Annotated in this window: 54 protein-coding genes and 1 tRNA gene (1 of these 55 cut by a window edge); 24 read left to right on the top strand and 31 right to left on the bottom strand. The window is 65.1% G+C overall.

Translation table 11 applies throughout. From position 1 onward, the window contains the following. A protein-coding gene (locus BO1_RS31440) for a CGNR zinc finger domain-containing protein (RefSeq protein WP_028220948.1) crosses the window boundary here: on the bottom strand, window positions 1–618 show its 5' portion. It extends 30 nt beyond the left edge of the window; only the first 618 of its 648 coding nucleotides appear in the window; it begins with the start codon at window positions 616–618; its stop codon lies off the left edge, out of view. Between the two features lie 169 nt (window positions 619–787). On the opposite strand from BO1_RS31440, the gene BO1_RS31435 reads away from it, so the two are divergent. The 3 genes from BO1_RS31435 (at window position 788) to BO1_RS31425 (ending at window position 3,240) form a co-directional block, all read left to right on the top strand. Then, window positions 788–1,483 carry an alpha/beta fold hydrolase gene (locus BO1_RS31435; RefSeq protein WP_028220947.1) on the top strand — a complete coding sequence of 232 codons (696 nt, stop codon included), beginning with the start codon at window positions 788–790 and terminating at the stop codon, window positions 1,481–1,483. 56 nt (window positions 1,484–1,539) lie between these two features. Beyond that, the gene (locus tag BO1_RS31430) at window positions 1,540–2,394 is read left to right on the top strand and encodes an alpha/beta fold hydrolase (protein ID WP_028220946.1); all 855 of its coding nucleotides are present in this window, start codon (window positions 1,540–1,542) and stop codon (window positions 2,392–2,394) included. A gap of 75 nt (window positions 2,395–2,469) precedes the next feature. After that, window positions 2,470–3,240, top strand: a complete 771-nt coding sequence (locus tag BO1_RS31425) for an SDR family oxidoreductase (protein WP_028220945.1) — start codon at window positions 2,470–2,472, stop codon at window positions 3,238–3,240. 68 nt (window positions 3,241–3,308) lie between these two features. On the opposite strand, the gene BO1_RS53535 is transcribed toward BO1_RS31425, so the two are convergent. Together BO1_RS53535 and BO1_RS31415 are read right to left on the bottom strand one after the other, a co-directional pair. Then, complete coding sequence (locus tag BO1_RS53535) at window positions 3,309–3,947, bottom strand: GGDEF domain-containing protein (protein WP_052409677.1); 639 nt, start codon at window positions 3,945–3,947, stop codon at window positions 3,309–3,311. Between the two features lie 270 nt (window positions 3,948–4,217). Then, on the bottom strand, window positions 4,218–4,676 hold the full coding sequence (locus tag BO1_RS31415) for an Lrp/AsnC family transcriptional regulator (RefSeq protein WP_028220944.1): 459 nt from the start codon (window positions 4,674–4,676) through the stop codon (window positions 4,218–4,220). A gap of 134 nt (window positions 4,677–4,810) precedes the next feature. Between BO1_RS31415 and BO1_RS31410 the strand changes: the two genes are divergently transcribed. The 4 genes from BO1_RS31410 (at window position 4,811) to BO1_RS31395 (ending at window position 6,945) form a co-directional block, all read left to right on the top strand. After that, window positions 4,811–5,542: an AzlC family ABC transporter permease gene (locus tag BO1_RS31410; protein WP_028220943.1), complete on the top strand. Its 732-nt coding sequence runs from the start codon at window positions 4,811–4,813 to the stop codon at window positions 5,540–5,542. Then, on the top strand, window positions 5,535–5,834 hold the full coding sequence (locus tag BO1_RS31405) for an AzlD family protein (RefSeq protein ID WP_028220942.1): 300 nt from the start codon (window positions 5,535–5,537) through the stop codon (window positions 5,832–5,834). The genes BO1_RS31410 and BO1_RS31405 overlap by 8 nt, the downstream gene beginning before the upstream one ends. 21 nt (window positions 5,835–5,855) lie before the next feature. Further along, window positions 5,856–6,689 carry an alpha/beta fold hydrolase gene (locus BO1_RS31400; protein WP_028220941.1) on the top strand — a complete coding sequence of 278 codons (834 nt, stop codon included), beginning with the start codon at window positions 5,856–5,858 and terminating at the stop codon, window positions 6,687–6,689. 171 nt (window positions 6,690–6,860) lie between these two features. Continuing rightward, a tRNA-Leu gene (locus BO1_RS31395) sits at window positions 6,861–6,945 on the top strand. 132 nt (window positions 6,946–7,077) lie between these two features. Here BO1_RS31395 and BO1_RS53530 read toward each other — a convergent pair. The 4 genes from BO1_RS53530 to adh all read right to left on the bottom strand — a co-directional run bounded on the left by BO1_RS53530 (window position 7,078) and on the right by adh (window position 10,790). Further along, entirely contained in the window at window positions 7,078–7,518 is a 441-nt protein-coding gene (locus tag BO1_RS53530) for an ExbD/TolR family protein (RefSeq protein ID WP_052409676.1), read from the bottom strand. Next, window positions 7,515–8,249 (bottom strand): MotA/TolQ/ExbB proton channel family protein, encoded by a 735-nt coding sequence (locus tag BO1_RS53525; RefSeq protein WP_043287341.1) that lies wholly within the window; start codon window positions 8,247–8,249, stop codon window positions 7,515–7,517. The genes BO1_RS53530 and BO1_RS53525 overlap by 4 nt, the downstream gene beginning before the upstream one ends. A 10-nt stretch (window positions 8,250–8,259) precedes the next feature. Further along, window positions 8,260–9,000 (bottom strand): energy transducer TonB, encoded by a 741-nt coding sequence (locus BO1_RS61410; protein ID WP_245643953.1) that lies wholly within the window; start codon window positions 8,998–9,000, stop codon window positions 8,260–8,262. A gap of 269 nt (window positions 9,001–9,269) precedes the next feature. Continuing rightward, window positions 9,270–10,790, bottom strand: a complete 1,521-nt coding sequence (adh, locus tag BO1_RS31375) for an aldehyde dehydrogenase (protein ID WP_028220940.1) — start codon at window positions 10,788–10,790, stop codon at window positions 9,270–9,272. A gap of 509 nt (window positions 10,791–11,299) precedes the next feature. Here adh and BO1_RS31370 point away from each other — a divergent pair. Together BO1_RS31370 and BO1_RS31365 are read left to right on the top strand one after the other, a co-directional pair. Then, a complete protein-coding gene (locus BO1_RS31370) occupies window positions 11,300–13,027 on the top strand; it encodes a methanol/ethanol family PQQ-dependent dehydrogenase (protein WP_028220939.1) in 1,728 nt (575 codons plus the stop codon). 81 nt (window positions 13,028–13,108) lie between these two features. Next, window positions 13,109–14,341: a c-type cytochrome gene (locus BO1_RS31365; protein WP_028220938.1), complete on the top strand. Its 1,233-nt coding sequence runs from the start codon at window positions 13,109–13,111 to the stop codon at window positions 14,339–14,341. 268 nt (window positions 14,342–14,609) lie between these two features. Here the strand turns inward: BO1_RS31365 and pqqE are convergent, their stop codons facing one another. The 6 genes from pqqE to BO1_RS31340 form a co-directional block, all read right to left on the bottom strand. Next, on the bottom strand, window positions 14,610–15,734 hold the full coding sequence (gene pqqE, locus BO1_RS31360) for a pyrroloquinoline quinone biosynthesis protein PqqE (RefSeq protein ID WP_028220937.1): 1,125 nt from the start codon (window positions 15,732–15,734) through the stop codon (window positions 14,610–14,612). Beyond that, entirely contained in the window at window positions 15,734–16,015 is a 282-nt protein-coding gene (gene pqqD, locus BO1_RS31355; RefSeq protein WP_028220936.1) for a pyrroloquinoline quinone biosynthesis peptide chaperone PqqD, read from the bottom strand. Before pqqD ends, pqqE begins: the two co-directional genes overlap by 1 nt. After that, entirely contained in the window at window positions 16,012–16,731 is a 720-nt protein-coding gene (gene pqqC, locus BO1_RS31350; protein ID WP_028220935.1) for a pyrroloquinoline-quinone synthase PqqC, read from the bottom strand. The genes pqqD and pqqC overlap by 4 nt, the downstream gene beginning before the upstream one ends. A gap of 2 nt (window positions 16,732–16,733) precedes the next feature. Then, window positions 16,734–17,657, bottom strand: coding sequence for a pyrroloquinoline quinone biosynthesis protein PqqB (pqqB, locus tag BO1_RS31345; RefSeq protein ID WP_028220934.1), 924 nt, complete (start codon window positions 17,655–17,657; stop codon window positions 16,734–16,736). A 67-nt stretch (window positions 17,658–17,724) separates the two neighbouring features. Continuing rightward, window positions 17,725–17,799 (bottom strand): pyrroloquinoline quinone precursor peptide PqqA, encoded by a 75-nt coding sequence (pqqA, locus tag BO1_RS58165; protein WP_006485436.1) that lies wholly within the window; start codon window positions 17,797–17,799, stop codon window positions 17,725–17,727. 271 nt (window positions 17,800–18,070) lie between these two features. Further along, the gene (locus BO1_RS31340) at window positions 18,071–20,041 is read right to left on the bottom strand and encodes a sigma-54-dependent Fis family transcriptional regulator (RefSeq protein ID WP_028220933.1); all 1,971 of its coding nucleotides are present in this window, start codon (window positions 20,039–20,041) and stop codon (window positions 18,071–18,073) included. A gap of 780 nt (window positions 20,042–20,821) precedes the next feature. Between BO1_RS31340 and BO1_RS31335 the strand changes: the two genes are divergently transcribed. The 5 genes from BO1_RS31335 (at window position 20,822) to BO1_RS31315 (ending at window position 29,878) form a co-directional block, all read left to right on the top strand. Continuing rightward, window positions 20,822–23,005 (top strand): TonB-dependent receptor, encoded by a 2,184-nt coding sequence (locus BO1_RS31335; protein WP_322788550.1) that lies wholly within the window; start codon window positions 20,822–20,824, stop codon window positions 23,003–23,005. A gap of 321 nt (window positions 23,006–23,326) precedes the next feature. After that, window positions 23,327–25,078, top strand: a complete 1,752-nt coding sequence (capB, locus tag BO1_RS31330; protein ID WP_028220931.1) for a caprolactamase subunit beta — start codon at window positions 23,327–23,329, stop codon at window positions 25,076–25,078. 21 nt (window positions 25,079–25,099) lie between these two features. Beyond that, window positions 25,100–27,199 carry a caprolactamase subunit alpha gene (gene capA / locus BO1_RS31325; protein ID WP_028220930.1) on the top strand — a complete coding sequence of 700 codons (2,100 nt, stop codon included), beginning with the start codon at window positions 25,100–25,102 and terminating at the stop codon, window positions 27,197–27,199. A gap of 102 nt (window positions 27,200–27,301) precedes the next feature. Continuing rightward, window positions 27,302–28,660, top strand: coding sequence for a purine-cytosine permease family protein (locus BO1_RS31320; protein ID WP_028220929.1), 1,359 nt, complete (start codon window positions 27,302–27,304; stop codon window positions 28,658–28,660). An 81-nt stretch (window positions 28,661–28,741) separates the two neighbouring features. Continuing rightward, the gene (locus BO1_RS31315) at window positions 28,742–29,878 is read left to right on the top strand and encodes a porin (RefSeq protein ID WP_028220928.1); all 1,137 of its coding nucleotides are present in this window, start codon (window positions 28,742–28,744) and stop codon (window positions 29,876–29,878) included. Between the two features lie 66 nt (window positions 29,879–29,944). Here the strand turns inward: BO1_RS31315 and BO1_RS31310 are convergent, their stop codons facing one another. From BO1_RS31310 to BO1_RS31300, 3 genes are all read right to left on the bottom strand, one after another. Beyond that, window positions 29,945–31,336 (bottom strand): aminotransferase-like domain-containing protein, encoded by a 1,392-nt coding sequence (locus BO1_RS31310; protein ID WP_028220927.1) that lies wholly within the window; start codon window positions 31,334–31,336, stop codon window positions 29,945–29,947. Window positions 31,337–31,543: 207 nt separating this feature from the next. Continuing rightward, the gene (locus BO1_RS31305) at window positions 31,544–32,548 is read right to left on the bottom strand and encodes an AraC family transcriptional regulator (protein WP_028220926.1); all 1,005 of its coding nucleotides are present in this window, start codon (window positions 32,546–32,548) and stop codon (window positions 31,544–31,546) included. 266 nt (window positions 32,549–32,814) lie between these two features. Further along, a complete protein-coding gene (locus BO1_RS31300; protein ID WP_028220925.1) occupies window positions 32,815–33,576 on the bottom strand; it encodes a YoaK family protein in 762 nt (253 codons plus the stop codon). Window positions 33,577–33,831: 255 nt separating this feature from the next. Between BO1_RS31300 and BO1_RS31295 the strand changes: the two genes are divergently transcribed. Next, window positions 33,832–34,521, top strand: coding sequence for a CBS domain-containing protein (locus BO1_RS31295; RefSeq protein ID WP_028220924.1), 690 nt, complete (start codon window positions 33,832–33,834; stop codon window positions 34,519–34,521). A gap of 52 nt (window positions 34,522–34,573) precedes the next feature. On the opposite strand, the gene BO1_RS31290 is transcribed toward BO1_RS31295, so the two are convergent. Together BO1_RS31290 and BO1_RS31285 are read right to left on the bottom strand one after the other, a co-directional pair. Beyond that, window positions 34,574–35,101 carry a universal stress protein gene (locus BO1_RS31290; protein WP_028220923.1) on the bottom strand — a complete coding sequence of 176 codons (528 nt, stop codon included), beginning with the start codon at window positions 35,099–35,101 and terminating at the stop codon, window positions 34,574–34,576. Window positions 35,102–35,189: 88 nt separating this feature from the next. Next, window positions 35,190–36,029: a universal stress protein gene (locus BO1_RS31285; protein WP_028220922.1), complete on the bottom strand. Its 840-nt coding sequence runs from the start codon at window positions 36,027–36,029 to the stop codon at window positions 35,190–35,192. A 311-nt stretch (window positions 36,030–36,340) separates the two neighbouring features. On the opposite strand from BO1_RS31285, the gene BO1_RS31280 reads away from it, so the two are divergent. The 5 genes from BO1_RS31280 (at window position 36,341) to BO1_RS53515 (ending at window position 38,871) form a co-directional block, all read left to right on the top strand. After that, window positions 36,341–36,775, top strand: coding sequence for an Hsp20/alpha crystallin family protein (locus tag BO1_RS31280; RefSeq protein WP_028220921.1), 435 nt, complete (start codon window positions 36,341–36,343; stop codon window positions 36,773–36,775). A 186-nt stretch (window positions 36,776–36,961) separates the two neighbouring features. After that, window positions 36,962–37,786, top strand: coding sequence for a universal stress protein (locus tag BO1_RS31275; RefSeq protein WP_028220920.1), 825 nt, complete (start codon window positions 36,962–36,964; stop codon window positions 37,784–37,786). A 98-nt stretch (window positions 37,787–37,884) separates the two neighbouring features. Then, window positions 37,885–38,163, top strand: coding sequence for a DUF1488 family protein (locus BO1_RS31270; RefSeq protein WP_028220919.1), 279 nt, complete (start codon window positions 37,885–37,887; stop codon window positions 38,161–38,163). Window positions 38,164–38,222: 59 nt separating this feature from the next. Next, the gene (locus tag BO1_RS31265) at window positions 38,223–38,462 is read left to right on the top strand and encodes a hypothetical protein (RefSeq protein ID WP_028220918.1); all 240 of its coding nucleotides are present in this window, start codon (window positions 38,223–38,225) and stop codon (window positions 38,460–38,462) included. 76 nt (window positions 38,463–38,538) lie between these two features. Beyond that, complete coding sequence (locus BO1_RS53515) at window positions 38,539–38,871, top strand: hypothetical protein (protein WP_043287336.1); 333 nt, start codon at window positions 38,539–38,541, stop codon at window positions 38,869–38,871. A gap of 41 nt (window positions 38,872–38,912) precedes the next feature. Here the strand turns inward: BO1_RS53515 and BO1_RS31255 are convergent, their stop codons facing one another. The 7 genes from BO1_RS31255 to BO1_RS53510 all read right to left on the bottom strand — a co-directional run bounded on the left by BO1_RS31255 (window position 38,913) and on the right by BO1_RS53510 (window position 45,749). Next, entirely contained in the window at window positions 38,913–39,278 is a 366-nt protein-coding gene (locus BO1_RS31255; protein ID WP_028220917.1) for a DUF3564 family protein, read from the bottom strand. Between the two features lie 29 nt (window positions 39,279–39,307). Beyond that, entirely contained in the window at window positions 39,308–39,622 is a 315-nt protein-coding gene (locus BO1_RS31250) for a c-type cytochrome (protein WP_028220916.1), read from the bottom strand. A 333-nt stretch (window positions 39,623–39,955) separates the two neighbouring features. Then, window positions 39,956–40,744 (bottom strand): helix-turn-helix domain-containing protein, encoded by a 789-nt coding sequence (locus tag BO1_RS31245; protein WP_043287335.1) that lies wholly within the window; start codon window positions 40,742–40,744, stop codon window positions 39,956–39,958. A 13-nt stretch (window positions 40,745–40,757) separates the two neighbouring features. Beyond that, window positions 40,758–41,165 (bottom strand): response regulator, encoded by a 408-nt coding sequence (locus BO1_RS31240; RefSeq protein ID WP_028220914.1) that lies wholly within the window; start codon window positions 41,163–41,165, stop codon window positions 40,758–40,760. Window positions 41,166–41,314: 149 nt separating this feature from the next. Beyond that, entirely contained in the window at window positions 41,315–41,962 is a 648-nt protein-coding gene (locus BO1_RS31235; RefSeq protein ID WP_028220913.1) for a response regulator, read from the bottom strand. After that, entirely contained in the window at window positions 41,959–44,112 is a 2,154-nt protein-coding gene (locus BO1_RS31230; RefSeq protein ID WP_028220912.1) for a PAS domain-containing sensor histidine kinase, read from the bottom strand. Before BO1_RS31230 ends, BO1_RS31235 begins: the two co-directional genes overlap by 4 nt. Window positions 44,113–44,324: 212 nt before the next feature. Beyond that, entirely contained in the window at window positions 44,325–45,749 is a 1,425-nt protein-coding gene (locus BO1_RS53510; protein WP_043287342.1) for an MBL fold metallo-hydrolase RNA specificity domain-containing protein, read from the bottom strand. A gap of 209 nt (window positions 45,750–45,958) precedes the next feature. Between BO1_RS53510 and BO1_RS31220 the strand changes: the two genes are divergently transcribed. Further along, the gene (locus BO1_RS31220; protein ID WP_043287333.1) at window positions 45,959–46,417 is read left to right on the top strand and encodes a hypothetical protein; all 459 of its coding nucleotides are present in this window, start codon (window positions 45,959–45,961) and stop codon (window positions 46,415–46,417) included. A gap of 24 nt (window positions 46,418–46,441) precedes the next feature. Here BO1_RS31220 and BO1_RS31215 read toward each other — a convergent pair whose 3' ends face one another. From BO1_RS31215 to BO1_RS31195, 4 genes are all read right to left on the bottom strand, one after another. Beyond that, on the bottom strand, window positions 46,442–47,566 hold the full coding sequence (locus BO1_RS31215; RefSeq protein WP_028220910.1) for a PAS domain-containing sensor histidine kinase: 1,125 nt from the start codon (window positions 47,564–47,566) through the stop codon (window positions 46,442–46,444). 219 nt (window positions 47,567–47,785) lie between these two features. Then, window positions 47,786–48,811, bottom strand: a complete 1,026-nt coding sequence (locus BO1_RS31205) for an Acg family FMN-binding oxidoreductase (RefSeq protein WP_043287331.1) — start codon at window positions 48,809–48,811, stop codon at window positions 47,786–47,788. Window positions 48,812–48,873: 62 nt separating this feature from the next. Further along, a complete protein-coding gene (locus BO1_RS31200) occupies window positions 48,874–49,686 on the bottom strand; it encodes a universal stress protein (protein WP_028220908.1) in 813 nt (270 codons plus the stop codon). A gap of 58 nt (window positions 49,687–49,744) precedes the next feature. After that, the gene (locus tag BO1_RS31195) at window positions 49,745–50,575 is read right to left on the bottom strand and encodes a universal stress protein (RefSeq protein WP_028220907.1); all 831 of its coding nucleotides are present in this window, start codon (window positions 50,573–50,575) and stop codon (window positions 49,745–49,747) included. 260 nt (window positions 50,576–50,835) lie between these two features. Between BO1_RS31195 and BO1_RS31190 the strand changes: the two genes are divergently transcribed. Continuing rightward, window positions 50,836–51,582 (top strand): beta-ketoacyl-ACP reductase, encoded by a 747-nt coding sequence (locus BO1_RS31190; protein ID WP_028220906.1) that lies wholly within the window; start codon window positions 50,836–50,838, stop codon window positions 51,580–51,582. A gap of 174 nt (window positions 51,583–51,756) precedes the next feature. Continuing rightward, window positions 51,757–52,701, top strand: coding sequence for a 1-phosphofructokinase family hexose kinase (locus BO1_RS31185; RefSeq protein ID WP_028220905.1), 945 nt, complete (start codon window positions 51,757–51,759; stop codon window positions 52,699–52,701). A gap of 134 nt (window positions 52,702–52,835) precedes the next feature. On the opposite strand, the gene BO1_RS31180 is transcribed toward BO1_RS31185, so the two are convergent. Together BO1_RS31180 and BO1_RS31175 are read right to left on the bottom strand one after the other, a co-directional pair. Next, a complete protein-coding gene (locus BO1_RS31180) occupies window positions 52,836–53,693 on the bottom strand; it encodes a universal stress protein (protein ID WP_028220904.1) in 858 nt (285 codons plus the stop codon). A gap of 179 nt (window positions 53,694–53,872) precedes the next feature. Next, entirely contained in the window at window positions 53,873–55,114 is a 1,242-nt protein-coding gene (locus BO1_RS31175; protein ID WP_028220903.1) for an MgtC/SapB family protein, read from the bottom strand. 322 nt (window positions 55,115–55,436) lie between these two features. Between BO1_RS31175 and BO1_RS31170 the strand changes: the two genes are divergently transcribed. After that, window positions 55,437–55,628 carry a DUF2964 family protein gene (locus tag BO1_RS31170; protein ID WP_028220902.1) on the top strand — a complete coding sequence of 64 codons (192 nt, stop codon included), beginning with the start codon at window positions 55,437–55,439 and terminating at the stop codon, window positions 55,626–55,628. Window positions 55,629–55,648: the final 20 nt, after the last annotated feature.

The raw sequence follows: 55,648 nt of genomic DNA, 5'->3' as shown, positions 1-55,648 counted from the left end.
GTCTTTGAGCCGCTTGCGGTGCGCGGCCACCTTCGCCCGATTGCCACAAATAGCCATGCTGCACCAGCGCCGCGCATGGCCGCGCGTGTGGTCTGCGAATAGTAGCGTGCAACGCGGGCCCTCGCAGGCTTTCACATGCGTGAAGTCCTCGTCGCACACCAGTTTTGCCAGTGCTTCCGCTATCGGCATCAATAAGGACTCCGGTGTTTTGTGCCGGCGCTCCGCGCGTAGTGCGAATGAGGATGCGCCGTCAGGGGTGTTGGCCACGAGCTCGCCGTGTTGCTCGTCGCGTTCGAGCAAGCGGTTCAGGGGTTCGAGCGCGTGCAAATCGGCAGCGCGCAATGGCTGGCCTTTGCGCTCGTGCACGAATGCCCTGAACCACTCGCGCAGTGCCCTCGCTTGCGCGGCAACGGCGTCGAACTCGGCCTGACCGAACTGCGCGCGCAACGCCGCCAGCGCTTCGCGCGGCACCATCTGCGCCTGCTCCAGCCAGTCGAGCAAGCCCTCTCCATCGCCGATCCAGTCGACCGGCTCATCCACCGGCGTGGCGACTGAATTCAGAAAGTCGAGGCCCGGTGCGTCGGCCACGAAGATCGCGGGGAGCGGTCGATAGTCCATTTCGTGTGATGAATCGGCGTGGATCATGAAGAAATAGTAACCTCTAAAAAATGTCTTGACAAGTTACGCACCGTGTTTGTAACCTCTAAGACATGCATTGACGGGTTACAAATTCCCGCGCCGATGGCGATCGCCAATAGCGGCGCTTCTCAAGTCGAAGGAGCAAGACATGTCTTCTGGCAATACGGGCGTGGTGCTGGTCCACGGTGCATGGGCGGACGGATCGAGCTGGAGCAAGGTTATCGAGGGGTTGAACGCGCGTGGCGTCGCGGCGGTTGCGGCGCCGCTGCCGCTCACGTCCCTGCAAGACGATGTGGCCGCGCTCGAGCGCGCGATCGAGCGCGTCGGCGGTCCGGTCGTGCTGGTTGGGCACGCCTATGCGGGTGCCGTGATCGGCGCGGCGCGGGTCGATCGTGTCGCGGCGCTGGTCTACGTGGCCGCGCTCGCGCCCGACGAGGGTGAAACGGTGGCCGACGTGTTCCATCGTGGAGACCCCCACCCGCAGGCACCGAAGCTCGCGCCGGACCCGCACGGCTGGATATGGCTCCCGCGCGAGGCATTCGCGAATGCATTCGCACAGCACGCCACGCCGAACGAGGCCGCGGTGCTGGCGGCGATCCAGCGGCCGATTGCGGCGGCCTGCATCGGCGAGGCGGTGGGGCGGCCGCGCTGGAAGGACACGCCCGCGTGGTTCCTCGTCGCCGGGCAGGACCGCATGATCGATCCGGCGACGCAGCGCTTCATGGCGCGGCGCATGAATGCGCATATCGTCGAGTCGGATGCCGACCACACGCCGGGCGTGACGGCGCCGGACCTTGTCACCGAAGTGATTTCGCAGGCGCTGGCGTCTGTTTCCGCGCAGTGAAACGCACGCCAGCCGCATTCATTCGCACAACTGCATGTTTCCCGAGGAGGAACCTCATGAGCACCATCGCCTATCGAAACGCCGACGTGGACGGTTTTCGCGTCTTCTACCGTGAAGCCGGCCGCCCAGGCGCGCCGAAGCTGTTGCTGCTGCACGGCTTTCCGAGTTCGAGCCATATGTTTCGCGACCTGATTCCGCGGCTGGCCGGACAATTTCATATCGTCGCGCCGGACCTGCCGGGGTTCGGGCAGTCGGACATGCCGGGGCGCGAGCGCTTCGTCTACAGCTTCGAGAATATCGCTGCCGTCATCGACCGCTTCACGGAAGTGATCGGCTTCGACCGCTTTGCCGTCTACGTCTTCGATTACGGTGCGCCCACGGGCTTTCGGCTTGCGCTCAAGCATCCCGAGCGGATTACCGCGATCATTTCGCAGAATGGCAACGCTTATGAAGAAGGGCTGAGCGACGGCTGGAATCCGATCCGTGCGTACTGGCAGGATGCGTCGCCCGCGAATCGCGAGGCGCTGCGCGCGATGCTTACGTACGAGACCACGGTATGGCAATACACGCATGGCGTGAGCGATACGGAGTCCGTATCGCCGGACGGGTACACGCTCGACGCTCACTATCTCGAACGGCCCGGCGCGAGCGAGATCCAGCTCGATCTGTTTCGCGACTATCGGAACAACGTCGCGCTGTATCCTGCGTTCCAGGAGTATTTCCGCACGCACCGGCCGCCATTTCTCGCGGTATGGGGCAAGAACGATCCATTCTTCTTGCCACCGGGCGCGCAAGCGTTCCAGCGTGACATGCCGGACGCCGTGGTGCGCTTCTTCGATACGGGGCATTTCGCGCTGGAGACCCATGCGGCGGAAATTGCCGAAGCCATCTCGGACTTTCTCGTCCGTTGATGACCGCGAGCGGCGCAACGGCTTGTGCCGTGCGCCACTGCGAGCCTGATTCCACGATTCACGAGGAGCTGCATCATGGTTGGTCGAGTTGCAATTGTCACGGGCGCAAGCCAGGGTATCGGACGCGCGACGGCGGTTCGTCTCGCGCGGGACTTCGACGCGCTTGCGCTGGTCGCGCGCAGCCGCGAGCATCTTGAAGAGACGGCCGCGGCGGTGGTCGAGGCAGGCGCGCAAGCGCTCGTCATCGATGCCGATCTTTCGCAGCCCGAGGCCGCGCCGCAGGTGGTGGCCCAAACCCTCGCGGCGTATGGCCGGATCGACGCGCTGCTCAATATCGCGGGCGCGGTGCCACAGATCGACGTGTTCGAGATGACCGACGACGAGTGGGAGCGCGGTCTCGCGCTGAAGCTGCACGGCGCGCGGCGCCTGACGATAGCGGCATGGCCGTCGCTAAAGTCGAGTGGGGGCTCGGTGGTGCTGATGTCGGGCAATTCCGCACTGTTTCCGAAGGCGCCGTATGCGGCGGTCGGCACCATCAACGCGGCCATCGTGGCGCTTGCCAAGGCGTTCTCGGATCGCGGCATTGCCGACGGCGTGCAGGTCAACAGCGTGCTGCCCGGGCCCGTGATGACGGGCCGCCGCCAGTCGTATCTGGCGCATTGGGCGCCGCTGCACAACATGAGCGTGGAGGAGGCGACGGCCCGCTTTCCCGCGGAGGCGGGCATCGCGCGCTATGGCACGCCGGAGGAAATCGCCGAGCTGATGGCCTTCGTGGTGTCCCCCGCCGCGCACTGGATGACCGGCACGACGCTCAGGATGGACGGTGGCGAGGTCAAGTCGATCTGAATCGAGGGAAGGCCGAATGCGATGACTCCCGCCGCAAGGGCAGATTGCGCGCGCCCGGCACGCGCGCGCTATACCGCCGCGAACTCGATCCGGTCCCGTCCCGCACGCTTCGCGTCATAGAGCATCGCATCCGCGCGCAGATACATGTCCCAGGGGCTCGCCTGCGCTTCGGGATTGCGCGCATCGTTGCCGCGCCATGCCACGCCGAAACTGATCGTGAGCGCGCGGCGCGCCATCTCGCGTTGCGGCAGCAGCAGCGCCTTCACCGCGCGCTGCATGCGCTTGACGATGCGCAGCGCCTCGGACGCGGCGTTCACGAACAGCAGCACGCAGAATTCGTCGCCGCCCAGCCGGAAGAGGAAGTCGTCTCCGGCGCGCAGGCATCTCGTGACCGACCGCGCGACGGCGCGCAGCACCTGGTCGCCGGCGTTATGGCCGTAGGTGTCGTTGAAGGTCTTGAAGTTATCGATGTCGAAGACGCACAGCGCGGCGCTATGCGTGCGGTCGCGCAGGCGCGCGTCGCTCGCCAGCACCGCTTCGAGATGGCGGCGGTTGTACGCGCCCGTCAGCGAATCGGTAATCGTCAGTTGCGCGAGCGCCGAATTCTCGGCCTCCAGCTCGCGAATGCGCCGGATCAGGCGCAGCCGCTCGCTGCGGGCGAGCGGGCGCGGCGGCACACGGATGGCGCGCGCTTTGCGGCCGATCATCGGCGGGGAATGCGATCTTGCGCGCGCAACAAAGCTCGCGCGCCTTGGCGGGGCACTGTTGTTGGACATGTGGTCTCAGCATGTGGCGACGAAGCCTGTTTCGGCCGTCCGCCCAGCCCGGTTGTGACAGCGGGGCCTTGGCGGACGGTCCGTCTTTTATCTCATTATGTGTCGGTATTTCGTCGGCTACTGTCAGACATTGTTAATTTTGCGTTGACGATTGCCTGACACCCGCCTGAGACCTGGCTGAGACCCGCCCGACACCCAGGCTCACATCGGAATCTCGGAAGTGAGCTTGATTTTCTGCATCGGAATATCGGTTTTCACGCTCTGCACGCCGGGAATGCGCGTGAGGTATTCCATCTGGAAGCGCCGGTATTCGTCGAGATCGGCGGCCACGATGCGCAGCAGGAAATCGCAGTCGCCGGCCATCAGATGGCATTCGACCACGTCGGGGAATTGACGCACGGCCTCGGCGAAGCGGTCGACCGTCTGGGCATCCTGGCCCTTGAGCCAGACGCGCGCGAACACGGTCAGCGCTTTGCCCACTTTGGCCGGATTGAGCACGGCCACGTACTTCTCGATCACGCCCGCTTCCTCGAGCAGACGCACGCGCCGCAGACATGGCGAGGGTGAAAGACCGACCTGCTGCGCGAGGTCGACGTTCTGCAAACGCCCGTCGCGTTGCAGGGCGTTGAGGATGCGCCGATCGATGGCGTCGAGCTTCACCTGGTGTTCCATACCGAAATCCGTGGAGTTATTGGCACTGAATGCCAAATTCTCTTTACAAAATGGCAACAACGCAACCCGATTCGAACGCATTCCGCAGAAAATAGGCGTCCTTTGCAGGAGTCGTAAAGTCAATGAGCAGTATCCCTGGACAGGCCGCCGGTGCGCGGCAATCGTATGAATCGTCGGAAGTCGCGCGCGGCATGCGCGCGGCGCTGCCCGTCATGATGGGCTTCGTCCCGTTTGCGCTGGTGCTGGGCGCGCAGGCCACCCAAAAGGGCATGACCCTGCTCGAGGTGCCAATGATGACGGGCATGAACTTCGGCGGCGGATCGGAATTCGCGGCGATCCGCCTGTGGACGTCGCCCCCGCATATCGCGCTGATCGTGGCGATGTCGTTTCTCGTGAATGCCCGTCATATCCTGATGGGCGCGGCGTTCGCGCCGTACCTCCGGCACGTGCCGTTGCGGCGCGCGCTGGCCTCGCTCTTCCTGATGTGCGACGAAAGCTGGGCGATGGCGATGGCCGACGCGAAAGCGCGCGGCGCCGATCGCATCAGCATGGCGTATTACCTTGGCGTCGCGATCAATCTGTGGCTCACGTGGGTCTCGTTCACGGCGCTGGGCGCGGCGCTCGGCCCCGTGCTGGGCGACGTGCAGCAGTACGGCTTCGACATGGCGTTCACGGCCGTTTTTCTGGTGCTGCTCAAAGGCATGTGGAAGGGCGCGCGCGCGAGCCTGCCGTGGTTCGTGAGCCTCGCGGTGGCGGCCGTCACCTACCTGTTCGTGCCGGGCGCCTGGTACGTGGCGGCGGGCGCCTGCGCCGGGCTGGCCGCCGCCGTGCTGATGGAGCCGCGCGATGCTTGACGCCAGCACCGTGGCGATCATCGTGCTGATGGCCGCCACGACCTACCTCACGCGCATTCTCGGCTACGTCGTGCTGCGCGATCGAACACTGAGCCCGCGCATGCGCGCGGTGATGGAAAACGTGCCGGGCTGCGTGCTGATCTCGGTGATCGCGCCGGCTTTCGTGTCGCGCCATCCCGCGGACCTGCTGGCGCTTGCGATTACACTGTTTGCTGCGACGCGGTTCTCGCTGCTGCCGACGGTGATCGTCGGCGTTGCGTCAGCGGGCATCCTGCGGCACCTGATTGGATAAACCATCGAGAACTGAACGAGCATGAGCGAGACGCAAGCCACCACCCAGAACCCGCAGGACCATTGGATCGAGACCGCAACGGGCCGGCTGTTCGCACGCAGCTGGGAGCCGGATGGTTCGCGGGACGTGACCGACGACGCGCTCGCACGCCGTGCGCCGATCGTGCTGCTGCACGACTCGCTGGGCTGCGTCACGCTGTGGGGCACCTTCGCACAGACGCTTGCGCACGCAACCAAACGTCGCGTGATTGCCTATGACCGCGCGGGTTTTGGCGCTTCCGACGCGCGCACGGACCGTGTGGGTCCCGAGTTCGTGCGGGACGAGGCGCAGCGCTTCTTTCCGGCGCTGTGCGAGCAGATGGGGATCGACCGCTTCGTGGCGTTCGGTCATAGCGTGGGCGGCGGCATGGCGATCGAGTGTGCCGCGCAGCACGCGCAGCGTTGCGTGGCGCTCGTGACCGAGGCGGCGCAGACCTTCGCGGAAGACCGCACGCTGGCGGGCATACGCGAGGCGCGCGAGCAGTTTCGCGATCCCGCGCAGTTCGCGCGCCTCGCCCGCTACCACGGCGAGAAGACGCAATGGGTGCTCGACGCGTGGATCGAGACGTGGCTCTCGCCCGAGTTCGCCGACTGGTCGCTCGATGCGGTGCTGCCGCGTGTGCAGTGCCCCACGCTCGCGATCCATGGCAGCCTGGATGAGTACGGCACGCGCGTGCATCCCGAGACGATCGCGGCGCGCGTGAGCGGCCCGGCGCGCGCGGCGATCATGGAAGGCGTGCGCCACGTTCCGCACCGCGAGCAGGAGGCCAGGGTGGCGGAGATGGTGGCGGAATTCCTGCGCGAGGTCGATGGCTGAGGACGCGTGCGGGCCACGCGCGTGTGTCATTGCACAAGTGCATGCGTGTCCAATGCGCCATCAGATAGCGGTGCCAGATCGATCGGCGCGAAGGCGCTTCACGAAGCTGAAAATTTTTTCGATGCAGGTCTTCAAAAATCTGCAATGAGTCGCTACAATCCCGTTCCTCTTGCTCAGGTGGCGAAATTGGTAGACGCACTATCTTGAGGGGGTAGCGCTGAAAGGCATGCGGGTTCGAGTCCCGCCCTGAGCACCAAGATCTGTTCCGGCATCCTCCGCCGGAATCCTGAAACCCGCGTTGGCGTTAGGCCGCGCGGGTTTTTTGTTTCTGGCGTGGTCCGGTTGGGGAGCTGTTGCGAGCGTTCGACGGTACGCAGCGACGAAGACATCAGGGCACCTTGCCCCGTGTGTTCGTCGTTTCGACGTTGTCCGCCGTCGCGATCGCCACGTGCACGATGCCGGCTCGCCCAACGATGCCCATTACCTTCGCCACCTGACCGAACGGCAAGCGCTGGTCCGATCGAAGATTCACGCTGATGCGCGCGTCCCGCGACGCGAGACGTTCAAGTGCGGGTTCGAGCTTCTCGAAGGGCGTTTCGCGGCCGTCGAGAAACACTCTGTCTTGCGCATCGAGCGTGAGCGTCACCACATGATCGCCCGGCCTGGCTGCGCCCGCGTCCGCTTTCGGCAGGTCGACGCGTATCGCGTGCGTCAGCATCGGCGCGACGACGAGGAAGATGGCAAGCATCACCAGCATGACGTCGACGAGCGGCGTGATATTGATTGCCGCGAGCGGCTCGTCGTCCTGTTCGGTGGAGCTGGAGATCATGCTTGCACCTCGTCCGGGCGCTGCGTCAGCGACACCGTGCCGACGGGCGCTGCATGCGAATGCACGAGTCTGAACCCGAGCCGCTGCGCCAGATTGACGAGATCCGTTGCGTAGTCTTCCAGATCGGCCGCGCACACGCGAACGCGCCGAAGATAGAGGTTGTACGCGAGCACGGCGGGAATGGCCACGGCTATGCCCACGCCCGTGGCCACGAGGGCCTGGCCGACCGGCTCCGCAATGCTTGCGATGCCGGTGGACGGCCCGCTTGCCACCGCGTGCAACGCGTGGATGATCCCGAAGACCGTGCCGAAGAGTCCGACGAACGGGGCGACGTTGGCGATCGAAGCGAGCAGTGTCAAGCCCTGTTCGAGGGTCCGGCGCTCGCGCTGGATCTGCTGGTTGAGCGATCGCTCCAGCAGCTCGTGCCGGTCCCATCGCGCGATCTCCGCCTGCTGACCGGAACAGCAGGGCGCATCGGCCGCGAGCGTCTCGGCAGCAATGCGCGCGAGACGCCCCCTGGCGCATGCGTCGGCTTGCTGCGGTTTGCCCAGCGCGTGTGCGGGGTCGCGTCGCGCGGCGCTCCAGAACGCTTCGGTGAAGCGCCGGTTCCGTGCCGCGGCGCGCCAGTGCGTGAACGCTTTACTGAGAATCAGGATCCAGCTGAGTGCGGAAAGCGTTGCGAGCAAGCCAAGTGCAAAGTCGACGATGTAATGCGTGAGCATGTCGGACATGGTTTGAACCTCAGGTTCCGAGTTTGAATTCGATGGGTACCTGGACCCATCCGTCGACGGCCTGCGCTGCGCGCTTTGCCGGTATGAAACGCCAGCCCGCGACAGCTTCTTTCGCGGCATCGTCGAGGGATTCGTGACTGCTCGACGACACGACCTCGATTTGGTCCGGCTTGCCACTCGCGAGCACATGGACCTTCAGCAGCACCGTGCCTTCCCACGCGCGCTGTTGCGCAATCGCGGGATAGGCCGGCGGCGGGTTGTGCAGATACGCGGCGCTGAAGCTGGGCGCGCTCGACGCTGGCGCGACGGCTTCTTCCGGAGCCGATACCGCAGGCGACGGCCTTGCGTTCGCGTTCGTGCGTGCGGCGTCGGCGTCGGCATCGGCATCGGCGTCGGGCATGGCCTGAGGCGCCGCCAGTGCCGCGCTCCGATGGGCGATGCTCGACCCGGTAGGCGCGGGAGCCTGCGGTGTTTGCAAAGCCTGCGGGGTCTGTGGCGGCGCTGTGCGGCGCACGGGAAGTGCCGTGGAGCGATGTGGATGCGGCAGCGCCGAAGGAGATGGCGGCACCTGCTCCGGTTGAACCTTGTCCTGGCGAGCCGGCGGCACCGGTGCCGGTACGGGAAGGGCCGAAGCCGGCAGACGCGTGAGGGTGTTCCACTGGACATCGAGGGCGACAGGTTCGCTTGTGGTCGCCTTCGACTCGAACAAGCGAAACGCTTCGATCGCGAGCAGCCCGTGCAGTCCGAGCACGACAAGTGCGACCGCACAGAGCTGCTTTCTGTCCCTGCCGTCACCGCGAGCAGCGCCAGACGGAGGAATTCGACAAGGCACGGCGGCGCTCGCCGGCACCACGTCGGCGCTGAGCAATATAGCGAACCCGTAGCGCGCGAAATGCGTATGGCGCCGTGTCGAAGCGATCATGGATCCAGTCCCTCACGGGGATCATTCAGTCACGTCATCGAACGCAACATGTGCGCCGACGGTTGGGCCCCATCGCCTTCGCTCGGGGGCCCATCGACTCAGAAGAAACCCAGCGGCTTTTCCCTATAGCTGACGAGCAGGTTCTTCGTCTGCTGATAGTGATCGAGCATCATCTTGTGCGTTTCGCGGCCGATACCCGATTGCTTGTAGCCGCCGAACGCCGCATGAGCGGGGTAGGCGTGATAGCAGTTGGTCCACACGCGGCCCGCCTGGATCTTGCGCCCGAAGCGATATGCGCGATTGCCGTCGCGCGTCCATACGCCCGCGCCGAGACCGTAGAGCGTATCGTTGGCGATTTCGAGCGCTTCTTCTTCGGTCCTGAACGTCGTCACGGAAACGACCGGCCCGAAGATCTCTTCCTGAAAGATGCGCATCTTGTTGTGGCCGCGGAACACGGTCGGCTGCATGTAATAGCCGTTCGCGAGTTCTCCGCCAAGCTGATTGCGCTCGCCGCCAATCAGGCATTGCGCGCCTTCCTGCTTGCCGAGCTGGACATAGGACAAGATCTTTTCCAGCTGTTCTTCCGATGCCTGTGCGCCGATCATCGTTTTTGGATCGAGCGGGTGCCCTTGCGTAACCGCTGCGACACGCTTGAGCGCGCGCTCCATGAACCGGTCGTAGATCTTCTCGTCGACCAGCACGCGCGACGGACACGTGCACACCTCGCCCTGATTCAGCGCGAACATCGTGAAGCCTTCGAGCGCCTTGTCGAAGTAGCCGTCGTCGGCGTCCATGACGTCAGCAAAGAAGATGTTCGGGCTCTTGCCACCCAGCTCCAGCGTCACGGGAATGATGTTCTGGCTCGCATACTGCATGATCAGGCGGCCCGTGGTGGTCTCGCCCGTGAAGGCGATCTTCGCGATGCGTTTGCTGGTTGCAAGCGGCTTGCCGGCTTCGAGGCCGAAGCCGTTCACCACGTTCAGCACGCCCGGAGGCAACAAGTCTTCAATCAGCTCGATCAAGACGAGGATCGACGCGGGCGTCTGCTCGGCGGGTTTCAGCACGATGCAGTTGCCTGCCGCGAGCGCGGGCGCGACCTTCCACGCCGCCATCAGGATCGGGAAGTTCCACGGAATGATCTGGCCGACCACGCCGAGCGGCTCGTGAAAGTGATAGGCGATGGTGTCGCCGTCGATTTCGCCGATCGAACCTTCCTGTGCGCGAATGCAGCCTGCGAAATAGCGAAAGTGATCGATCGCGAGCGGGATGTCGGCCGCCATCGTCTCGCGCAGCGGTTTGCCGTTGTCGATCGACTCGGCCACCGCGAGGCGCGCGAGGTTCTGCTCCAACCGGTCCGCAATGCGATTGAGAATCGTGGCGCGCGTGGCGGGCGGTGTTTCGCCCCACGCCTTGCGCGCGCGATGTGCCGCGTCGAGCGCGAGTTCGATGTCGGCTTCGCGCGAGCGCGGGATCGACGTGAACGGCTCGCCCGTAATTGGCGAGAGGTCGTCGAAGTACTCGTTGCCTGCGGGCTTCACCCATTCGCCGCCGATGAAATTGCCGTACTGCTTTTTGTACGGAAAATCGGCGTTCAGATGCTGCAATTCCGCGTGATTCATGCTGACTCCTCCAAAGGTTATATGACCGCCGCGATGGAGACAGGAGGGATGGCGTGAGACTCGTCACCGCGTCCTCACATTTCATCGTGCGAAGCGCAATGAGCGAGAACCATGCCATTTGCGCACCAAGACCCGAGATCGAGCAAGGCGCCCAAAGGCCATAGATCTTTGTCGCGCAACGGCGCTCGCAGCGCGATGCCAGGGCGAATGCTCACCCCTTAGCAGTGTCCCGTTGCGCAACACCTCGCGCGTGAGCTGTACCACGCTGCAACAGCGTCGCGGTGCGCGCGGCGTACGGCCACATCGCGTGGTGGTGCGTTTCATCCCTACGCGGTGCCCCGCCGCGCCTGGTGAAGTGAATGGCATACGACTTGCGTTAGAGACCGCGCAGCCCGACTGCATTCAATCGATGCTGGCGCTGGCCGAATGGCATGGCGTCGACACTCAACAACGTTGTATCGGATCGGAGCAGGTGCCAGTGCGCCCATTCCGATCGACAGGAGACAAGGATGAAAGCACGCTTGGCTTCGGCCGCACAGCCCGCACTGCTTGCGATGGCAGTCGCGGCGGTCGCGGCGATGGGGCTGGGATCGGCGGCGACAGCCGGCGAATACCCTCCAGTGACTTTCGAACGACTGACCGCGGCGCAGAACGACCCCGGCTGGCTCACGTATTACCGCACTTACAACGGGCAGGCCCATTCGCCGCTCAAGCAAATCGACGTCTCGAACGTCAAGAACCTCAAGGAAGTGTGGAGCTACAAGTTCCCCGCCGAACTCAAGCAGGGCTTCGAAGCGACGCCGATCATCAACGGCCGCTATCTGTTCGTCAGCACACCAAAGGACAACGTCTATGCCTTCGACGCGGTAACGGGCAAGCAGCTCTGGAAATACGAGCCGAAACTGGGTCCTGAATCGTTCAAGACCGCGTGTTGTGACGTGGTCAACCGCGGTGTGGCGCTCTATGGCAAGAACGTCTACATCGCGATGCTGAGCGGCGAGGTCGTGGCGCTCGATGCGCAGACGGGCGCGCTCGTGTGGAAGAAGCAGATGTTCGATCCCGGCATTGGTTACGCGTTCTCGCTGGCGCCGCTCGCGCTGGACGGGGCGATCATCGTCGGCAATTCCGGCGGCGAATATGGCGCGCGCGGATTCATTGCTGCCTTGAATGCGGACGACGGTTCGATTCTCTGGAAGCGCTTCACGATTCCGAATGCCTCTGAGAAGGACGGCAAGACCTGGCCAGACGGCATGCAGGAGCACGGCGGCGCGCCGGCGTGGATGACCGGAACCTACGACGTGGCAACGAAGACGCTGTACTGGGGAGCCGGCAACCCGGGGCCCTGGCTTGCGGACTTGCGCCCCGGTGACAATCTCTACTCGGACTCTCTGCTCGCACTGGACCCGAAGAACGGCGATCTCAAGTGGCACTATCAGTACACGAAGCACGACACCTGGGACTACGACGGCGTGAACGCCGCTGTACTGGCCAAAATCTCCTATGAAGGGAAGGATTACGACGCCATCATCCACGCTGACCGCAACGGCTTTTTTCACGCGATCGACCGCAACACCGGCAAGCTGATCTACGCGAGACCGTTCGTGGCGGCGAAGTCCGTGACCGGCTACAACGCCGACGGCTCCCCGATTCAGGACCCCACGAAGTACCCGAAAGCCGGCACGACGATCGAGACCTGCCCGAGCTTCCTCGGCGGCAAGAACTGGTGGACGCTCTCGTACGACCCCGACAGGCATCTGGCGATCGTTCCATCGTTGCATGCCTGCATGTCGCTGACCGGCAAGTCGGTGAACTTCATGGAAGGCCTGCCATACCTCGGCGAAGGCTTCGAGATCAAGCCGGAGCCGGGCAGCAAGGGCTATGGCGAGTTGCAGGCGATCGACGTCAACACGGGCAAGAAGGTCTGGAGCCATTGGAGCAAGCTGCCGTGGAACGGGGGCGTCGCGACGACGGCGGGTGGCCTTGCCTTCAGTGGTTCGCTCGACGGGCACCTGTATGCGTTCGATGAAGCCACGGGCAAGACCGTGTGGCAAAGCCCCAAGCTCGCGAGCGGCATCATCGCACAGCCTTCCGTCTTCGAAGTCGACGGCACGGAGTACGTAGCGATCCTGACCGGCTATGGCGGCGCCAACCCGATCTGGGGCGGCCCGATGGCGAAGGCGGCCGAGAAGGTGCCGCTTGGGGGAACGCTTTACGTGTTCGCACTCAGCCACGGCTGATTCTCTCGATACAGGCACGGCGATGCGCGCTTCGGTTGCGCCTTCGCCGTGATACCCCTGCACGTACCGGAATGCACGATGATGAAACCTCGACTCAACTCATTCGCCGTCGCCAGTATGCTGATGGCCGGCGCGGCGCTTTCGCCCAGCTTCGCAAGCGCGGATGTGCGTGTTTGCACCTTTCCTGGCAGTCCTTCCGCGACGCTCGATCGTGCGGTCGCCCAGGAGGCGTTCCGTACCGCCGGGATCGCGGTTACGGTGACGAGCGGCGCATTCGACGGCAGTGACGACGACGGCGTGTCGGTGAAGGAGCTCCACCGTGCACTCGGCAAGCGCTGCGACGTGATTGCAGGATTCCCGCGCTCATCGGTTGCCGATGCGTCCGGCAGCAAGCTGCGTTTCTCTCCCGGCTATTTGCGCTCCGGGTATGTCAGCATCACGGCGAGCGGCGGGAGCGCGTTGCGCCCGGCCGAAGACATCGTCGCAGCGACGTATGCGACCCCCGCCCATCTGATCGCGGTTCAGGAGCACAACGTCAAGCTGGATCTGGAAAGCACGCCGGAGCAGACCATTGCCGCGCTCGCGGCGGGTCATGCGCGGCGCGCGATCGTCTGGTATCCAGCCGTCGTCGCTTATACGTTGGCCCATCCGCAAGAGCGCTTCGCAATTTCGGGCACCACGTCGCCCTATGCCGACTGGCATCTGGTTTTTGCGTTTGAACAGAAGGATGCCGTGCTGCAACAGCGTATCGATTCGGCACTGGCCAGGATGAAGGCCGACGGCAGGCTGGCGGCCCTGACGCAGCATTGGACGCTGCCCGCAACGGCGTTGGCCGCGCGTCCGGATACCGCTGAATTCGGCTACCGCGATGGTCCGGTTCGACTCGCCGCGGTGTCGACGAACGAGCTTGCAGGCTCCGGGGTGGCCGCGCGAGGCGCATTCGTCAAGGTCGATGCGAGCGTGGGCGGGGACGGTCCGTCGTTCGACAGCGCTCAGGTCAAGCACGGCAAGAGCCTCTATTCAAGCGCGTGCGCGAAGTGCCATGGCGCGGATCTGAAGGGCCTCAACGCTCCTGCGCTGAGCGGACCGGCGTTTGCTCCTGCGGCGCATGCGCACCTGACCATCGGCGGCGTGTTCGGCTACATGTCGACCAACATGCCGGCGGACCGCCCCGGAAAGCTCAAGGATCAGGACTACGCCGACATCATGGCGTTCCTGCTGTACTCGAACGGCTACACCGCAGGTACGACGAAGCTGACCGCGGATAGCGCGAAGTCGTCCACGACGCCGCTCAACGGCAAAGCGCAGCAATAAATCCAGTCGTCAGTTTCACGTTGCAAACGCGAATCGCGCTGCGTGTCGCCAGATCGGCGACGCGCAGCGTGCCCGCTCATTCATTTCCCAGCAGCGTAGTTCATGAGTTCGACCCGCAGAATTTTTCTCGCCCATACCCTTGGCTTATGCGCAGCGCTGGCGCTTGCTCGCGAGTCGTTCGCGGAGCCGGCGCATCTTTCCGAAGACGAACTGGCGGCGCAGGCGCTAGCGGGCCGCCGGGTCGGCCGTGCCCCGGCCCCGGCGAACGCTACCCGAAGCGCCTGGAGTTTTCGCGGCTTCGAAAGACCAGCAGTCGTTCATCGCCTTCGCATGTCGGAATCCGCGCAAATCTGACCGCGTGTTCGATCGCAGCGTGATGATTGGACTTCGAACAAACGGGATCGGCCGCCGCTGCGTCGCCGGTCAGCATGTAGGCCTGGCATCGGCACCCGCCATGATCGGCCTCTCGCTCGTCGCAGTTGCGGCAGGGTTCGCGCATCCAGGCGTCGCCTCGATAAGCATTGAAACCCGAGCTGTGATACCAGATGTCCGCGAGGGAAGTGTCGCGCACATTGGGAAAATCGAGTCCCGGCAGAAATCGTGCGGCGTGGCAGGGTAAGGCGGTTCCATCCGGCGCGACCGCGAGGAACACCGAGCCCCATCCGTTCATGCAGGCTTTCGGCCGCGTCTCGAAGTAGTCGGGCACGACGTACAGAATCCGGCAGCGCTCGCCAATGCGCTCGCGATAGCGATTGACGACCGCTTCGGCCTCGCGAAGCTGCTCGGCTGTCGGCATCAGTTGCTCACGATTTAGCATCGCCCAGCCGTAATATTGGGTGTTTGCAAGTTCGAGGTATTCGGCGCCCATGTCGAGCGCCATCTCGATGATCTGCGCGACGTGCGGGAGATTGAAGCGATGCAGCACGCAGTTGAGCACCATCGGGTAGTCGTACGCCTTGATCAGGGTCGCGACGCGCTGCTTGCGCTCGAAGGTGCGTGTACTGGTGAGGAAATCATTGAGTTCGCGGGTCGAATCCTGAAACGACAGTTGAATATGGTCGAGGCCCGCGCGCTTGAGCGCGTCGATGCGCTCTTCGTTCAAACCGATACCGGAGGTGATCAGATTCGTATAGAACCCGAGCCCGCGCGCGTATGCCACCAGCGTTTCGAGGTCGTCGCGCAAGAGCGGTTCGCCGCCGGAAAATCCGATCTGCGCGGCCCCCATTTTTCGCGCTTCGCCGATCACGCGGCACCAGGTATCGGTGTCGAGTTCCGCTTCGTGATGCGCAAAGTCGACCGGGTTGTAGCAAAACGCGCAATGCAGCGGGCACCGATAAGTCAGCTCGGCGAGCAGCCACAGGGGCGGGGAGGCGGGATGGGAGTTGGCGTGCATCATTCTAGCCAGCCGCGCTGTCGCGCGTGATCGATGAAGCGATAGACGTCGACTGCAAGATCGGAGACGTTGAATAGCGCCTCCAGTTCGGTGATGATTTCGTCGAGTTCGCGCGTGCCGTCGCATCGCGCGAGAATCTCGCCGGCACTCGGATTGAGTTTGACCAGACCTTCGGGATACAGCAGCACGTAGGCACGCTGCGTCTCTTCCCACTGGAGCCTGAACAACTTCCGCAAGCGAGGGCAGGGGCATGCGCGGTTTTCGGCTTCGACGATGTTCATATTGGATACGCCTTGTCGATGGCATCGAGCATCGACCACAAAATGTCGAGCTTGAATCCGAGAATGGCGAGCGCGCGCTGTTGCGCTTCGCGAGTGGTGAAGTAAGCGAGCGTCACGGCGAGCCCATGTTCGACATCGCGTTGTGCAAGCGGAATACGGCTGCGAAAGTATTGCAGCCCTTGCGGCTCGATCCACGGATAGAGCGAGGGCCAACCGGCCAGCCGCTCGCGATGGATCTGCGGCGCGAACATTTCCGTGAGCGAAGAGCAAACCCCTTCTTGCCACGGCGCACGCCGCGCGAAATTCACGTACGCATCGACGGCAAAGCGCACGCCTGGCAATACGTGCTCGAGCGACCAGAGCGCGCAACGCTCGATTCCAACCGCATCGGCAAGACGTGCCCATGCCTCGATGCCGCCGGCGTCTGCGCCGTGACCGTCATGATCGTGGATGCGCTCGATCCAGATTCGCCGGGTTTCCCGGTCCGGGCAGTTCGAAAGAATGGCCGCGTCTTTCAGCGGAATGTTGATCTGGTAGTAAAAACGATTGGCGACCCACCCGCGAATCTGTGGGGGGGAGCACTGCCCCGAATTCATGCGCAGATTGAACGGATGGTGGATGTGATAGCGCGAGCCGAGCGCGCGCAGATGCGTTTCGAACTCGTCCGCAGTCCAGGGCGTCGAGTCGGGAATCGCAGAGGGCAGCGGTGCGTTCATGGCTAGACCTGAAAATGCATTCCGTCGTGCGCGACTTCAATGCCGCGTGCGCGGATGACGGCGTGCTCGGCGGAATGGTGATTGAGAATCGGATTCGTGTTGTTGATGTGAATGAGCACCTTGCGGGTGGTGCGAGGCAGCGTGTCGAGCAATTGGACCATGCCTGGCGTGCCGTCATGACCGCATTGCGCGAGATGGCCCATGTCGGCGGCCTCTTTGTCGGACAAGCCGAGGTCGATCATCTCGGTCGAGCGCCAGAACGTGCCGTCGACCAGCACCAGTTGCGCGGATTGCATGGCCTCGCGCACGGCGCTCGAAGCCGAGGTCAGCCCTGGCGCATAGAACGCGCGAGTGCCGCTCGCGACGTTTTCGATCAGCAGGCCGATGTTGTCACCCGGTGCCGAGGCAGCGCGGCGCGGCGAATAGGGGGGCGCTTTGCTGTCGATCTCGATCGCCGTGAAGCGAATGCCCTTGGCCGCCGGAATTGCAAAAGGCTCATTGAGCGTGATCTCGTTACGCTCCACGCCGCAATAGTGGCTCAATAGCGGAACGATCGGAAAGCCGCTCGACAAATCGTCGAATACGGGGCGGCATGCGTAGAGCGGCAACGGTGTCGTGCGCTCGCGCAACATCAGGAGGCCAGTGACGTGATCGATTTGCGCATCGATCAACACGACGGCCGCAATGCCACTGTCGCGTATGGCGCGGGCCGGTTGCAGTTCGGGGTGGGCCCGCAACTGCGCGAGTAGATCGGGGGATGCATTGATCAGAATCCAGTCGATGCCATTTTCGCTCACCGCAATCGACGATTGCGTGCGCGGTCTGACTTCGCCTGCACCGTGGCGTGCGCTCGTGCAGTTCGTGCAGTTGCAGTTCCATTGAGGCAGTCCACCGCCCGCACCCGAGCCGAGAATCTGGATCTTCATGTCTGTGATCCTTGAGCCGCCGCATGTCACCGTGATTGAGGCGCGCGAGCGGCGGCCCGGGATGGCGTTAGCGGTTGGCGATGTACATCGTGATTTCGAAACCGAAGCGAAGGTCGGTATAGCTGGGGGTCGTCCACTGCATGGTCGTCTCCTTGAATGAAGCGTTTGGTCGAGGAACCGCGTTTGAGAGGCGGTCCGTGTCGATTACGCAAGCTCCATGCCGGGCACTGGGCGAATCGCATGGCTATTTCGGCGTGCTCAGCAAGCGCGGGTGCTTCTTGAGGGCATTGGCCGACAGAGGGGTTGCCGCACACGGGCTTGTTTCGCGACTAGTGAGGCGGTCAATGGGATTCGCACAGGCTGTTGCATATTGGCGCACCGGATGTTGCAAACCAGGACAGATGTACCGCGCGTCACGCATTGCCATCGTCGTTTCCGGCATCCGGCGACGACAGCCTCTTTCGATAGATCGTGTTACGGGAGACACCCAGCGCTCGCGCCGCGGCAGACACATTGCCGCCGTGCTGGGCCACGGCGGCCGTGATCGCGTGTGCGGCAACGTCCTGAAGGCGTGCGCTGGATGGTGGCGTCAGACCGGAGCTGGCGGCTGTCGCTGCCACCGTGGCCTGAACGTCCTCCAGAAAATCGTCCGGTAAATGCTCGATCCGAATTTCTCCGTCTTCATCGACCATCGCCGCAGCGGTGCGCATGAGGTTGCCGAGCTGACGAAAGTTGCCAGGCCAACGGCATCGCTCGAAGAGCGCCATGACTTCCTCCGAGACGCTCAGCGGGGGGCCGCTCGGGCGGTTGAGCGACTCTTCTCTCAGCATGCTTTCGATGACATGTGGGAGGTCCGTTCTGTCGCGCAGCGGCGGCAGTTTCACGACCAATCCGTTGAGGCGGTAGTAAAGGTCCTCACGGAAGCGCCCGAGGGAGATCATTTCGCGCAGGTCCCGGTGAGTGGCGCAAATGATTGCGATGTCCACCGGGATCGACTTCGCCGATCCCAGGGGATCCACGACCCTTTCTTGCAGCACGCGCAGCAGACGCACCTGGAGCGGGTAGGGCATGTCGCCGATCTCATCGAGAAAGAGCGTGCCGCCATTGGCTTGCAAAATCCGCCCAAGGGCGCCCTTGCGTTTTGCGCCGGTAAATGCGCCCTCTTCATAGCCGAACAACTCGGACTCGATGAGGCTCTCCGGTATCGACGCGCAGTTGACCGCGACGAACGGCGCGGCGTGGCGGGGCGAGTCGTTGTGTATGGCCTGGGCGAGCAGCTCCTTGCCGGTGCCGGTTTCTCCGGTCACAAGAAGCGGGATGTCCTTGCCGATGATTTTGCGGACTTTGGCGATGACAGCCGAGACTTGCGGGTCCCCCGTCTCGAGGTGACTGAGGCGCGACCGCACCTCGTGCATTTCGCCCACTGGCCGCAGGATTCCCGATGTCGTCCTCGGTTCGGCCACGCAACCATCGGCGTGCGTCGGTGCGGGTTGCCTGAACTCGACGTTGGCGCGTACGCGCTGCCCGTTTCGCAGCGTGAGCGAGAGATGCCGCCCCTGGCTATCGCGTGATTGGTCGATCAATTCAGAGCTGGAGAGTCCGAATAGCGACGACAGCGTATGCGCGCGCAAGCCAGCGAGCGTGAGGCCGAGCTGGAATTGCGCACTGCGGTTTGCCGACAGGAAGCGTCCGTCCGAAGTAAACGCCGCAATGCCTTCCATCAAGGTGCCGAGAAACTCCGGGCGTTCATGGAAGGAGATTTGCAAGGTGGTTCGGAAAGTCGTCGCAAAGAGATGGTTTTCGATGAGCTGAACAGACATTTTCGCGAGCGCCATGGTGTGCTGGTGGTAGCTGTGATGATCGCCCGTTACGTCGAGTACGCCGCTCAACTCGCCGTACGGGTCGAATATCGGCACGCTGGAGCACGTGAGGAACCGGTTCGCGGCGAGATAGTGCTGATCGCCGTGAACGACGGTGGGACGGCACTCCGCAATGGCGGTGCCGATCGCATTGGTGCCCTGACGCGTTTCGGCCCAGTTGGCGCCCGGGCGTAGCGCGACTTTCTCAGCGCGCATGAGAAAGTCGTCATCGCCGATCGAATGCAGGATGAGGCCCTCGGCGTCGGTCAGCACGATCATGCTTTGCGTATTGGCGATCTGCTCGCGAAGCGTCTCCATGACGGGCGCCGCGTGCACACACAGGATGCGGCTCTGCTCGCGCTTCAATGCCAGATCGGCCGTAGAAAGGACGTCGTAGTCCGGGTGCATCGAAATGCTCAGCCCGTAGGTTTCCGAGCGTTCATGGGATCTCTGGATCGAGGGCGTAAGCCAGCCCGCTTCCTGGGAAGCCGGTCCTGTATCGCCGCGATCGGAATCGTCGCGCATTGTCTCCTCCTGCTGCGGGTCCGGTCGGGGCGCCGGAACCTCACAGGCCAAACAGTAAGCCCGGATGGCGCCTGGCCGCTGCGTCGTGGCTCTGGGCGCCTTGGCGCATGGTGACGCGCAGAGGTCAGTCTGATTTGATGCAAATCAAGAGTTGCGATAGTTAAGTACGTACTGTGCCTGGCCCGATTTGACGTTCACTCGCGCAGATTTCACTCGCAAGCGGGCGCCCTTATTAAGGCTTTCATTTGTCTGAATAGCGCCAGCCGGACCGTGACATCGGATCGATTTCGGATCCGCTCACGCAAGTTCCAGGCCATTGCCGTGACGAACTTCCTTGAACTCGGGGAGCCTCCGGTCTGGCTGCGCGTTGTTGCATCCTGGAACAGCTTCCGTCTGACGTGTTCCGAAAGATGACAAGTCCGGCTCCCACCATGGCGGCAGCCCTGGCAACGCCATTCCGATGATGGCGGCCCGCCGGTTTCGAATGCGGTTCGACAGGGCGTGCTTGCCACCCCCCGTGGCACGGTTCTCGCTGATTGACGGCCCATCGTTGCTTGGGGGGCGAAAGCACTTTCGGCAACGAGAACCCATTAAGACAACTACGCAATATCGAGGAGACGAATGATGAGGGCAGTCTGCCGACTGAGTCATCGGAGTGGCAATAGACTCTACGTTGGCTTTGCTTTGTGTTCCGGATGCGTGCTTGCGAGCGTCAGCGCGACGACGTGGGCACAGGCCGATGCCGCTGCCGCCGGCGCCGTACCACCAGCTCCGGGCGCTATGCTGGCCGCTTCCGCCAGCGCATCGACCCTCGCCCCCGTCATCGTAGTCGGAGCGACGCCGCTGCTCGGTATCGGCACGCCGCTCTCGCTCGTGCCTGCGAACGTGCAGATCGTGCACGCACAAGACCTCGAGGCACAGCACCGCAGCACGCTCACCGACTTCTTCGAGAAGAACCTGGTGAGCGTCGACATCAACGAAGCGCAGGGCAACCCCTACCAGATCGACATCAACTATCGCGGCTTCACCGCCTCGCCGCTGCTGGGCACGCCACAAGGCCTGTCGGTGTTCCTGGACGGCGTGCGGGTCAACGAGCCGTTCGGCGACGTCGTGAACTGGGACCTGATTCCCCAACAGGCAATCGACACGATTCAGCTGATACCAGGCTCGAATCCGGCCTTCGGACTCAACACGCTGGGCGGCGCGATCGCGATCTCGACGAAGAACGGCAAGCAGGATCCGGGCGGCGAGGCCGAGGTGACGGGGGGGGCATGGGGCCGAAAAACCGCGCAAATCGAGCAAGGCGGCACAATCGGCCAGAACCTCGACTACTACGTGACCGGTACCGCCGCGAATGACGACGGCTGGGCCGACCACAATTCGAGCCGGGTGCGCCAGGGCTTCGGCAAGCTGCGCTACACGGATGCCGACACGACGATCTCGCTGTCCGCGGGCGGCGCCGACAACGACTTGCAAGGCACGCAGACGATACCGCGCTCGTTCCTCGACGACTTTCGGCAAGCGTACACGTTCCCCGACCAGAACTTGAACAGCGTCGGCTACGTGACGCTCGCGGGCGACCACTACTTCAACGACCACGTGGAATTGAGCGGCAACGTCTACTTTCGGCGCTTCCTCAACACGAACGTCAGCAGCAACAACAACACCGATTTCGGACAGCTCCAGCCTGACGGCTCGACCGACCTGCTCGAAGGCACAAACGTCAAATCGGTGATCGGCACCGACAGCTACGGTGCCAGTCTGCAGTTGACGCTGCTCGGCAAGCTCGCAGACATGCAGAACCAGTTGGTCGCGGGCATCGCCGCCGATTTCGCCAATTCGCACTACACACAATATTCGCAGGACGCATACTTTACGGCGTCGCGAGCGACGGTCGGCATCGGCGACTTCGTCCAGCAGGTCGACGCGAAGACGCGCGACGGCAATCTCGGGTTCTATCTGCAGGACACGCTCTCGCTGACGAAGCAATGGTCGCTGACGCTCGCGGGTCGCTATGACTGGGCGAAGGCCGACATTGGCGACGAAAGCGGTTTTCAGCCGCTGCTCGACGGCAGTCATGTGTTTTCGCGCTTCAACCCGGCGATCGGCTTGAACTGGAACCCCACGCCCGGCTTCACCGCTTACGCAACCTACAACGAAGGGATGCGCTCGCCGACCGCGATCGAGCTGACCTGCGCCGATCCCGCCGCGCCGTGCTCGCTGCCGAACGATTTCCTGGCGGACCCGGCGCTCAAGCCGGTCGTTTCGAAGACGTTCGAACTGGGCGCGCGCGGCAAGCTCGGCAGCACGACGACGTGGAGTGCTGCGCTCTACAACACGACGCTGCACGATGACATCGAGTTCATCAGCACGCCAACGACTACCCAGGGTTTCTTCCAGAACGTCGGCAACACGCGTCGGCGGGGGATCGAGCTGTCCGCGCACACCCAGTTCGGGCCACTGGGCGTGAGCGCGAACTACAGTTACGTGGACGCGACTTTCCGCTCGACCTGGGTCGAAAGCAGCCCGAGCAATTCGAGCGCGGACGCCCAGGGCAACATCACCGTCAGGCCTGGCGACCACATTCCCGGCATCCCCGCGAATACCGTCAAGCTACGGCTCGACTACGCGGCCACGCCGAAGTGGAACATCGGCGCGAACCTGACCTGGCGCAGCAGCATCTATGCGCGCGGCGACGAGAACAATGAGGACGCGAACGGCAAGATCGCCGGCTATTTCCTGATCGATCTCGATACGACCTGGCAGGTTACCCGGCAACTGCAGGTGTTTGCGACGGTGTCGAACCTGCTGAACAAGCGCTACGCGAGCTTTGGTGTGCTCGGGCAAAACTTCTTCAACGGTCCGAGTCACACATTTGACGGGTTTGCACCCGTCAACGAACAGTTCGTCGGGCCGGGCGCGCCGAGGGGCGTATGGGTCGGGATGCGGTACGCGTGGCGGTGAAGCAACTCGCCGCCCGGCCTCGTTGCTGGCTGTCCTTTGCCGCGCGATATCGCGATTCTTGAACTCGATTCCAGATATCGAGCTGGAGCGAACGATGCAGTCCGGTCAGCACCACTATGGCTGAACGGGCTTGCTGCGTGTACTGGGTTCGCCAGCAGCACAGTCCGCGTGTATGGCCCGCAGCGGCAGCACAACACGCGTGCGCACGCGGCCCACTGTGCATTGTCCGGCCAATTTTGCCTGCCTACTCTCGTTCCCATCCGTCACGGATCGGGCGCCGCATCGGTAGCCCGGATAAACACCTATCAGATGGAGACAGTAATGGCACGAGATGTCGATCCGATTACGCTTGCCGTCGTGCGCGGCGTGCTCGAGACCACTCAGCGCGAGATGACCATGACGCTGGAGAAGACCGCGCGCTCGAGTGTGTTCAACGTCGCACACGATTACAGCAATGCGATCTTCAACGAACGCCCGGAGATGGTCCTGCAAGGCCAGGATATTCCGATTCACCTCGGCGGGCTGATTCCAGCCATGAAAGAGGTCGCACGCTTCTTCGGCGACGACCTGCACGATGGCGACATCATCTACCACAACGACCCGGTCTACAAAGGCAGCCACATCGTCGATTGCTGCATGTACAAGCCGGTGTTCTACAAAGGCAAGCTGGTGTTCTGGACGGTGTGCAAGGGCCACGTGACCGACATCGGCGGTCCGGTGCCAGCGGGTTACAACCCGGACGCGAAGGAGATCTACGCAGAGGGACTGCGCATTCCGCCCGTCAAGCTGTGGGATCGCGGTGTCGAGCGCTACGACATGGTCAATTTCATGTTGAGCAACATGCGCTCGCGCCGCGACCAGGAGGGCGATCTGAAGGCACAGCTTGGCGCAGTCAACGTTGGCGCGCGCAACCTGATCGCGCTGCTCGACAAATACGGTGTCGAGACGGTGCGTTCCTGTATCGACGAATTGATGGACATGGCCGATCGCCATATGCGCCAGATTATCCGTGCGGTCCCGGACGGCACTTATGAGGCGAGCGCGACGCTCGAGGATTCCGGCCACGGCTTCGGCGAGATCGTGATCAAGGCGACCGTGGACATCGCCGCGGATACGTGCCGCATCCGCATCGAGAGTCCGCCGCAGATTCCCTATTTCATCAACTCCTACGAAGGTAATTCGATCTCGGGTGTCTACCTCGGCCTGATGATGTTCGCCCAGCTCGATCCGCCGTATAACGAGGGGCTCTACCGCTGTGTGAGCGTCGATCTCGGACCCAAGGGGACGTTGTGCAACGCACGCGAGCCTGCGCCGCACGTGAACTGCACGACGACGCCAATGGAAACGCTCGCCGACGCGGTGCGCCTCGCGCTGGAAAAGGCGCAGCCCGAACGCGCCGTGGGCTCCTGGGGGCATTCCAGCGGGGTGAACATTGCGGGGCACGACCAAAGAAATGATGAGGAGTACGTCACGATGGTGCTGGCGTCGCTCGTGTCGGGAGCGGGGGCGACCGGCTACATGGACGGCTGGCACGCGTGCGGTCCGCAGTCCTGTTTCGGAGCGCTTTATTCGGGCGACATCGAGACGCTCGAATACTCGTATCCCATCCTGATCCATCGTTACGGGCTGGTCACGGACAGTGCCGGGGCGGGCCAATATCGCGGCGGCAGCGGCACGGTCTGGGAAGTCGAGCCGATCGGCCACGAGATGACGGTTGTGAGCTTCGGGGAAGGGCGCAAGCTGCCCGCGATCGGCGCCAACGGTGCATCGAGCGCCTTGCCGCAGACCAAACTCGGCCGCGTCGATCTGAAGCGCCACGGCAAGGTGATCGAATCGCATCAGGAGAACGCGGTGATGACGGTGCGCGACGGCTATTGCCTCGCGACGTACAACCCCGGCGGCGGCGGCTGGGGTTCGCCGCTGCTGCGCGATCCCGGGCAGGTCGCGACAGACGTGCGCAACGGCATTGTTTCGATTGGCGCGGCGCGCGCCGAGTACGGCGTGGTGATCGACGAAGAGAGCCTGCGCGTGGACTGCGCCGCCACCGATGCGCTGCGCGCCAGCCGCCGCTAACCCCAAGACGAAGGAGATGACATGAACAGCAAGCAATATCGCCTGGGCGTTGACGCAGGCGGCACATTTACGGATTTCGTTCTCGCGGACGGCGCAGGTCAGATGCGCCTGTTCAAGGCCACGTCGACGCCCGAGGACGGCACCCGCGCCATTGCGGACGGCCTCGGACAGATTGCGCAGGCGCTTGGCCAGCCGGTCGGGCAAATCCTTTCGAATCTGGACCTGTGCGTCAACGGCACGACGGTCGCGCTGAACGCGCTGATCCAGCACAAGGGCGTGAAAACGGGCCTTATCTGCACGTCCGGTCATGAGGACTCGCTCGAAATCCGCCTTGGGCACAAGGAGGAGGGTCACCGCTACGATGCCTGCTATCCGGCCGCGAAGATGCTCGTCGAGCGTTACTTGCGCAGACCGATCCGCGAGCGCGTCCTCGCGGACGGCACCGTGCACACGCCGCTGAACGAGGATGACGTGCGCGCCGCGTGCGAATTGTTCCGCCGCGAAGGCGTGGAAGCCGTCGCGATCTCGTTCGTCTGGTCGGTGGCCAATGGCGCTCACGAGCGGCGCGCCGCGCAGATCGTGCGCGAGATGCTGCCCGATGTCTACGTGTCGGTGGGGCTTGAAGTGTTTCCGCAGATGCGCGAGTACACGCGCACCTCCACGACCGTGGTGAACGCCTGGCTCGGACCCGTGCTGTCGCGTTACGTAAGCCGTATCGAACGGTTCTACCTCGACAACGGCGTCGAGTCGCCGGTGCGCTTCTATCAATCGAACGGCGGCATGGCGTCGCCGGCCGCGATGGCCGCGCGCGCCGTCAACGCGATCAACTCGGGGCCGGCGTCCGCGCCGCGCGCGGCGCTGTTCGTCGCCAGGCCATTCGGTTACCGCAACCTCATCACCGTCGACATGGGCGGCACGTCGTTCGATATCACGCTGACGAAAGACGGCGCGACGAACGTGAGCAAGGACATCGACTTTCTGCGCTATCGGATCGGCACGCCAATGATCCAGGTCGAGACGCTTGGCGCGGGCGGTGGCTCGATTGCGTGGATCGACGCGATGGGCCTGCTGAAGGTTGGCCCGCAGAGCGCGGGCGCCGTGCCTGGACCGGCGTGCTACATGCGCGGCGGCGTGGAGCCGACGGTGACCGACGCGAACGTCGTGCTCGGCTATCTGAATCCGGAGTCGCTGCTCGGCGGCCGCGTGAAGATCGACGGCAACGCCTCACGTGCCGCGATCGAAACGCAGATCGCCAAGCCGCTCGGGATCGGCGTTGGCAAGGCGGCATACGGTATTTACAACATCGTCAATGTGAACATGATCAACGGTATCCGGCGGGTGTCGATCGAGCGCGGCTATGACCCGCGCGACTTCGTCCTGATCGCCGCCGGTGGCGCAACCTCGCTGCACATCGCGGGCCTTGCGCGCGAGATCGGCGTAAAGACGGTGCTGGTCCCCAAGCTGGCCTCGGGGCTGTGCGCGTTCGGGCAACTGCTTTCCGATGTCAAATACAACTACATGGCGGCGTGCCCGATGCGCATCGAGCCGCACACATCGTTCGAGCGTGTGCAGCGGCAGTTCGAGCGGCTCGAGGCCGACGCGCTCGCCGCACTCGAAAGCGAGGGTTTCCCGCGCGAGCGCATTCAGGTCGAGCGCCAGCTCGACATGCGCTATTGCGGCCAGGTGCACGAGTGCTCGGTGAACATCGGCGCCATGGAAGTGAGCGACGAGACCATTGGCCGTATCCGCGAGTTGTTCGACGAACGACACAAGCAGCTCTTCACCTATGCGGAGCCGGAAAGCCAGGTGGAGATCGTGAACATCGAAAGCACGGTGTATGGCGTGCTCGACCAGCCGCCTGCGCAGACCATCGAAACCGGATCGGGTGACGTGGAGCTCGCCATCAAGGCGCGGCGCAACATGATCTTCGGGAGCGGGCAGGACATCGAAACCGTGCATGCGCCGGTCTACGACGGCACGTTGCTGGGTGCGGGCGACGTGATCGCCGGACCGGCGGTCATCGAGGAGGTGACGACCTCGATTGTGTTGCCGCCGCAGTGGAGTGCGTGCCTGGACGCTACGGGCGTCTATGTGTTGACGGACGCTTCAGACGCGGCTTGATGCGCAACAGCCTGGCGGGCCGTGTGTCGCGCGGCTCGCCGGACGATGGGGCAAGTGGGCGTATGCGCTTGCTCATTTTATCAAATTTATTTCGGATGACTTATGGAGCTGAAAGCCAATGCGGACAAGCACGATGGCAGCTATGCCGCAAGCCCGGTTCCGGACGATGCGCGCATGTCGAGAGGCTCGTTGACGATGGCGTGGTGGGCAATTTGCAGCGCGATGTTCTGGCTCGTGGTGTCGGCCACGCTCGCGATTCATTTCGGCACCGTCAATGCGCTGATCGGGCTCGCGCTTTCGGTTGCTGTCTACAGCGTGATCAACCGGGTGATCGTGCAGTTCGCGATCTCGAGCGGATTGTCGGTCGCGCTTTTCTCGCGCGTCGTGTTCGGCAGCTTCGGCGCGCCGCTTGCGACACTGATCTTCTTCGCAACGGCGATTTACTACGCGCTGTTCGAAGGCTCGGTGATCGCCATCGCGATCAATGCGTACTTCCCTGCCGTCTCGCTGCATCTGGCCTATCTGATCGTCGTGACCTATAGCGTGCTGCTCGTGTTCGGCAGCGTGCAGCGCTGGCTCGACAAATTCAACGGCGTGTTGCTGCCGTTCTATCTGATAGGTCTCGTTGCCGCGCTGATTGCGGCGTTTGCCGCGAGCGGCGACCACAGCGCCTGGTTGCATCTCGGCCCGGCAGGAGGCGCGCCGGCGCATGGCTGGTGGAACTGCTTCACTGCGTTCATGGGCGTATGGATTCTCATGATGTACACGTGGGACTACGCGCGCTTCGGCAAGAAGCAGGATGCCGGCTATCACGCGAACCTCAACTTCGGTTGGCTCTTCTACACGTTCACGTTCCTCTGCAACGGCGTGGCGGGCATCTTTCTCGCGGGCACGCTCGCGACTCAGGGCGCGTTGAGCGAGGTGTCGGTCGTGATGGCATTGCTCAAGCTGATGGGTTTCGGTGGGCTGTTGTTCGTCTGGGTCACGCAGACGCGCATCAATACGGCGAACTTCTACCTTGCATCAACGAACATGCACGCGTTCTTCCAAAGTGCGATCGGGCTGGACTTGCCGAAATTCGTCTGGTCGATCGTGGTCGGCGCACTCGTCTACGCGCTCATGCTCACGAACGTGTTCAGCTTCATCCTGCAGGCGCTCTCGTATCAGGGGATCTTCGTCGTTGCCTGGGTGGCGATCGCGGTTACGCATATCGTGTCGCCGCACTACGACGCGATTTTCGGTGGGCAGATCGAATATCGCCGCGAGCGCGTGGTCGCGCTCAATCTGTGCGGGCTCGTGGCCTGGCTCGCAGCCACGGCGATCGGCATCGCGCTGCTCGAATGCGGCGGCACCGTCGCGACGTTCTCCGCCCCTGCGGCGGCCGTGAGCGCGGCGTTCGTCTATCGCGCGGCCCTGTCGCTCGCGGGCAAGGGGACGTTCGTGCGCGATGTAGCGCTCTAAGGGTTCACGCGGGGCATGCGCAGATGAAAAGGCCCCGCGCCATGGACACCGATTCAACATCAAATCAACATGGAAGAGACAATGAAAAAATGCCTGGGTATGGGGCTGCCGCTGGTTCTGCTGGCAGGCGGTGCGCACGCGCAGAGTTCGGTCACGTTGTACGGCGTGGTCGATCTCGGCATCGACTATGCGAACAATGTGGTGAGCGCGAACAACGGTCAGGCCGTGGCGGGCAGCGGCGGGCGACTCGTGCAGATGCAGAGCGGTGTGCCGCTTGGCAGCCGCTGGGGCCTGAAGGGCACCGAGGATCTGGGCGCGGGCTTGAGCGCGATCTTCCGGCTCGAAAGCGGCTTTGACGCCGCCAACGGTCAAGCGGGGGGCGGGCTTGCGTTTTCACGCAACGCCTACGTTGGCATCCAGTCCGTGAGATACGGTACGCTGACCCTCGGGCGGCAATGGGATGCGAATGTCGATCTGCTGGAGTCGTTCACGCTGAATGGGCAATACGGCGGCTGGTACTTCGCACACCCGAACGACATGGACAACCTCGACAACGGCTTCTCGGTCCCCAACGCGATCAAATATGCGAGCCCGACGATTGCGGGCATCACGTTCGAGGGCCATTACTCGCCCGGCGGCCACGCGGGCGCTTTTTCGACCGATTCGACCTGGAGCGCCGCAATCGCCTACGCGGGCGGCGCGATCGGCGCGGGTGTCGGCTATCTGCATGTCGACGATCCGGCGACCGCAGTCGCAGGCTACACGTCGGGCGGCGGCTTCACCAACGCGATATACGGCGACGCGCTAGCGCGCGCCCGCAGCCAGAGCGTGCTTGCGGCGGGTGCATCGTACACGTTGGGCTCGCTCAAGGTATCGGCGGACTTCTCGGATACCGCGTTTCGCTCGGCGATCGGTGGGGGTGATATGACGTTCCAGAATTACGAAATCTCGGGCACGTACTCGGTCACGAGCGCGTTGCTCGTTGGGGCGGGTTTCACGTATACGATCGGGCACGCGCACGCGAGCGACACCACGCCGAAGTATCAGCAAGTCAATCTGATCGCGCAATACGCGCTCTCCAAGCGGACTTCGGTCTATGCGATGGGGGCGTTCCAGAACGCGTCGGGCGCGGCGGCTGTGGCGCAGATCGCCGGCTTCAACCCATCGAGCACGAGCCGGCAGGTCGCGGCGCGGCTCGGCGTGACGCACCAGTTCTAACAGGCGCAGGCGAGGCACGAGGATGGCGCTGGCGGTTTTTGCACGCTTGCGCCACGCCACGCCACGCTACGCGAGCGCGAGGAACTCGAACAGTCCATCGTGCTCGCAATAGCCGACATTGAATCGCAGCCAGGGCGTAGCCGCCTCGTCGTGTGCGAACAGGTGGCCGGGCGCGAGATAGATGTCCTTGTCGAGCGCGCGGTTCGAGAGCTCGCGCGAATCTTCATGGGACGGATGGCGCGCCCAGACAAAAAGCCCATCGTGCGCGTCGTTGAACAACACCATGCCGGCTTGAACGAGCTTGCGTCGCGTCTCGTCCTGCGCACGCGAGAGGTTATCGCGCAGCCCCTTGAGATGCTTGCGATGGCGGCCATCGGTCAGCAGTTGATAGACGAAGCGCTCGGCGATCTCCGAGCTCGTGAGGCCCGTGATCATCTTGAACTGCGTGAGGTCCTCGATGAGGTCAGGATGGGCGGCGATATAGCCGACGCGCATGGCCGGAGAGACCGTTTTCGAAAAACTGCCGAGATAGATCACGCGCTCGAGTTGGTCCATGCTCGCAAGAGGGCGGCGTGCCGCGCTGTCGAGATCGGCGCACACATCGTCCTCGACGATCAGGAAGTCGTGGCGCGTGGCAAGCTGGAGCATCCGGTGCGCGGTCGCAGTCGAGCACGACGCGCCCGTTGGGTTGTGCAGGCGCGGGTTCGTGAACCAGGCGCGTGGCTTGTGCTCGCGCAGCAACTGTTCGAGGGCTGCGATGTCCGGGCCAAGCGGCGTCCACGGCACACCGACGATATTCGCGCCCAGCCGCTTCAGGTGCAGGAATAGCAAGCTGTAACCGGGCGTATCGACAAAGACGGTGTCGCCCGGCTTGACGAGCAACTGGATCAGGAGGCCGAGCGCGTGCGCGGCGCCGCTGGTCATCAGCAGTTGCTCTGGCGGGCAGAAGACCTCTTGCTGGTTGAGCCAGTCGGAGATTTTCCAGCGGAGCGGCAGATATCCCTTGGGCATGCCGTAGCCGGCCATCGTTCCGTTCGTATGGGTGGACATGTTGCGCATTGCGCGACGTAGTCCTTCTTCGTCCAGCCAGCGCGGTGGAATCCAGCCGCAGCCCGGATTGATTTCGGCATGATGGTTTTGCCAGATGCGGTTGAGCATCCAAAGCGAGTCGAAACCCGTGGTTTCGTCGCCGCGCGCGTCGTGATGGCGCCGTACGCCGTGCTGAAAACTGCGCACGTAGAATCCAGCATTCTGGCGTGGCACCAGCAGGCCATCGGCGACGAGCCGGTCATAGGCATCGACCACGGTCGATACGCTGACGCCATGCGATTCCGCGAAGCTGCGGATCGATGGAATCTTCATGCCGGAGTGGAGCTTGCCGTCTTCGATCAGCGTGCGAAAGTGATCGACGACGCGCTGCACGAGCGAGCGGGACGTATCGGGCATGGTCGTATACACGGCATCTCTCCTCTTTGTCCAGGGCGCCGCGGGGCCGCACGCAATCCAGCAGTACGGAACCCGTTGATTGGCACTCTACAAAGCGGAAAAGAAGCTCACTTGCACAGTGGCGCCCAAAAGATTGGACTGGGGCGGCCTGATGGCGGGCAAACGATGTCCGATCCCACCCAGGTTTTTGTCAGGAGAATGCGGGCCGCGCAGTGCAGGTTACGCCGAAGCTTGCGAAGCGTCGCCGTCGTACTGGGCGGGCGAGACGCCCGTGGCCTGGCGGAATGCGCGGCTGAACCAGGCGGGATCGGAGAAGCCCACCGCATACGCGATCTGCGTGACGCTCAGGCGCAGTTGTGCGCGGCGCGCGAGAAGACGTTTTGCTTCGAGAATGCGTCGCTCGCGGATCGTCGCCGAGACAGTTTCGCGCCGCTCCGAGAATATCTTCTGCAGATAGCGCTCGGATACGCCGATCGCGCGCGCGACACCGGACGGTTCGAGCGCCGGATCGCAGAAGTGCTGCTCGATGACCCGCAAGGCGCGCTGCCGGTGTGCGCTGCGCACGGAAGTTTCGCTGCTGGTGTCGTCGGCGCCAAGGAGCGCCATCACCAGCAAGTCGAGCAGATGCTGCTCCACGCGGTCATGGTGCGCCGGCAGAAGCCCGGGACCATGCTGGCCATACGAGGCCGCGAAATCGAGAAAGAGCGCCACGAGTGGCTGGCTCGGCTCGCATGTTTTCGCGACCCAGTCGTCGAGGCTCGGCAGGCGTGCGCGCAGCGAGCGGCACGGGATGCGCAGCGTGCGCACTTCATTGCGCTGTGCAGTCTCGAACGTGTAGGCCTCGGCGCCGTTGACGACCGTAAAGCCACCCGGACGCACGACGCCCTCGCGGCCGCGCTGTGCGACGCGCACCGGCGCTTCCTGCGGTATTTCCACGACGTAGAAGTCGCGCCCGTCCGGCATGGCGCGCGACGCGCGGCGCTCGGTCAGCATCGCATCGGTCTTCAGCGTGCACGCGCGTATGTTGCCGATATCGACGCGCGTGAGCAGGCCAGAGCGAAAGTCGCGGCCAACCTTCACGTCGAGCGGGAAGTAATTGTCGTGGAGTATCTCGAACCAGGCCTGTACGCCGGCGCGAGGCCGCCCGGGAGCAGTGGTGAGGTCGACGTTGAATGTGCGGGCTGGCGACGCACCGTCCGCGACGATCCAGCCATTCTCGGTCATGCTCGTCATCTCCTTGCTGATAGGGGCCGCCGAGCGCACATGGCAGAGCACCGGGCAGCACTACCGGGCAACGCTATCGCCTTGTCGATGCACACGCAATCCGGATCGGCCCGGGGCGGTACTGCGGGAATGGGCAGGGTGGTGGAGGCCGCAGCGTGTATTTTCAAAAATCCGGGGCCGGATTTCCGAAAGCGTCCCGCGGCAGCGGACCCAGACCTGGCTGGCCGCGCTTGTCCAGACGATGCGGGGCCGGCCTGCTCGCGTAGTCAAACGAGGTCGCGCCCGGTGCGGCCACGCAGGTCGTCCGTGAGCGGGACGCCGGCAAGCATGACGAGCAGCATCGACAAAGCCACCGCCGAGGCAAAGCCAAAATGGCGGAATGCCATCGCCCCCAGCGTTCCGCCTAGCAGGAACATCCCGAGCAACGAAGCCAGCACGCGAACCCGCTGCATGTCTGCCGCGACGTGTCGCGTGGCATCGGCCGGCACGCCCCGGTTCCAGTACAGCGCCTTGCCGAGCTCGATGCCCAGATCGGTCACGATGCCGGTCATGTGCGTCGTGCGTATCTCGGCTCGCGAAATCTTCGTGATCATGGCGTTTTGCACGCCCATGACGAAGCACAGCAGCGCGACCGTCACGGGCACGGCCAGCACGTGATGGTGAGCGAGATTCCCGCCGAGCGAGGCAAAGCACAGGAGCAGGGCCGCTTCGAGCAATAGCGGCAAGGCGTAGACGCTGTGCGCCGAGCGGCGGCGTCCCCAGTTGATCAGGATGGCCGAAGTCGCGGCGCCGCTGGCAAAGGCCAACACCGAACTGACCGCGCCAAGCGCGAGACCGGATTCGCCCAGCGCGACGTGATCGGCGAATGACGAGACGATGCCCGACATGTGCGACGTATATTGACCGACCGCCAGGAAGCCCCCTGCATTGGCGGCTCCGGCAATGAGCGTCAGCGCGCGCCCGAGCCGGAGGTTGGCTCGCTCGGTGCGTTCGATCGAAGTGAAGCTGCGGAGATAGTGGATGGGCACGGCGGTGTTCCAGGCGGCGAGCGTCAAGCTCATAGTGTAAGACGCGTGTCTAGCCCCCGATCAGCCGCAATGCCGAATTGAGCATGTGGTTAATTGTCGCGTCATGGGGTGCCATGAACACCCATCAGATTGGGACCCGCACCAGGGGCAAATGCGCCGGGTTCTCCCCTCAATTGATCAGCGTCAACTGAGGGCAGCCTTCGACGGCTACATTGGGTGGTGTCGAAGTGCTGGCCTACATGGAGGAGAACGCTCATGCAAGCATCGGACATCATGACCACGGACGTCGTGTCCGTCGTCGCCACGGCGACCGTTTTTGAAGCGGCTGAACTGATGGCGAAGCATCACATCAGTGGACTGCCGGTCGTCGACGAGGCCGGCAAGATCATCGGTCTCGTGAGCGAAGGCGATCTGCTGCACCGCGTGGAGACGGGGACCGGCAAGCCGCAGCGTTCGTGGCTCGCGGAGTTTTTGTATTCGACCCGCAAGCTCGCGGCGGAGTACCTCAAGGAGCATGCCGTCAAGGTCAGCGACATCATGACGGAGAATGTGATTGCGGTGCCGCCCGCCACGCCGCTGGCCGAAATCGCTGACTTGCTCGAGCGGCACCACATCAAGCGCGTGCCCGTTGTTGCCGATGGCAAAGTGCTCGGCATCGTCAGCCGCTCGAACCTGGTCGGCGCGCTCGCGCGCGCGGCGCAGGTCGGCCCGGACGCGCTCGCTTCCGACGAGGCCATACGCCAGGCGGTGGCGCACGCGCTCGAGGGACACCGCTGGGCGATGGCGGCGGAGAACGTCGTCGTGAAGGACGGCGTCGTGCACCTTTGGGGCACCGTGGGCTCCGAGGAGGAGCGCAAGGCGATATGCGTGTGCGCCGAACGCGTTGCGGGCGTGAAGGACATCGAAGACCATCTCGGCTATCCCACGTATTTCACGCCCATGTAAGCGGGCGGCGCGGCCGCGCGTCGTATCACTCCTACGACGGCGACCGGCCGCGTCACGCTGATTCAGATGATTTTTCCACTCCAGCTGGCGTGCTCGCAGGGCGACCGCCGGACGTCGTTTGCGCGGTCACCGCCGCCCGTGCCGGCACGAGGAGCACCGGGCGGCACGCATTGCGCAGCACGCGCTCCGCGACGCTGCCGAGCATCAACCGCCGCACGCCCCGGCGCCCATGCGTGCCCATGACGATGAGCTCCGCGTGCCAGTCGGCGGCGGCGCGCTCGATGCACTGCGCGACGTCTTCGACGCCCAGCGCGACTTCCACCGTGCGCGGCGCGCCTTTCACGCCCTCGCGGGTCATCCGGGCCTGGGCATCGGCGCTGACGATTTTGCCCTCTTCGACATACGCATCGCGGACGATCGACGGATCGAAGCCCGGCACGTCATAGGCGAGCACAGGCATGTCGATCACGTAGAGCGGCTGCAGCTCCGCGCCGGTGTCGTGGGCGAGCCGCAGCGCGGTATCGAGCGCGCCAGAAGCGGTCTGGCTGCCGTCGAGGGCGACGAGAATACGGGAAAACATGGTGGGCCTCCGGGCTCGATGTGGGACGGGGATGGGCGACATGCGCAGACAGTGCAAGCGTGCATGCGCGGCCGGTGTGCAAAGCTGCTCAATGCGACATGAGCACCGGCAGCGTCATCGTGAGCAGGACCGAGCGTGTTGCGCCGCCAAGCACCAGCTCCTGCAGCCGCGCGTGACCATAGGCGCCCATCACGAGCAGGTCGAAACCGCCGTCGGCGGCGTAGCTGAGCAAGGCATCGCCGGTGGTGTCAGGGGCGCCCCGGTCGAAGCGCGCGATGTCGAGAGTGGTCGCGCCGTGACGGGCGAGCATGGCCGCCAGATCCGCGCACGAGGCTTGGGACGCACCGGACTTGAACGCGCTCGAGGTGGCCGCGATGGTGACGTGCGCTGCGCGCGTGATGAAGGGAATCGCGTCGTGAACCGCGCGTGCCGCTTCGCGGCTGCCGTTCCACCCAATGAGCACGCGCTCGCCAACGGTTTCGAAGTTGCCGGTGTACGGCATCACGAGCACCGGGCCCCCCGCGCCCATCACGACCGATTCGGCGAAATGATCGGCCACGTAAGCCTCGGGATCGTCCAGTCTGGTCTGCCCAACGATCGTCAGGTCGGAGGTGCGGCTGCGCTGCGTGACGGCGGCGATCGGGTTGCCTTCGGGCGCGACCCAGGCGCCTTCGACCTGCGCGCGCGCAAGCTCCGCATGGAACAGCCGCTCGATCGCCCCACGCTGTTCCGCACGCAGCTTGCGGTGCGCGTCGTAGTAGTCGGCCGTGCCTGCCATGACGTAGAACTCACGCGCGCTTGGCTCGAAGGTGGCGAACAGGCCATCCAGATGCGCGCCCCAGGTTCGCGCGAGTTTCAAGGCGAGCGTGAGCCGCGCGTTGGCGCGCGCGCTCGTATCCAGATGGACCGTCAAGGTCTTGCAGGTCATGGCAGGGCTCCGGCGAGATGAGAAGAACGATCGCTGCCCGACCGGCGGGCCGCGAAGTGATTCGAGTCTAGGAAGGGGCGCCGCTTCACCATTGATTTAAATCAAGCATCGATCCGGGCCGGTCAGGGGCGTCCACGTGTGTGGCCACGCAGTGTCGTTGAGGCAGATCAATCGGAAAAAGCGTTGCGCTCTTAGATTGAATACGGCGCACGCAGCAGAGCGCGGCGTGCAACGTAGGGGCGAATGCTCACACGCTGGCGCGGCCCATGAGTGGGCTGCGTCGTTCGCCAAAGCTCAAAGGAGGAATGACGATGAGCAATCTGACACGTTACGACCCGTTTTCGATCGAGCCGGTCTCCGATCTGTTCCAGGGGCTGTTCCGCCCGATGCGCAGCCTGCTCGCCACGGAGGACAGCGATCTCGCGGCCATGAAGCTCGACGTGACCGAGAACGACCAGGCCTATACGGTCAAGGCGGAGCTCCCGGGCCTGGACAAGAAGGACATCGACGTGAAGATCGACGGCAATGTGGTGTCGATTCACGCGAAGGTCGAGCGCAACACCGAGCTGAAGGAAGGCGAGCGCGTGATTCGCCGCGAGCGCTATAGCGGCGCGTTCGCGCGTTCTTTCTCGCTCGCGAGCGATATCGACGAGAGCAAGGCAAGCGCCCAGTATCAGGACGGCGTGCTTGCGCTGACGTTGCCGAAGAAGGCGCCGGCGGAGCAAAAGCGCCTGCAGATCGAATGACCGTTTGAAGTCGGGAGGGGGCGGCAGGCGCATCGTCCCGTGCAGGGCCGCACGGCGTGCGCCGCTACGGCGCAGAGACAGCACTCTGCGCTTTTTTCATTGCGCGTAACGGCCATCCGGAAAACCCATCATGCGCTCATGCAGGCGCGGCGGGAGTGAACAATGAGGCGCTGGGTAGAAAGATCGATGGACACGCCAGTATTCGCGCCGTTCTCGCGCATTCTCGTCATGCTGACCGGACGTGAGCACGTCGCTTCGGTGCTTGACTGCGTGGCCGGTTGGGCGCAGCGGCGCGCACGTATTCACATCGTGGGTCTTGCAGTCGCGCCTTCCAGCGGCGACGCCGCGTTTCAGGCCGCGCAAGGCTTCACGAGAAGACTCGTTCTGAACGCTACGGTCGATGCCGCGTGTGAAACGCTCCTGCGGCGCGGCTTCGAAACGGACACGGAGATCCTCGACACGGACGCGGGCGGGGAGCAGGCAGACAGACTGGCGCGGGCCGTGTGCGCCTCGCAGGCGGAGTTGACGATCGGCGCGCCGTCCAGCCCGGTCCCGCTTGCCGGATCGACGCAACGTCCCGTGCTGGTGCTGCCCACGCCCTTCGCGCGCCGATGCCGGGTGCCGCCGCAGCGCATTTTCGTCGCGAGCGACGGCAGCGCCGCGTCCGCCCTGGCGGTTCGGGAAGCCGCGCGCATCGCCGGTCCGGGGGCGGCGCTCAGGGTGGGCTATCTGGCGCGCGACCCGGCGTCCGCGCGACACCCTGAAGACTTCGACGCGGTCGCCCTCGAGGCGCCGCACGATGGCGACGCGGCTTCACATGCGATCGTCGAGGCGGCCCTGCAATGGCGCGCCGACCTGCTGGTGCTGGGAACGCGCGGCCGCCATGAGGGCGCGCGGTGGCGCTACGGCAGCATTGCAGCCGATGTCGCGCAACGGACCGTGTTGCCGCTGCTGCTCGTGCCACAGATTTCGCAGCGGCGGGTTCTTGCGGCTCCGGGTACTCGTCGTTGAATTGACGTGTGTCAACGGACCCCACCCGCGGCACCTTATCCTGAATTCAATCGCCAAGTACATCGTTCTGTGCTGGTGCGGGTGAGGAGGCCCAGGCCATGAAAATTTCGTTCCCTCGGACAGCACCCCAGTTCGACTCGGAGTCCTTCACTTTGGTGTTCCCCGCCGTGGTGGAGGGTGCGCAGATCGAATGTGGCATTACTGCCGAAGCGCTCGAAGATCATTTCGGCGCGCATTCGATCAGCGAGACGGATCTCCTCACGGCGTTCAGGGGGCATCGCGGCGCCATCGAAGAGGCCGCGGCCACGCTGATCGAAGCGACGCGGGGCGCGCCGGTCGTGCTGCACAGCGGCGTGTTCCGCGTTTATGGCCGATGACGCGCATTTTTCGCCTGCGCGATGGATTGCACCATGGCGCGCGAGACGGAGATCAGATCATGACACTCAAGGGTTCAGTCAACGCTGGCACGTGGATCGTCGAAGCGACTACGGCGCCCGCGCCACAAGGCGGCTTTGCTTGCCAGATCAGCATCATGCAGGGCGAGCCGGAACAGCCGTTCGGTCATGCGTTTGCTCATCATCGGACCTTCGACACCGAGGCCGCCGCCGTGCTGGATGGACTGCGCGAAGGCATGTTGTGGATCGACCTGAAGAATCGCCACGCATTCGAAGTGTAGGGCTGGCCACGGTCGCGTCGGTGCGCGCTGGCAAAGAGATAGACGGGGCAGGGAGGCCGAGGCGATGGGACTGGGAATGCAGATTGTCTATATGGGCTTCGCGGGGTCCGCCGCCATCGAGGCGGAGGCCGGCGTCCAGTTGTTGCGTCTGGAACGGTTCAGCGGGCTGCTGCTGAAGTCCTGCCATCTTGCGATCGAGTCGCTGCACGCTGTGGGGCAGCGTCAGGCTTATGACGTGCGCCTCGACCTCTTCTCGGCGTCGGACGGGCTCAAGCCGATTCCCCATTGCACCGGCGAAGATCCGATCGCCGCCATGCGCGAGGCATTCGATGCCGCCGAGCACGAGTTGAAGCTGGCGGACGCATCGAACCACTATTCAGCAGACGGCCGTACGCGGCGCGATCATTGAGAGGATCAGGATCAGGCGATCCGGATCCTGTCGTGTGAGCATCAAGCTTCGTCCGCGAAAAAAGCATCCTCGGGATCGCAGGCGGTTTCGTCGACGCACTGCACGTGCCAGTCTCCAGTGGCCGGCTCCTGGGTGCCGCCATGCCATTGCACCCGGCCGTGCTCGCCCTCGAAGGGGCCGTCATGGGCCGCGAGATCGAGTCCTTCGAGGGTGCAGAGCCCGGCCCCGTCCACCCCCGCGATGAGCCACGTGCAGCCTTGCCCGCTGCGGTAGCGGCCCCACTGCGGCAACGCCAGGCCCGCGTGGCCCTCGCGGGACCATTTGCCGGTCTCCTTGTCGATCCAGACGATGCCGTAGGCACCGGGGGCGAGCCGGTCGAACGTGTCGAGATGAAGGGTGATGCGCATGATGACGCTCCGTTGGTCAGGTTGCGAATCTACTGGCTCAGCACCCACTGGACGAGCGTGCGCGCGTCCTTGGCCGAAAGCGGGCCGCCGCGGTCTTCGGGCAGGGGCATCGCCATGTCGCCCCAGTGCGCCTTGCCGCCGTGCCTGAGCTTCTCTTCGAGCATCGTGCTCGCGTTGGGGGTGTCGCGGTAGTGCTCGGCGATCTGGTGGAACGACGGCGCGAGAAACGGCGCGTCCGACGTGTGGCAGAACATGCAGTGCTGCTGATCGACCAGCTCGGTGGGTTCCGGCAGCTCGGCGCACGCTCCGGCGGCCTGCAGGGAGACAGCCAGCGCCGCGACCATGCGCACGAACACGACGCTTGCCCGCAGGCGGCGCGGTGAATGCAGCCGGCCGTGCACGAGGGGAATGGGTTTGCAGGCCATGAGGGGTCTCCTTGAGCGGCGGACGGGCCGCAAAGGGCGGCTGCCTTGGCTCATGCTCTCATTGCCTGGCGCGATGCTGTTGACTTGAGTCAATCGAAAAAGGGCGGCGCGCGACGTCCCTGGGACAACTGGCCAAACAGAAAAAGAAAAGCGGCGCCCGCTAGACGAGGAGCGCCGCAGGAATCACGCGCCCGGACCAATGAGGCGTGCTGTGCCAACACCGTTGCGAAGACTGCTGTGCAGCGTCGCGCGTTACACGCGTGCGAGACCCTCGGCATCGACGATGCGGATCTGCTTGCCGCTCGGCTGGACGAGCCCATCGCGGTGGAAACGGGAGAACATCCGGCTCACGGTTTCGAGCTTCATGCCGAGAAAGCAGCCGATTTCCTCACGGCTCATCTTCAGATTGAATTGCGCGCCGGAATAGCCGCGCGTGCGAAAGCGCGCCGCGAGGTCGAGCAGGAAGGAGGCGAGCCGCTGCTCCGCGGTCATCGTGCCCAGCAGCATCATGAGGCTCGATTCGCGCACGATCTCGCCGCTCATCAACTGGTAGAGATGGCGCTGCATGCGGCGGCTCTCGCGGCACAGCGATTCGAACTGGCCGAACGGGATGATGCAGACCGTGCTGTCCTCCAGCGCGATCGCTTCGCAGTTGTGCGTGCCCGTGCAGACGCCGTCGAGCCCGAGCGGCTCGCCCGGGATCTGGAAGCCCGTCACCTGCTCGCGGCCGTCGCGGTGCATGACGATCGTTTTGAACGACCCGGTGCGCACGGCGTACAGGCTCTGGAACGCATCGTGCGCGCGAAACAGCGCCTCGCCACGACGCACGTGGCGGGTCGTGAGCACGACGGTGTCGAGCTGCTCGAGCTCGGCGGCGGTGAGGTCCGAGGGCATGCAGACCGCGCGCAGCGAACAGGTGGAGCAGCGCGAGGCAGCGCGGCGCGGCGCGGGCTCCTGCTCCACGGGGCGCAGCGGCACTACCGGCCAACGCAGCGTGGCGGGCGCAGGCAGGGAGGAATCGCAGGCGGGCTCGGCATACATGGCTGTCTCCAGTTCAGCGCGCGGCACTCGCGCGCGCTTTCACAAGCGCTTCGATGGCGTGGCAGGCGGCGTCGAATTCGGACGTCTTGTCGAAGAAAAATTCGGCGCCGGCGCGTTGGCAGGCGGTCCTGAATGGCGCGGTGGAGTGGTTCGTCAGCACGACCGTGACGACCTCGGGTTGCTCGCGCGAGAGTTGGGCGATCAGTTCGATGCCGCTGCTCGCGGTCAGCCGCAGATCGATCACGGCGACGTCCGCTCCGCTCGTTGCAATTTCCGTCAGGGCGGTGGCCGTATCCTCGGCCTCCCCAACCACGACCACGTCCGGTATGGCTGAGAACGCCTCGGAGATTTTGCGGCGTACCGGTGTCGGATCGTCGACGAGGAAGACGTGCAGCTTGGGAATGGTCAGATGGGCTTCCATGTAGCCAGTATCGTCGGCGCCATCTCGAAAATAAATCGGCGGCGATGGAAACTGGCGTACGCACGACGGAAGATGTGTAGGGCGATTCCTACAATCGTGCGACGACGCGCCGCTGCCACGGCGGCTCAGGGTTGCTCTTCAGGGGTGGCTCAAGGTTCGTCCGGGTCGTCGAGCAGCTTGTGGCGCAGGGCATAACGCACGAGCGCGGCCTCGTGCGGCATCTCCATCTTCTCGAGGATGCGGACCTTGTAGGTGCTCACCGTCTTGGCGCTCACGCAAAGCGCCTTGGCGATTTCGGTAATGGTCTCGCCCGAGGCGAGGCGCCGGAACACCTCGAATTCACGGTCGGAAAGCCGCTGGTGCGGCAGGGTGTCGGCGGGCTCGTTCAGGCTCTGCGCGAAGCGCTCCGCCATCGCCATGCTCACGTAGACACCGCCCGTGGCCACCTTCGTCACGGCGTTCACGAGCTCGGCGCTGGCGCTCTCCTTGGTGAGATAGCCCGATGCGCCGGCCTTGAACGCGCGCACCGCGTATTGCTGCTCGGCATGCATGGTCAGCACGAGGATGCGCAGCGCGGGCTGCTCGTCCTTGATCTGCTTGATGAGATCCACGCCGCTGCGCCCCGGCATGGAAAGATCGAGCACCAGTACGCGGGCCTCGCGCTCGCGCACGAGCGCGAGCGTGGTGGCGCTGTCGCAGCCTTCTCCCACGATTTCGAAATCGTGCGCGTCCTGCAGGATGCGGCGCAGACCATCGCGCACGAGCGCGTGGTCGTCGGCGAGGATCACCTTGATCATGAAGCGGTCTCTTCGGATTGGAGGGTGTCGAGCTCGAAGGTGATGGCAATCGCGAAACCTTCCCCTGGAGCCGTGTCGATCTCGACTGTGCCGTTGAACATATGCGCGCGCTCGCGGATGCCAAGCAATCCGAACGACTTGTCGTGGCCGGTGCGCTCGGGCGAGTCGCCGGGATGGGCGGGCGCACCGTGGCCGTTGTCGACGATGCGAAGCGTGCAATGCTGCCCGTCCACTTCGAGCGTGAGCACCACGACGCTCGCTTCGGCATGGCGCGCGACGTTGGTGAGCGCTTCCTGGACGATGCGAAAGAGCGTGGTGGCCGCGGCGCGCGAAAATGCCGCGTTGCCGGTATGGATGTGCCGCTGGACCGCGATGCCGTAGCGGTTCGTGAAGTCGTTCGCGAGCCATTCGATCGCGGGCACGAGGCCGAGGTCGTCGAGCATGACGGGGCGCAGGTCGGCCGCGATGCGCCGCACTGCCTTGACGGTCGAGTCGATCAGCTTGCGCATGCCCGCGAGCCGCTCGGCGTTGTCGCTGTCGATGGCGCCGCGAAGCCGGTTCTCCAGCGCGGAGACATCAATTTTGAGCGCCGTGAGTTGCTGGCCCAGATCGTCGTGGAGCTCGCGCGCGATGCGCGTCTTTTCGGCCTCGCGCACGTTTTGCAGATTGGCCGAGAGTTCGCGCAGCTCCTCGCGCGAGCGCTTGAGCGAGTTCTCCGCGCGCAGCCGCTCGGTGATGTCGCGCAGCATCACCGTGTAGAGCTTGCCGGAGGCGTCGCGAATCTGGGAGATCGACGCCTCGATCGGAAACTCCTCGCCATTGGCGCGCAGGCCGAACAGTACGCGCTGCTGGCGGCCCATCTGGCGTTCGGTGACGCCGGTGGCGCCGAACTGTTCGACGTGGCGTTCGTGAGCCGCGCGAAAGCGCGCGGGAATGAAGCGTGAGAGCGGCGAGCCGATCGCTTCCATGGCGGAGAGGCCGAATACGAACTCGGCGGCCGGGTTGAAGATGACGATGCGCTGGGTTTCGTCGACGGTGATGATGGCCTCCATCGACGAACGGATGATGCCCATCATGCGCGCTTCGTTCAGGTGTGCCTCGCCCTCGGCCGGCTCGGGCGCGAGGGCTGGGGCGGCCTGCGCCCGCGCGAGCCGCCAGGCGAGAAAGGCGCAGAGGCCGGCAATGACGGCGCCGGCGAGCAGGATGGCTGCCGCGCAGGTGGCCGCGCCCGTGAGCAGCGGGCTGCCGTCCGTGCTCGCGTCGAGCGTGAGGGTGGCGCCGCCGAACGCGATTTGGTCGATGTGCTCGAAGCGTGTGCCGGGCGTCACTTCGGCGGCTTCGGTGGGGGCGCTGCGGTAAAGCTCGACGGCGGGCTGCCCGGCGTGCACGGTGAGCGCGAGATCGGGCTGGGCGGCGAGTATCGGCTCGAAGAGCCGCTGTGGGTCGAGCGTGGCGACGGCGAATCCGGTGAGCGGGCGTTGCACGGGGCTTGCAGCCGGCGCAGCTGCCGCCGATGGCACCGTTTGCGGCACCGCTTGTGGCACCGCTTGTGGCACATAAGCCGGCAGATAAAGCATCAGTTGCGGCGGCGCGTTGTCCGCGCCCGGTTCGGCGGCGAGGCCCGCGTTGCCGGTTTGCCCGGCGTAGCGGCGCGCGGCCTCGCTAGCGGTGCTCTGGCCCACGGCGCTGCCGGGCGCGCTGTTGGGCATGGCGGCGAGTCCGGCCCATAGCGTGGCGGTGGCGGGTTGCGCGGACGATGCGCTTTGCGCGCCGGGGGGCAGCGCGAGATACCCCAGGGCGACGACTGCGGCGCGCGAGTTTTCCAGATCGACTCCCGAGACATAGCGCTGCCAGCCTTCGGGATCGGCGGCGCCCGCCTGTGCGAGCCACCCGCGCGCGCCGCGCAGCAGCGCTTCGTCGGCGATGAGCGCCTGTTCGACGGTCTCGCGCAGCGCCGCCGTGCGGCGTGCGAAGCGCTGCTCGGCGGCGGTTTGCCATTGCAGCGCGACGAATGCCGCGACGGCGCCCGCGAGTGCGAAAGCGATGATGAACGCGAGCGTGGCCGCCATGGCCGGCTGGCCGTTGCGCAAGCGGCGCGCGCGCGTGGTGCCGCGCGCGGCGTCGCCCGGTGGATTAGCGCCAGTGCTCATGGCAACGGCCCAGGACGGAACGCTTGTGCGCAACGGATGCGTAAGCCATTCGCATGTGAAGTAGCGACTGCATTGGAGGGAGCCCGGCGCTGGACGTCGTGCGGGCTGCTTGCCCCAATTTTAAGTTCGGTGCGTACACCCGTCTTGAAAATCTTTCGCGCTGTGTGAGTGCCCGTGCGCATCCAGCCGGGGCGGCTGTCCGGCAGGCCGGCTCAGGCAGGGATTCCCTGTGCACCGGCACCCTCGCAGGGCGGGCACGGGACGGCGCGGACCGTCTCCTCCGGCAGTTCGACCGACTGCCCCTGCTCCGGCACGCTGCAGTCCCAGTGCAGCGTTTCTTCGATGCGCCGGCGCAGCGCGTCGGCCGCGGCGGGTTCGCCGTGCGTCACGAACGTGCGCACGGGTGCGCAGGTCATGCCGGCCAGCCAGCGCAGCGTCTCCCGATAGTCCGAATGCGCGGAGAGCGAGGAGATCGACGCGACCTCGGCGCGCACGCGCACATAGTCGCCATGCAGCTTGATGGCGGGCGCGTGCGCTTCCAGCGCCGCGCCGCGCGTGCCCGGCGCCTGGTAGCCGACGAGCGCGATCGTGTTGCGCGGGTCGGGCGCATAGAGGCTCAGGTGATGGAGTACGCGCCCGCCCGTGGCCATGCCGCTGCCGGCGATGATGACCATCGGCCCGTTGCGCGAGGCGATGGCCTTCGAGTCGTCGACGGTCCGCGTCATGAACGCCGCGTGGTCGAGGGCGTGCAACTGCGAGACCGTCAGCCGGTGCTCGCGCATATGGCGGCGGTAGAGGTCGGTGACGCTGATCGCCATCGGGCTGTCGAGGTAGACCGGCACGTTGGCCATGCGCCCCGTCTCCTTCAGGTGGGCGATGTGGTAGAGCACTTCCTGCGCGCGCCCCACCGCGAAGCAGGGCATCACCACGATGCCGCCGCGCGCGAACGTGCGCGCGAACACCTCGGCCAGCTCGTCCTCCGGATTGAGGGCGGCGTGCAGCCGGTCTCCATAGGTCGATTCGACCACGAGATAGTCGGCGTGGGCCGGCGAGGCCGGCGCGCGCATGATGGGGTCCTCGGGGCGCCCGAGATCGCCCGAGAAGGCGAGCACCGTATGCCCGCTGCACAGCACGACGGTCGCGGCCCCGAGAATGTGTCCGGCGGGCAACAGCCGGAAGCTCAGGTGCTCGCCGAGCGAGACCGGCGCGTCGAACTCGCGCGGCCCGATGAGCCGCAATGCGGCTTCGGCGTCTTCGAGCGTATAGAGCGGCAGCGCCGGATGGTGCTTCGAGTAGCCGTGCCGGTTCGCGAACGCGGCGTCCTCTTCCTGCAGCCGGGCGCTGTCACGCAGCATCACGTCGCACAGGTCGGCGGTGCCCGGCGTGCAATAGACCGGGCCGCGATAGCCGTTTCGGGCCAGCACCGGCAGGTAGCCGCAGTGATCGATGTGGGCATGCGTGAGGATGACGGCGTCGAGCGTATCGGCGGGAAAGGGCAGCGGCGCCCAGTTGCGCAAGCGCAGGTTCTTGGTGCCCTGGAACAAGCCGCAGTCGATCAGCACCCGCTTGCCCTGCGCTTCCAGCAAATAGCGCGAACCGGTGACCGTCTGCGCCGCACCCAGAAAGGTCAGCTTCATCATGTTCTCCTCGCCTTGCGCCCCCACGGCGCGCCTGATACGGATTGGAGCGCGCTTTGCCGCTACGCAATTGACCTGCATCAGTCGGCCGGGCATTGCCGCGCCGGCGCTTGGATTTGAGCCAGATCAATCGGGGCGGGCCGGACGATTCATACATTGGGGCGTGCGGTTCGCCATCGCGGGCCGGTCTTCGGGTAGGAGTCGCGGCGATGTCTGATGAATCGAATGGACTCCGGGCGCTGGTCCCGGTCCTGCTCACGGTAATGCTGGTGGCTTGCGCAAGCGAGGCGAGCCGCGACGCCTTCCGTCACACGGAAACCGAGCTGGAGGCGGCGCGCGAGCAGGCGTTGATCCAATGCACGACGCCCGGCGAGTGCGCGCAGGTGTGGAACCGGGCGCGCGCCTTCGTCCAGCTGCACTCGCCGACGCCGATCGAGCGCATCACGAGCGAGTCGATCGAAACGCGCATGCCGCACGAGTTCGGCGTGGCGTACTTCTGGGCGGCGCGCGAGACCGCGGCCGACGGGACGACGACGATTCGCCTGAAGGGAATGTGCCGGGGCATGTACAGCACCGACAACGGGCCGGGATGGATCTACGGGCCCTGCGCGGCCCAGCTGCGCGAGGCGCAGACTGAATTCGCGCGCGAGGTGGGCGGCGTGAGGTGAGGACCCCCGGAGGCTCGCGGGGGGCTAGTCTTCCAACGGCCTCAGCACCTGATGGGGCTCAACCGGCAAACGCAATTCGGCCGTGATCGTGACGCCGGCCCCGGGCTGGCTGTCGACCGTGAGCGCACCCCCGAGCTGCACCATCCGCTCGCGCATGCCGAGCAGCCCGAATGCATCGGGCCGCACCGCCTTGCCGCGATCGAAGCCGACACCATCGTCGCCGATGCTCAGGCGACAGCGTCTTTCGTCATTCGAGAGATGGATCTTGACCTCGTGCGCCCGGGCATGACGTGCAACGTTCGTCAGCGCTTCCTGAGCAACGCGAAACAGCGCGGTGGTCGCAAAGTCGCCGAGGTCGAGCGCATGCGTGTCGAGCTCGAATCGCACGGTCACGCCGTAGCGGTCCTGAAAATCGTGGGCGAGCCATTCGAGTGCAGCCTCCAGGCCGAAATCGTCGAGGATGCTCGGGCGCAGATTGGCAGCGATTCTGCGCACGGAGGCGGTCAGTGCATCGATTTGGGAGACGATTTCGGCCAGTGCGCCGAGGTTTGCATACGACGCTGCGGGCAACGCCTTGCCGAGTTCGCGTTCGTGGTGAGCCAGCGCCATCTTGAGCGCCACGAGCCGTTGCCCGAGATCGTCGTGGACTTCGCGGGCAATGCGCTTTTGCTCGTTCTCGCGTGCCTGCTGCACGAGCGCCGAGGCCGCGTTCGCGTGCTCGAGCTCCTCCAGCCGGCGCCGCTCGGTCAGGTCGCGCGTGATCTTTGCAAACCCGACGAGCGTGCCTTCATCGTCGTGGATCGCGGTGATGACGACATTGGCCCAGAAGCGGCTGCCGTCCTTGCGCACGCGCCATCCCTCGTCCTCGACGCGGCCCTGGGCCGCCGCCGTCTGGAGCAGGCGTGCGGGCTTGCCCGACGCAATGTCGTCCGGGGTGTAGAACACCGAGAAGTGCTTGCCGACCATTTCATCGGGGGTGTAACCCTTGATGCGCTGCGCGCCAGGATTCCAGCTCGCGACCTGGCCGGCGGGTTCGAGCATGAAAATCGCATAATCGCGTACCGCGTCGATCAAGAGGCGATAGCGATCCGCGATCGCAATATCGCTCTCGTTACGCCCAAACCAGGGCTCGGACTCAGCCGTTTGCATAGCGCGCTCCGGATAATCAGCCGATTCTCACGATGCCGCATGCATGTTTGCATCGCCGCGAGTGCTGCACCGATAAGCCGCATAGTAAGGGAAAAGCCGTGCCGGGTTCAGGACGCGATGCGCGGATAGTCCCCGGCATCGGTCGTCGGGGTAAGCGCGAACGCAGTCATAAGATGTTCGCATTCCTGAATAACGAAAACCTCGTCGATCATCGGATGCTCACGACACGACTTCGTCGAGTGGGCGTCGCGGCGTGGCCGCGTCGGGCGTTCCGTGACCGATGCGCAGCAGAAGCTGCGGATGGTAGGCAGGGGGCAGACCGGTCAGCGCGCCGAGCTTTTGACGCAGTTCCGGTATCTCGATGGGCTGGTTCAGGTACGAGGCGCACAGTCCGTGCAAGGTCGCCACGAGCAATACCCGCTCGAGCGCCTGGCCCACCGCGAGCCACGCTTGCGCGTCGTCGACGCCGGTCGCGAGGCACAGCAGGAGCGGCGACCCCGCCGCAAGATCGCGATGCGTGGCAGCCACACCGCCGCCCAGGTCGAAGGTCCGGATCGCGGATGCGACCAGCGGCGTGGCGAAGTCAAGAAGCGGAGCGAGCCCGGCTGCGTAGGCTGGCATGCCGTCGTTGGTGTGATGCGGGTGGATCCATTTCGCGAGCTCGCGCCTGAAGCGCGGATCGGCGAACTGCTGCCGGTCAGCCTCGGCGACGAACTCGGCGATCGCATAGCGCGGCTCGGCGGCGCTCACGCAGGCGACCTCGACGCCTTCAGCGCGCGCCGCGTCCATCAAGTGCCGTTCGACGGCTGTGTCGACGGGCTCTGGAGAAAATGGATGGCGCGTCGTGACCCGCTCGTAAATCGCGCTCACGAGCGCGGCGAGTTCGGCACCGGTGACGCGCTCATGCAGCAGGCGCACTTCGGCAAGCAGATCGGCATCGGCGCTCGACGGGAAGAGCGTGATCGCGTAGCCGATCCCGAGGCTCGCGAGCGCCACGCGCAAATTGAAGAGCGCCGCGCCGCAACTGATGATGAGCTCGCGGTCGTAAGGGTCCACGACAGGCAGCGCGCGCAGCCGGTCCGCGCACAGGATCACGCGATCGGCGCCGAGCACGAAGCGCCAGGGCTGGCTGTTGTGGCTCGACGGCGCGAGCGTCGCATGACGCAAGGCGAAGTGCATGGCAAATTCATGCGTCTGTCCGGCTGCAGCGCTGTCGGCGGGGGACGCGATCGGGTTCTCGAGCATGGCCAGCTCCCTGCTGGGAAACGCGCTTCGGCACGCAAGACGCGCCGCCGCGCCAGGGTGAGTCAGTGGGACATCAGCACCGGCACCGTCATGGCCTCGAGCAGCGTGCGCGTCACGCCGCCCAGCACGCGCTCATGCAAACGCGAATGCGCGTAGGCGCCTGCCACGATCAGCCCGGCGTGCAGGTCGCTTGCGCGGCTGAGCAACGCCGTGCCCGTTGTCATGCCCGCCGTGCTGGCGCTTTCGTGAAACGATGCGTTCACGCCGTGCAAGTCGAGCCACGCGGCGGCATCCACCGCCTCGTCTTCGGCGCGCGCGCGTTTCGTGCCGCTATGCGGCGCGACCACTTCTATCGAGACGCTGTTGGCGCACCGCAAAAGCGGCAAAGCGTCCGAAGCCGCGCGCGCCGCTTCGCGACCGCCGTCCCAGGCGATCAGGATGTTTTGTGCGAAGTCCGGGAAAGCCCCGGCATGCGGGACCACGATGGCTGGCCTCGCGGCCGTCATCACCAGTTCCGTGACGAAGGCACTGGCCGTTTCCACTGCGGGATCGCCGCTATCGTGCTGCCCGAGCACGAGCAGGTCGGCGTGGCGCGCGTGCAGCGTCGCGGCGGCGCTGTCGCCGGGCTGCGGCGCGCGCCATTCGACCCGGCGGCCCGCCCGCGCGCCGGCGTCAAGGAACGCGGCTTGCGCGAACTCGAGCCGTTGCGCCGGCGTGCCCGCGCCTTCCGTTGCCGGCGTGCGCGAGCGCGGCGCCGGCAGATACAGCCCGATCAGATACGCGTCGAAGCGCTCGGCCAGATCGAGCGCGAGTGCCAGACGCGCCTCACGTCGCGCCGAGTCGTCGAGGTGGACGAGCAGGGTCTTGTAGCACATGGTGTTTTCCTTGGACATCAATCGGGAAGCTCACACGCAAGCGGGTGTGCAGGGCTGCTCAATGCGACATCAGCACGGGCACCGGCATCGCGCCGAGCACCGTCTGCGTCACGCCGCCGAGCAAGAGCTCCTTCCAGCGCGCGTGGCCGTAGGCACCCATCACGATCAGGTCGCAGTCGGTCTTGCCGGCGCGCGCGAGCAGGGCTTCGCCAACCGTGACCGTCGGCGGCGGATGCAACTCCGTCACGTGCACCTCGAGTCCGTGACGCGCCAGAACCAGACCGATATCGGCGCCCGGAATGCGTTCCCGGTCTCTGGGCGTGGGCGTGAAAGTCACGATTTCGGTTCGCTGCGCGAGCTGCATGAACGGCAGGGCATCGAAGAGCGCACGCGTGGCGGACTGGCCCGCATCCCACGCGACCATGACGTGCTCGCCCACCGTGGGAAACCCGCCTTCATAGGGAACCCACAAGACTGGCCGTCCCGCGCTCAAGGTCACGCGAGTCTGAAACCGGTTGCTGAGCGATGCGTCCAGGTCGTCGGGGTTGCTTTGTCCCAGCACGATCAGGTCTGCGAAGCGTGCGCGCATCAGCAGCTCATGCTGTGCGTGGTTCGCGGTGCGCCAGTTGCCTTTGAGCTCCGCCTCGGCGAGGCGGGCGAAGAAATGGTGCTCCAGCTCGCGGCGGCACGCTTCGTGCTCACGCCGGTATAGCGACCAATACTCGGCGTCCAGAATGAATGCATAGGCCGCGTCGTGCTCGGGCACGACAGGCGCGAACAGTGCGCTGACATGGGCGCCGTGCCGCCTGGCGACGCGCAGCGCAACATCGAGGCGCGTTCGCGCACTTTTGCTTTCGTCCAGATGAACCAGGATGTTGCGGTACTCCATGATCGGCGCTCCATGATGGATGCAACACCGAAGCGGTGTTTGGTGCGGCTCAGTCTAGGCGCCGATGCCGGTTCGCAATTGACTTGAGTCAAGCCGTGACCAAGACCCTGAAGCGAGACCATCAGGCTGTTGCCGGCCCGGTTCCGACGGACAAGCGATTGATGCATGTCAATCGTCAGTGGAGCGCCGACCCTATAGTGGGGCACTGTTTCGATCGCGCCGATGTGCGGCCGGTCGCCAACCTGCGAGGAGGAGTTGCCATGCGTAGCGAACGTGTTGCTTTTGTGAGCGGCGGGATGGGGGGGCTGGGCGCCGCGATCAGCCGCAGGTTGCACGATGCCGGTCTGATCGTTGCGGTCTCGCATTCGGAACGTAACGACCACGTAATGGGCTGGCTGGATCGCGAACGCGAAGCCGGCCGCAAGTTCCACGCGTTCGGGGTGGACGTGGCCAGCTACGATTCGTGCGCCGAGTGCGCGCGCCGGGTCGTGTCGCAATTCGGCGCTGTCGACGTATTGATCAACAACGCCGGCATCACGCGCGACGCGAGCTTCATGAAGCTCACGAAGCGCGAATGGGACGAGGTGATGCACACGAATCTCGACAGCGTGTTCAATCTCACGAAGCAGTTCCTGCCCGGCATGGTGGAGCAGCGCTTTGGCCGCGTCGTGAACATCAGCTCGGTGAACGGCTCGCGCGGCGCGTTCGGGCAGGCGAACTACGCGGCGTCAAAGGCCGGCATTCACGGCTTCACGATGTCGCTCGCGCTCGAAGTCGCGAAGCACGGCGTCACGGTGAATACCGTCTCGCCCGGCTATCTCGCGACCGCGATGGTCGAGGCCGTGCCGCAGGACATCATGGAAAAGCGCATCCTCCCGCAGATTCCGGTGGGCCGGCTTGGGCGGCCGGAAGAGGTGGCGTCGCTGATTGCGTACCTCTGCTCCGACGACGGCGCATTCGTGACGGGAGCCAACTTCGCCGTCAATGGCGGCATGCACATGCATTGATCGTCGCGCCGCTGTGGATCCATTCCGCGCGAATTCCCCCTGCGCGCGACCAGTAAAGTGCGAGCGCCACGGTGGTGGGCGATATCGATTCAGTGACGATAGAAAGGCGCTCGGACGATCTGATCGTCGAGTGACGCAATGGCGGCGGCGCAGTGTGGGACGAGGGTCAGTGACGTGATCGAAATCTTGACGCTTACGGTCAATCCGGCCGTCGACGTATCGACGGCAGTCGAGCGCGTGGTCGATACGCACAAGCTGCGCTGCGAGGCGGCAATCCGCTATCCGGGCGGCGGGGGCATCAACGTTGCGCGCGTGATCCAGCGTCTCGAGGGCGCACGCTCACATTGCCTCGCGCTCTATCTCGCGGGAGGCGTGGCGGGCGACCTGTTGGAGCAATTGCTTGCAGCGGAGCGTGTGAGCTGCCGCAGACTGCCCATCGCGGGCGAGACGCGAGAAAACTTTTCGGTGAAAGAGCGCTCGACGGGTCGCGAGTTCCGCTTCGTGCTGCCCGGCGCGCCGGTGGACGCCGCCGAATGGGCGCAGGCGCTGGAGGTCTTCGAGACGCTCCTGCCCGCGCCGCGCTACCTCGTGCTGAGCGGCAGCCTGGCGCCGGGCTTGCCGGCGCGGGCCTATGCGGACATCGCGAGGCGCGCCAGCGCGCGTGGCACGCGCGTCGTGCTCGACACGTCAGGCGCGCCGCTCGCAATGGCGCTCGATGCAGGTGTCTATCTCGTGAAGCCGAGTCTTGGCGAGCTGGCCGAGCTTGCGGGCCGGCCCCTCGCCGACGAGGCGGCGCAAGTCGCAGCGGCGCGTCAGATCGTTGCGCAGCGGCGTGCGCAGATCGTTGCCCTGACGCTCGGGGAACGCGGCGCGCTGGTGGTTTCGTCCGAAGAGACGATACGCGTGAAGGCGCTGCCGGTACCCGTATCGAGCGCGATTGGCGCGGGCGACAGCTTCCTGGCGGGATTGATCGTCGCGTTGCGCAGGGGTGAGCCGCTGCGCGAGGCCGTGCGCCTTGCGCAGGCGGCGGCATCGGCGACCTTGTTGACCACCGGCACGTCGCTGTGCGACGCGGCGCAGGTGAGGCGGCTCTATGACGCCGAGAGTCCGGTGTGTTGAGTGCGGTGCGCAAAGGCGATATCAGCGGCGGTGGCACGGGCGCGTCGAGCGTTTCCCGGGCGCTTCCCGGGCGCGAGCGAATAGCGCTGCGGACGTGGCACGGATCTTCTGGCATGGAGCAGCGCGCCGCGCCGTCAATGCGACAGCAGAACGGGCACGGTGGCCGATTCGAGCAGCGCGCGCGTGACGCCGCCGAGCAGGCGCTCGCGCCAGTGCGGATGGCCGTAGGCGCCGGCCACGACGAGGTCGCAGCCGCTCGTCGCTACCCACGAAAGCAAGGTGTCGCCCGCAGTCTCGTCCGAGTCGCTCATGCATTGCGCGAAGTCGACGTTGACGGCGTGCCTTGCCAGCATCGCGTCGAGGTCCGCGATGCGGGCGTCCGACGTAGCGACACCCGACGTAGCGACACCCGACGCAGCGGGCGTGCCGATATGCAGCATCGTCACGCGCTTCGCGCCCGGCAGCAGCGCCATTGCGTCGTGCACCGCGCGTGCCGCTTCGCGGCTGCCGTCCCATGCGATCACGATCGAGTCGCCTACCGGGCGCAGCGCCCCGGCGTAGGGCAGCACGAGCACCGGCCGGCCGGACGTCATGACCACGCCTTCCAGAAAGCGCGCGCGCAGCGAGTGAGCCTCGTCGTCGGGAGCCGCCTGGCCGGCGACGAGCAGATCGGCGTGGCGGCTGCGCCGAATGATCGGCTGCTCGGCATAGTCGTCGAACCCGATCCATTCGCCTTCCATGCCGGCGCGTCGCAATGCATGGCGAAACGACTCCTCGGCCGCTTCCTGCTGGGCGCGCCGCGCGTTGCAGTAGTCGTTGTAGTAAGGCGCGCAGCCGGCGACGGTGAAGTATTCGCGCGCCTCTGGCGCGAACGGCGAATACAGGCCGATGAGGTGCGCGTCGAAGCGGCCCGCGAGCGTCAGCGAAAAGTCGAGCCGCGCTTGCGCGCGTTCACTCGGGTCGAGATAAACGAGCAGGGTCTTGTATTGCATGGCAGCGACTCCTCGGGTAGTGCCCGCGCGATGAGCATGCGCGCGGCGGTGCGTCCCGATTTGCCGCAGGACACCGGCGGGCAGGCGGCAATGCCTGGTTCGAGTCTTGTCGCCGGGCGCGGGTTGGCGCTTGATGTATGTCAAGCAAGAGCGGGGCGCCGACGCGCTTCGGCCCTCGCTCAGTTGACGAGCAGCCAGGCGCCCCAGACGCAGGCGAGGATCAGCGCTTGCCCTGGTATCAGCGTCAGCGCGAACGCACGCTTGCCGAAGGCTACGGCCACGAAGCATTTCATGATCGAGTTGGCCGTGAGCGCGACGATGATCGGTACCGCCGCGTCGCTTTCCGCGAGCAGCGACTGCGCGGCGAGCGCGGCGATCGACGCCGCCGCGGAATGGGTATCGACCAGCCCGCCCAGCCCGGCGGCGATCAGGAGCCCGGTCTGGCCGAGCCAGCGGGCGAGCAGTGTGCCCATGAGCATCAGGACCATGAGCGTCGCGGCGAGCAGCAGGGCGGCCTTCAGGTCCACCGCCCGGCCAACCACGAGCTCCTCTTGCATGGGCTTGCGCGCCGCGCGCCAGGCGACGAACAAGCCGTAGACCAATGCGGCGAGCGCCCCCGCGGCGAGCGCCGGAGCGAGGCGGTGCAGCAGCGGCTCGTAGACGACACTGACCACCAGCGCCAGCTGTACGGGCGTCGCGACGGACGACAGCACGGCGGCGGCGGCGAGCTGCGGGCAGTCGGCGGGCGTCTGCACGGCGCGCCGGCCCATCGCGGCGATCGTCGCGATGCTGGAGACGAAGCCGCCGAGCAGCCCTGCGAACGGCAAGCCGATGCGCGTGCCGAACATCAACTGCGCGAGGTGGCCGACGGCGCTGATCGCCATCACGAGGACCGCGAAGCGCCAGACCGTCTGCAAGTTGATGGCGCCATAGGGGTCGACGAGGTGGCTCGGGAGCATCGGCAGAATGATCAGCGCGGAGGCGGCCAGCGTCAGCAGGTCGATGATCGCGTCCTGACCGAGCCGCGTCGTGACGAAGCGGTGCAGCGGCGAGCGCGCCGCGAGCACGATCGTCAACAGCACGCCCAGCGCGGCGGCGAGCGGGGCGTCGAGCACGGCCAGCGCGCCCAGCAGCAGCGTGGCGATCATCGAGGTTTCGGTGGTGAGTCCCGGATCGTCGTGGGGACGCAGATAGGCCGCCGTGGCCAGCGCGGTCAGCGCGAGTGTCAGCGTCGCCGCCAGGATCACCCCGCCCACGCGCATGGCGATGGCGCCGAGCAGCGCCGCCACCGTGAACGTGCGGATGCCGGCGGCCGCGCGCGTCGCGCCTTCGCCCTTGCGTCGCTCGCGCTCCGCGCCGACCAGCAGGCCCACGCCCAGCGCGACGACGAACGGCATGTATGCGGCGTTGACGAGGAACATAACGTTTCGTTCTTCCGGCGAGAGCGGCTTCGGCGTGGCTGACGAGCCATCGTAGGACGGGCCGCACGCGGGAATTTGACGGATATCAATGCATGGAGTCCGGCAGCGCCTGCCGCGGGACGCGGGCCGCACGTCCGTGGCGCCCTGCGTCACGGACGCCGCTTGTTTGACGCATATCAATGGAAAGAGGGGCGCGCGCCGGAGAATCGGCTCAGCGGGTCTGGACCTGCACGCGTATCGAGCGTGAGGAGAACCCGGCTAACCGGAGAACCGCCATGCAGTGCACTCTTTCCTCGCTGTTCCTGCGCTGCGGAGAAGGATCATGATCCGCGCCGAATTCAGGATCGTCTGCGCGACGATTGCCGTGTTCGCCGCGCTCGTCGGGCTGGGCGTTGCGCTCGACGGTCTCGTGTTCGACGCGTGGGTGAGGTTTCGCTACGGCGCGGCCGTGCTGATCACCGGTCTCGCCTGCCTTGTGCTGTTGCTCCATCCGGTGCCGCGCGACCATGGCTAGTCGCATCGCCATGCCGTGCA

It is taken from the genome of Paraburkholderia oxyphila NBRC 105797 (assembly GCF_000685075.1).
In the GTDB taxonomy this organism is placed as follows: domain Bacteria; phylum Pseudomonadota; class Gammaproteobacteria; order Burkholderiales; family Burkholderiaceae; genus Paraburkholderia; species Paraburkholderia oxyphila.
This window is presented reverse-complemented; position numbering and strand designations above follow the sequence as displayed.

Bases quoted from the DNA above. Each gene is read 5' to 3' on its own strand.
- BO1_RS31205 (WP_043287331.1), bottom strand. From the start codon at position 48,811: ATGCTCGAGAACCCGATCGCGTCCCCCGCCGACAGCGCTGCAGCCGGA.
- BO1_RS31230 (WP_028220912.1), bottom strand. From the start codon at position 44,112: ATGAGCACTGGCGCTAATCCACCGGGCGACGCCGCGCGCGGCACCACG.
- BO1_RS31200 (WP_028220908.1), bottom strand. From the start codon at position 49,686: ATGTGCTACAAGACCCTGCTCGTCCACCTCGACGACTCGGCGCGACGT.
- capB (WP_028220931.1), top strand. From the start codon at position 23,327: ATGGCACGAGATGTCGATCCGATTACGCTTGCCGTCGTGCGCGGCGTG.
- BO1_RS53530 (WP_052409676.1), bottom strand. From the start codon at position 7,518: ATGATCTCCAGCTCCACCGAACAGGACGACGAGCCGCTCGCGGCAATC.
- BO1_RS31305 (WP_028220926.1), bottom strand. From the start codon at position 32,548: ATGACCGAGAATGGCTGGATCGTCGCGGACGGTGCGTCGCCAGCCCGC.
- BO1_RS31400 (WP_028220941.1), top strand. From the start codon at position 5,856: ATGAGCGAGACGCAAGCCACCACCCAGAACCCGCAGGACCATTGGATC.
- adh (WP_028220940.1), bottom strand. From the start codon at position 10,790: ATGAATCACGCGGAATTGCAGCATCTGAACGCCGATTTTCCGTACAAA.
- BO1_RS53515 (WP_043287336.1), top strand. From the start codon at position 38,539: ATGCAGATTGTCTATATGGGCTTCGCGGGGTCCGCCGCCATCGAGGCG.
- BO1_RS31245 (WP_043287335.1), bottom strand. From the start codon at position 40,744: ATGTATGCCGAGCCCGCCTGCGATTCCTCCCTGCCTGCGCCCGCCACG.
- BO1_RS31365 (WP_028220938.1), top strand. From the start codon at position 13,109: ATGAAACCTCGACTCAACTCATTCGCCGTCGCCAGTATGCTGATGGCC.
- BO1_RS31250 (WP_028220916.1), bottom strand. From the start codon at position 39,622: ATGGTCGCGGCGCTGGCTGTCTCCCTGCAGGCCGCCGGAGCGTGCGCC.
- BO1_RS31410 (WP_028220943.1), top strand. From the start codon at position 4,811: ATGAGCAGTATCCCTGGACAGGCCGCCGGTGCGCGGCAATCGTATGAA.
- BO1_RS31270 (WP_028220919.1), top strand. From the start codon at position 37,885: ATGAAAATTTCGTTCCCTCGGACAGCACCCCAGTTCGACTCGGAGTCC.
- BO1_RS31190 (WP_028220906.1), top strand. From the start codon at position 50,836: ATGCGTAGCGAACGTGTTGCTTTTGTGAGCGGCGGGATGGGGGGGCTG.
- BO1_RS31315 (WP_028220928.1), top strand. From the start codon at position 28,742: ATGAAAAAATGCCTGGGTATGGGGCTGCCGCTGGTTCTGCTGGCAGGC.
- pqqC (WP_028220935.1), bottom strand. From the start codon at position 16,731: ATGAACGCACCGCTGCCCTCTGCGATTCCCGACTCGACGCCCTGGACT.
- BO1_RS31425 (WP_028220945.1), top strand. From the start codon at position 2,470: ATGGTTGGTCGAGTTGCAATTGTCACGGGCGCAAGCCAGGGTATCGGA.
- BO1_RS31335 (WP_322788550.1), top strand. From the start codon at position 20,822: ATGCTGGCCGCTTCCGCCAGCGCATCGACCCTCGCCCCCGTCATCGTA.
- BO1_RS31405 (WP_028220942.1), top strand. From the start codon at position 5,535: ATGCTTGACGCCAGCACCGTGGCGATCATCGTGCTGATGGCCGCCACG.
- BO1_RS31240 (WP_028220914.1), bottom strand. From the start codon at position 41,165: ATGGAAGCCCATCTGACCATTCCCAAGCTGCACGTCTTCCTCGTCGAC.
- BO1_RS31255 (WP_028220917.1), bottom strand. From the start codon at position 39,278: ATGCGCATCACCCTTCATCTCGACACGTTCGACCGGCTCGCCCCCGGT.
- BO1_RS31435 (WP_028220947.1), top strand. From the start codon at position 788: ATGTCTTCTGGCAATACGGGCGTGGTGCTGGTCCACGGTGCATGGGCG.
- BO1_RS31215 (WP_028220910.1), bottom strand. From the start codon at position 47,566: ATGCAAACGGCTGAGTCCGAGCCCTGGTTTGGGCGTAACGAGAGCGAT.
- pqqE (WP_028220937.1), bottom strand. From the start codon at position 15,734: ATGCACGCCAACTCCCATCCCGCCTCCCCGCCCCTGTGGCTGCTCGCC.
- BO1_RS31430 (WP_028220946.1), top strand. From the start codon at position 1,540: ATGAGCACCATCGCCTATCGAAACGCCGACGTGGACGGTTTTCGCGTC.
- pqqD (WP_028220936.1), bottom strand. From the start codon at position 16,015: ATGAACATCGTCGAAGCCGAAAACCGCGCATGCCCCTGCCCTCGCTTG.
- BO1_RS53510 (WP_043287342.1), bottom strand. From the start codon at position 45,749: ATGAAGCTGACCTTTCTGGGTGCGGCGCAGACGGTCACCGGTTCGCGC.
- BO1_RS53525 (WP_043287341.1), bottom strand. From the start codon at position 8,249: ATGTCCGACATGCTCACGCATTACATCGTCGACTTTGCACTTGGCTTG.
- BO1_RS31235 (WP_028220913.1), bottom strand. From the start codon at position 41,962: ATGATCAAGGTGATCCTCGCCGACGACCACGCGCTCGTGCGCGATGGT.
- BO1_RS31170 (WP_028220902.1), top strand. From the start codon at position 55,437: ATGATCCGCGCCGAATTCAGGATCGTCTGCGCGACGATTGCCGTGTTC.
- BO1_RS31340 (WP_028220933.1), bottom strand. From the start codon at position 20,041: ATGCGCGACGATTCCGATCGCGGCGATACAGGACCGGCTTCCCAGGAA.
- BO1_RS31275 (WP_028220920.1), top strand. From the start codon at position 36,962: ATGGACACGCCAGTATTCGCGCCGTTCTCGCGCATTCTCGTCATGCTG.
- BO1_RS31320 (WP_028220929.1), top strand. From the start codon at position 27,302: ATGGAGCTGAAAGCCAATGCGGACAAGCACGATGGCAGCTATGCCGCA.
- BO1_RS31290 (WP_028220923.1), bottom strand. From the start codon at position 35,101: ATGTTTTCCCGTATTCTCGTCGCCCTCGACGGCAGCCAGACCGCTTCT.
- BO1_RS31265 (WP_028220918.1), top strand. From the start codon at position 38,223: ATGACACTCAAGGGTTCAGTCAACGCTGGCACGTGGATCGTCGAAGCG.
- BO1_RS53535 (WP_052409677.1), bottom strand. From the start codon at position 3,947: ATGATCGGCCGCAAAGCGCGCGCCATCCGTGTGCCGCCGCGCCCGCTC.
- BO1_RS31180 (WP_028220904.1), bottom strand. From the start codon at position 53,693: ATGCAATACAAGACCCTGCTCGTTTATCTCGACCCGAGTGAACGCGCG.
- BO1_RS31175 (WP_028220903.1), bottom strand. From the start codon at position 55,114: ATGTTCCTCGTCAACGCCGCATACATGCCGTTCGTCGTCGCGCTGGGC.
- BO1_RS31280 (WP_028220921.1), top strand. From the start codon at position 36,341: ATGAGCAATCTGACACGTTACGACCCGTTTTCGATCGAGCCGGTCTCC.
- BO1_RS31220 (WP_043287333.1), top strand. From the start codon at position 45,959: ATGTCTGATGAATCGAATGGACTCCGGGCGCTGGTCCCGGTCCTGCTC.
- pqqB (WP_028220934.1), bottom strand. From the start codon at position 17,657: ATGAAGATCCAGATTCTCGGCTCGGGTGCGGGCGGTGGACTGCCTCAA.
- BO1_RS31195 (WP_028220907.1), bottom strand. From the start codon at position 50,575: ATGGAGTACCGCAACATCCTGGTTCATCTGGACGAAAGCAAAAGTGCG.
- BO1_RS31295 (WP_028220924.1), top strand. From the start codon at position 33,832: ATGCAAGCATCGGACATCATGACCACGGACGTCGTGTCCGTCGTCGCC.
- BO1_RS31370 (WP_028220939.1), top strand. From the start codon at position 11,300: ATGAAAGCACGCTTGGCTTCGGCCGCACAGCCCGCACTGCTTGCGATG.
- BO1_RS31285 (WP_028220922.1), bottom strand. From the start codon at position 36,029: ATGACCTGCAAGACCTTGACGGTCCATCTGGATACGAGCGCGCGCGCC.
- capA (WP_028220930.1), top strand. From the start codon at position 25,100: ATGAACAGCAAGCAATATCGCCTGGGCGTTGACGCAGGCGGCACATTT.